Below are 46,069 nucleotides of genomic sequence, written 5' to 3' on the forward strand. Positions count from 1 at the left end.
CGCTGGCAACGGCCCAGAATTCAGCCGGTGACAAGGCGCTGCTCTTGGCGATCAGCGCGCCAAGCGGAATCAGCACCAGGAGCGACAGATAGGTGATCGCGTAGCCGAGCGATAGCCGCAGCCCGGGCAGAACATTGTGTTGGGAGTTTCGCATCGTACGGTTCGCGGGCCGCGCGCCATCGCGCGGCCTCTGCCTGGTCGCTTACTTGTTGACGTACAACTGGTCGAAGCTGCCGCCATCCTTGAAGTGCGTGGCTGCCGCCTTGCTCCAACCGCCGAAGGCCTCATCAACGGTGAAGGTCTTGATCGCCGGGAATTGCGCCGCGTACTTCTTCAAGACCGCCGCATCGCGCGGACGCAGGTAGTTCTGCGCCGCAACCTCCTGCCCGGCAGGCGACCACAGGTATTCAAGGTAGGCCTGCGCCTGCTTGCGCGTGTTGCGCCGGTCCACCGTCTTTTCGACCAGCGCAACCGGGAACTCAGCCAGGATGGACTGGCTCGGATAGACCACTTCGAACTCGCCGCGACCGAACTCGCGCGCAATCAGTTCGGCTTCCGACTCGAAGGTCACCAGCACGTCGCCGAGCCTGCGCTGCATGAACGAGGTGGTGGCATCCCTGCCGCCGGACGCAAACAGCGGCGCGTTGCGCAGCATCGCTGCGACAAAACCCTTGGCGCTCTCCTGCGTGGCACCCGGCTGACTTTGTGCCCAGCCCCAGGCCGCCAGGTAGCTGTAACGGCCGTTACCGGTGTTCTTCGGGTGCGGCAAGATCACGCCAATGCCCGACTTGGCCAGATCCGGCCAGTTGCGGATCTGCTTCGGGTTGCCCTTGCGGACGATGAACACCATCGTCGATGTGTAAGGCGAAGCCGCGCTGGGGAACTTCTTCGCCCAGTCGGTCACGACCAAACCCTTGTCCACCAGAAACTGGATATCGGTGGCCTGGTTCATCGTCACGATATCGGCTTCCAGCCCGTCGGCCACCGCACGAACCTGCTTGGTCGAACCCGCGTGCGATTGCTTGAGCTCAAGGGTCTCACCGGTCTTGGCTTTCCAGGCCGCAGCAAAGAGCGGGTTGTAATCCTTGTAGAAGTCGCGCGAGACGTCGTACGAGACGTTCAGCAATGACACCTGCGCGCTGGACGCGACGGACACCACCGAAAACAGGGCAGCTAGGAGAATTCGCTTCATGGCGCGGCACACCTCGAAAACAGTCGAGCCGCGATTTTCCCGAATTCCATTAGAACCACGAACCACTAAAACTGAATTTCAAAATAGGAAATTCATATAAAGGCCCGTGACGCTGCGGCGCCTTAGGGAAGGTCTGAATAAGTGAGCGAGAGGGATGCAGCGCAAGGCGCGGCGCGCGCAGCGACCAAGACATATCAAAGGGATAGGCGCGGGAGCGAGCACGCCGCAACGCAGCGATGCGCCGTCGCAGCCACTTATTCAGGCCTTCCTTAGCTCACATGGGTGCAGAAGCCGTCCAGCAACTCGCGCATGCGCTCCGACAAACCCGCCGCCTGTGTCGCCGCCTTCAGGTCCTCAGCCGTTGCCAGGGTCTGATCAAAAAAGGTCCACTGCTGGCGCGCCAGTTCGATATCGGCGCGCGCGTTTTCCGGCAGCGCAGTGTCGGCGACCAGCGCCCCAAGCTGTGCGGAGAATGTCTTGCGCTGCTGCGCCAGCACCAGCGAAACATCAGGCGGGGCCATGCCCCATTGCCGAGTCAGCGCCAGTCGCGCCATGCGCTGAGTCAGCATGCGTATCTCCGATCCACCCAACAGGCGGCGCGATCCATCGCCCGGCTGCGCCTTGGCCAATTGCGCTGCCAGTTTCATCGCCTGATCACTCAGATCCTGCGCCAGCGAACTCAATCGACGCACGCCATCGGGTGCGGGCTTCGCCCCCCAGGCCATGCGGTAGACCCGCCAGCGCTGTTCGATCAGCAGGATCAATTCGCCACTCACCGTGCGGTCGAGCGAGGCGTAAATCTGTTCGAACTCCCGCGTCGATTGCTGCAACTGCATGCCGGCGCGCTGGGTATCGATCCCCACGCCCATCTGGATCCAGCAGCGACCGATACGCTCGGCATGCATGGCGAGCATGCCGGCACGATTGATCGTTACCAGGGGCGAGGCCTGCGGGGCGGCCTTCTTCGCCGCCAGCGCCCCAGCGGGCAAGATCATTGAAGCGGAAGCGAGCAACAGATCGCGACGTTTCATGCCGGGCCCCTCAAGCAGTGCCACCAACAGTCAGCCCGTCGAGGCGGATCGTTGGCTGACCGACCCCGACCGGCACGCTTTGCCCTTCCTTGCCACAGGTGCCCACGCCCGGATCGAGCGCGAGGTCGTTGCCGATCATCGACACCCGCGTCAGCGCATCCGGGCCGTTACCGATCAGGGTTGCCCCCTTGACCGGGTAGGCCAGCTTACCGTTCTCGATCATCCAGGCCTCGGCCGCCGAGAAGACAAACTTGCCGGATGTGATGTCGACCTGGCCGCCACCGAAGTTCACCGCATACAGCCCGCGCTCGACCGAGGCAATGATCTCCTGCGGATCGCGCTCACCAGCCAGCATGATCGTGTTGGTCATGCGCGGCAGCGGCAGGTGCGAGAAGGATTCCCGACGGCCGTTGCCGGTTGGCGCCACGCCCATCAGGCGGGCGTTGGTCATGTCCTGCATATAGCCGGTCAGGATGCCGTCTTCGATCAGCACCGTACGCTGGGTCGGGTTGCCTTCGTCATCCACCGTCAGCGAACCACGCCGCCCCGGCAGGGTGCCGTCATCCACAACGGTGACGCCCTTGGCGGCAACCCGCTCGCCAATGCGGCCGGCGAAGGCCGAGCTGCCCTTGCGGTTGAAGTCCCCCTCCAGGCCGTGGCCGATGGCTTCATGCAACAGGATGCCCGGCCAGCCATTGCCGAGCACCACGGTCATCATGCCCGCGGGTGCCGGCCGGGCCGACAGGTTGGTGCTGGCCTGATGCACCGCCTTGAGCGCGTAGTCGCGCAGCACCTCGTCGGTGAACGCCGCGTAGTCATGGCGCCCGCCACCGCCCGCCGAGCCCTGCTCGCGGCGCCCGCCCTCTTCCATGATCACCACCACCGAGAGGCGGGTCAGGGGCCGCACATCCGCGGCCAGGTGGCCGTCGGATCGCGCCACCATCACCACTTCCCAGGTCGCGGCAAGCGAGGCCATCACCTGCGTGACGCGCGGATCCAGGCTGCGCGCGATCTGCTCGATGCGTTCGAGCAGGCGCACCTTCTCGGCATCGGGCAAGGAGCCGATCGGATCGTCTGCCAGGTAGAGCGGCTTGACCTGCTTGGCCGCGCGCACCGGCACCACCCGCCCGGCGCCGGCCGCCGCAATTGCCCGGGTGGTCTGCGCGGCGGCATCGAGCGCAGCCACGGTGATGTCGTCAGAGTATGCGAAGGCGGTTTTTTCGCCGCTCACCGCCCGCACGCCCACGCCCTGCTCGATGCTGAAACTGCCCGCCTTGACGATGCCCTCTTCCAGGCTCCAGCCCTCAGAGCGCTGGTACTGGAAGTACAGGTCGGCGTAGTCGAGCCGATGCGTCATCAGCGTGCCAAAACAGCGGTCGATCGAAGCCAGATCAAGCTGCCCCGGCGCCAGCAGCAGGCGGTGCGCGGTGTCCATCGGGTGTTCGTGTGTCGGTGTGCTCATGTTCATCCTGTGTCAGATCGGGTGAAGCGCTTGCAACGCGGCGCCAGCCGGGCCACGTCGCGCGCCATCAAAGGCGGCGGTGCTGCAAGGCGGGCAGGCTCTCGCGCAGGCTCCGCTGGTGTTCAGGGTCAATCTCGCCAATCACGACGCCCGCGCCACGCGGCAGGTGCTGCAAGACCGCCCCCCACGGGTCGATCAGCATGCTCTCGCCCCAGGTCCGCCGGCCACCGGGGTGCTCGCCCCCTTGTGCGCTGGCCAGCACATAGCAAAGGTTTTCCACCGCGCGGGCACGCAGCAGCACCTCCCAGTGCGCACGGCCGGTGGTTTCGGTAAAGGCGGCCGGCAGCACGATCAGGGCCAGGTCGCCCATCGCGCGGAAGAGCTCAGGGAAGCGCAGGTCATAGCAAACGGCCAGCCCGACGCGGCCAAAGGGCGCATCGAAGGTGACAATTTCGGCGCCCGCTTCGATCGTGCGCGATTCATCGTACGCCTCATTGCCCTTGCGAAAGCCGAACAGGTGCAGTTTGTCGTAGCGCGCCACCCGCTGCCCGGCGTCGTCGAACACCAGCACCGCATTGCGCACCTTGTCGTGGCTTTGCGCGCGCAGGGGAATCGTTCCGCCCACCAGCCAGACCTTGTAGCGCCGCGCCGTATCGGCCAGAAAGCGCTGCATCGGGCCATCGCCCTCGGCCTCGCACACCGCGAACTTGGCCTGCTCGTCCGGCGAGATCAGCGCAAAGTACTCCGGCAACACCACCAGTTGCGCACCACCCGCGGCGGCCTCGGCGATCAGGCGCTCGGCCTCGCGCAGGTTTTCGCCCACATCCGGGCCGGAGACCATCTGCACCGCGGCAACACGATATCGTTGGCTCACTGTTTGCCTCCGCTGTTCTCTTCAAGCGCCGGTGCGCCGTCCAGTTTGCGCACACGCGGCTCGGCCCAACTGCCATCGACCGCGTAGTCGTAGGTGAACATCTTCTCGACCGGATCACTCAGGATCTTCTGGGCCAGGTAGGCCACCAGCCCGACGGCCGGGTTGAGCGTACCGATCGCCGGCCCCAGGGCAACCCCCAGCGCCACGGTTTCGGAGAGGGTGGGCTGCACCTGCACGCGCAAGGCCTGAGTTTCGGTCGCCAAGTTGACGCTGCCCTGCATCGACACCCGTGCAGCAGGCCCACGTATCCGGAGATCGTCGGTACGCATGATGCCCTGGTGAATTTTCATGCTACCGGAAACGCTGTCGAAGGCGAATCCTTCCGAAAACACATCGCGAAAATCAAGCGTGGCCCGGCGCGGCAAGGATTGCAGACTCAACACGCCCAGCAGCCGCCCCATCCCCGGATCGACCTTGCTGAACTGGCCGGACGCGGCGGTCAGCGTGAAGTCGCCGGAAAGCGATGCGATGTCAGGCGTGGCCGGATCGCCCCGCCAGGCAAGCGCGCCGCGGGCCGTGACTTCACCGCGGCGCAAGAGCCCGGGGTGGCCCAGCCGGCCCAGCAGCGCGCCGGCATCGCGGGCATCAAGATCAAAACGCACGCGCGTCTGGCCGCCCTGATAGGCGCCGTTGAGCGAAATGCGGCCGTCGTCATTGCTCAGCAGCAGTTGTTCAAGCTGCCAGTCTTCACCATCGGGCGCGCCGCGCAACGACAAGGCCCCCACATCGCGCGCGGCGTACATCAGCGCGCCCACCTTCAGATCGACTTGCGGCAAGCGCGCGGCGCCCGCCTTGGGATCGAGCCGCCTTGCCGGCGTGCGAGCGGACTGCACCGGCAGCAGCGCAAGGCGCGAAAGGCGGGCTTCGATTTGCCCGGCGCCACGCGTGTCGATGCTGATGCTGCCCTCGGCAGCCGGGCCGTCGAGCTGCCCGCGCCAGCGTTCGCCTTCACGCTGCGCCACCAAGCCCTGATCGTGAAAGCGCAAGCCCCTGAGCACCAGGTCGCCCGCGTGCACCGCCACGCTATCGAAGGGCGGCGTGCCGGCATCCTGCCCGGCGCTGCCCAGCGCGTCGCGCCAGGCGTCCAGATCCAGATGGTCCACCCGCGCCCGCAAGGCCAGGCCGCGGCCTGGCAAAGCCACATCCGCCGTGCCAAGTGCCAGCACCCCCTGGTCAATCTTGAGCGCACCATCTTGTTCGTGAATCGCCAGGCGCAAGCGCGCGCGCCCCTTGAGCTGCGCCTCGACCTGCTGCCGCGCCTGCTGCGACTGGTTCTGCCATCGCCAGTCCAGCGAGAAGGGCAAAGCCTCGCCCGCCGACTTATTGAGCGGATCGGGCAGGCTCGACGCCACACCCAGCAGGCTGGTTTCGAGCGTCAGGGCCACATCGTGCTCACGCGCCACGATGCGGGCGATGGCCGGCGTTTCGCCCGCGATGTGATCCCACGCCTGTGCCGGGTAAAGGCTGGCAAGATGCCGCGCGCTGACACTGCCATGGGCCTCGATCTCGATTGCACCATCGCGCCGTGTGTCGCCGCGCACCCGTACGGGGGTGCCAAGGAAGGCGCCGCTGGCTTCCGGAATCGAAAAGCGCGACTCGGTAAAGCCGAAGCGCCCGCTCGCCGACTCAAGGTCGGGCAAGCCCGGCAGCAGTCGCAAACGGTTGTCGGCAAAGCGGAACTCGCCTTCGGTGGTGGTTTTCTCCGGCTCGGCCAGCGGCACGGCAAGCCGCAAGGTCAGCGCGCCATCGCCGGTGGCGTCAACGCCGCGGGTGAAATAGCCCACCTTGTCGGCAATCGGGCTGGCATTGATGAATTGCAGAAACTCCCGCGTCGGACCGCTTGCCTTGCCGTCGATGGCCAGCGCGCCCAGCTCCAGGTCTTCGATCACCGCCCGTACCTGCGACACCTGGGCGCCGAACACCTTGCCACGATCGGCGTGGATTTCCATTCGCGCGCGCTCAAAACGCAAGCGCCCATCGATGTCGTCAATCGCTGGCCAGTCAGGCGCGTACTGAAGGCGCGAACCGAGCACCCGCGCATCCACCGTGAACACCCCTTTCGGATCATCGGTGAAGGGGAAATTGGCGAGATCGCCGCGCAACACCAGCGTGGCGTCTTGGGCCTCGCCGTGGGTAATCGCATCGCGCAGCCAGTGCCGCACCTCGGCATCCACCACCGTCGGCATGTAGCGCCAGACTGCGCTGCCGTCCGCGCGCGAGAGCCGCGCTTCGATGTCGATTTCGCCGGGCCCCTCGCCCTTGGTTCGCCACACACCTTTGGCGCTGCCGCTGGCATCTTTGTTGTGAAACTCGGCACGCGCCAGCCGCACACTGGCCTGCCCGTTGTTGAGCTGCCAGTCACCCGAGAAGTTTGCCGCTTCGATCGCGATGTCCCCGGCATCGAACACGGCCGGCAAGGCCAGCGCCCCCTTGTCGACATTCAGCTCGAACTGACCACCGCGCTCGGTCGCCGACACCGTGCCAGACCAGCCCGTGCCGCCCGGCCACAGCCCCTGCGGCGCAAGGCCCAGGCCGGCAAAGCGGGCAGCCATGCGGTAGCGGGCGGGCATGCCCCCCTCGCCTTCCCAGCCGAGGTCAATGCGCTCGATCCGGCCATGCGGCGCCAGCGCCTGCAACTGGCTGCGCAGGGCCGATCGCAACGGCACGCGGCGCATGATCGAGGTCAGCACCGCAAGATCGAGCGACTGGGCACTGAATTCGGCACGGGCAGGCTCACCTGCCGCGCCGGCGGCGCGCTCGAAACGGAAACTCGCGGCGGACATCTCACCGCCTTCATCGGTACGCAGCGCCAGATCGCGCCCTGCCAGGCGCAACACACCGCCTTGCCGCATGGCCTCCAGCCGCCCCCTGATCCAGCCCAGGCGCAGCGGCTCGGCTTCACCGGCAAACCGCAGGGCCGGCCCACGCAAGGCAAAATCGGCCACGCCCAGCGTCAACCCACCCTGCTCGAACCCGAGCCAGACGCGTACGCCACCACGCGCGTACAGCAGCGCTTGCGGCCAATCCAGCCAAGGCTTCCAGGCGGCGAAGTCGGCACGGTCCACGCTGGCATACAGCTCCCCCGACCATTCGCTCACCGGCGCACCCGGATCGGCCTTGATCCGGCCCCGCAGATCCAGCGGCGTCGCCAGCGGGGCCGGCGGGCTCGCGGTCAGGCCCACACGGTGGGTCTTGCCGGCACTTTCAAGCCGCAGGTTCAGACGGGACAGGCGCAGGGGCGGCGCGCCGCGCAGCAAGTCCTGCCACACGACCTCGGCGTCGCGAATCACGATCGCACGCTGATCGAGCAGCCATTCGCGCATGGCCGCATCGTCTTCGCCGGGCGCGGCCGAAAAACCGGCCAGATGGATCGCGCCATCGGTTTCGCGGACCAGGGTCAGCGCGGGTCGATCCACCACCAATTGATGCAAGCGCAAGCCGCCAACGAAGAGCGATCGCCACGACATCGATGCATCCACCGCCTGCAGATGCAGCGGCACCCCACCACCATGGGGTTGCAGGGTCAGGTCGCGCAAGCGCAAGCGCGGCCGCAGGCCATCCCAATCGGCATGAAGATGGCCAATCGTGACAGTCTGGCCAAGGGCTTGCGAGAGGCTTTGTTCGATCTGCGGGCGCCACTGGCCTGCCTGGGGCAGCAGCGCGTGCCGCAGCACCAGCAAGCCGATCCCGCCCGCGAAATAGGCCACCACGGCCGCCCACAATGCGACACGCACCCAGCGGGTCTGCAATCCGTGGGGCGCATAGCGGGATAACTGGAAGCGGAAATACGAAGGCAGCATCGGCAACAGCGAAATACAATCGGGCGCATACGCACCACGTCAGTGTCGATGCGGATGTCAATTCTATTGGAAACCCGCCCTGGAGCCCCATGGAAACCGTCGCACAGTTGACTGAGCGCCTTGCCCCGGCCCTGGCCGCAAGCCGCTACTTGCAGCGCGAACTCAATGCCCGCGCCTGGCTGGCCGATCTTCTGGCCAGTTCAATCGATGCCCCGCTGAGCGCCAATGCAATGCGCGACTTCCTCGCCTGCGAGGCGCCGGACGAAGCCCAGCTCAAGCGCGGCCTGCGCCGCCTGCGCACCTGGGTGATCTGCCACACCGCCGCGCGCGATCTGCTCGGCCTTGCGCCGCTGTCGGAAGTGACCGAGGCGATGACACGCCTGGCCGAGGTGTCGATCGCCCACGCACACGAGCTCCTCCACGCCACGCTTGCCGCGCGCCACGGCGCACCGGCCGGGTCGGATGGCAGCCCGATGCACCTGATCATCATCGGCATGGGCAAGCTGGGCGGCCGCGAGCTCAACGTCTCGTCCGACATCGACCTGATCTTCGTATACCCGGAAGACGGAGAGACCAGCGGCGCACGGCCGCTGTCGCACTTCGAATTCTTCACCCGGCTTGGCCGCCAGATCATTGCCGCGATCGGCGAGGTCACCGAAGACGGCTTTGTCTTCCGCGTCGACATGCGCCTGCGGCCCAACGGCGATTCCGGCCCGCTGGTGTCGAGCTTCGACGCGCTGGAGCACTACTTCATCGCGCAGGGCCGCGAGTGGGAGCGCTTCGCGTGGATCAAGGCGCGTGCGCTGTCGGGCAGCCGCCACGACGAACTGGCGGCAATCGTGCGGCCCTTCGTCTTCCGCAAGTACCTCGACTTCGGCGCGATCAACGCGCTGCGCGCGCTGCACACCCAGATCCGCGCGCAGGTGGCGCGGCGCGAGATGGCCACCAACATCAAACTCGGGCCAGGCGGCATCCGCGAGATCGAGTTCACCGCGCAGGTGTTCCAGATCATCCGCGGCGGGCGCGACATCGGCCTGCAGATCAAGCCCACGCTGCCGGTGCTCGAAGCGCTCGCCGACCGTGGCGTGCTCGATTTCGACGCCGTCGCCGCAATGGAAGAGGCCTACGTCTTCCTGCGTCGGCTCGAACACCGGCTGCAGTACCTCGACGACGCGCAAACCCACGACCTGCCCGCCACGCCGGAAGACCGCCAACGCATTGCGGTGGCGATGGGGTTTGCCGATGAAGCGGCGATGCTCGCCGAGCTTGAACGCCACCGCCGGATCGTCGGCGTTGCGTTCCAAGCCGCATGCGGCGACCCGAACGAGGCCGAACACGCGCTCGACGAATTGTGGGATGCCGGCATCACACCTGAGCATGTCGCCACCCGCTTTGAAGCGATGGGCTTCAAGAACGCCACCGCCGCGGCCGACCGCCTGGCGCAGCTGCGCGAGGGCAACCGCTATCGCCAGCTGCCCGAGAGCATCCGCGAACGTTTTGATGCGCTGATCCCGCGCATCGTCGAAGGCTGCGCCGCGCTACCCAACCCGGACGACACGCTCGCCCGCACGCTGAACCTGATCGAAACGATCAGCCGCCGCGGCGCCTACCTCGCGCTGCTGCAGCAGTACCCGCAAGCCCTGCGTCGCCTGCTCGAACTGGCCTCAGCTTCAAGCTGGGCGGCCGAGTACCTGACGACCCACCCGATCCTGCTCGACGAACTGCTCGACGCCCGCCCGCTCGACGAAGCACCCGACTGGCCGGCCTTTGCCTGCCACCTGCGCGAACAGCTCGACGCCGCCGAACCGGACATAGAACGGCAGATGGATCTGATGCGCGAGCAACACCACGCGCAGGTGTTCCGCATCCTGCACCAGGACATCGCCGGCAAGTGGGAAGTCGAGGCGATCGGCGATCACCTCTCGGCGCTCGCCGACGTGGTGCTTGAAGAAACGATCCGCCAGTGCTGGCGCAAGATCAAGAAACGCCACACCGAAACGCCACAGTTCGCCGTGATCGGCTACGGCAAGCTCGGCGGCAAGGAGATGGGCTACTCATCGGATCTGGACATCGTCTTCCTCTACGACGACGAAGACCAATCCGCATCGGAACACTACGCCCGCCTCGCACAACGCCTGCTGACCTGGCTGTCGAGCCGCACCCCCGCCGGCACGCTGTTCGAAACCGACACCCGCCTGCGCCCCAACGGCGAATCGGGCCTGCTGGTCAGTTCGCTCGAGGCCTTCAGCAAGTATCAGAACGAATCGGCCTGGCTATGGGAACACCAGGCGCTCACCCGTGCCCGCTTTGTGGCCGGCGACAAACGCGTCGGCGCCGCCTTCGAAGCCGCGCGTGAAGAGATCCTGCGCCGCCCGCGCGATCTGGCAGGGCTTGCCACCGACGTGATCGCGATGCGCCGCAAGATGCTCGACAACCACGCCAGTCGTGGCGACAGCTTCAATGTGAAGGACGACCCCGGCGGCCTGATCGACTTCGAGTTCATCATCCAGTACCTCGTGCTCGGTCACGCCCACACCCACCCGAAACTGGTTGCGAACCTGGGCAACATCGCACTCTCGCGCATCTGCGGCGAGCTGGGCCTGATCGACGCGGCGCGCGCCAAGGCCGCCGCAGACGCCTATCGAACCCTGCGCCGCATGCAGCACCGACTGCGCCTGAATGGCGAAAAAGCCCGCCTGCCCGCTGGCAGCGCAGAAGCCGAGCGCGGCGCGATCAGTGCCTTGTGGATGGATGTATTCGGCCGAGCGGCCTGAGACCAGCGAACGGGCGACGCGGCGCTCGCGTCGCCCGGCAATGCTCACTTCCGCTTGACGTAACGGCCGCGCAGCGCAACGCCGGCTTCAAGCCGCCGCAAAACTGAGCAGCGAATGCGAAAGGCCGAGGCCGTCACGCACATCAATCAGCTGGAGCCCAGCGTCGCGCGCGCAGTCGATGAAGGCACGCGATTCGTACATCTTGCTATTGCCGCTCGCCATTGCCGTGAAATACGGTGAAGTGTTGATCAGGCAGAACGCCGCCACTTCATGCTGCTGGCGATCCCAGAAGGTGTCGAGCACCAGCACCCGCCCGCCTTCGGCCAGCGCGGTGCGGGCACGCGCCAAGATGCTACGGATCTTCGCTTCGGAGAAGCAGCACAGGAACTGGCTCATCCACACCACATCCTGCCCGGCCGGGAAGGCGGCCGACTCGTCAAGCAGATCAATTTCATGCGGCGTGGCGCGGTCGAGCACACCCGCGTCGGCGAGCGTCTGGCGGGCGACGTTCAACTGCACCGGCAGGTCGAGCATCGTCACATGCAGCGCCGGATCGTGCTGCAGGCACATGCGGCTCCACTTGCCGGTATTCGCGCCGATGTCCATCAAACGCCGCGGCTTGGCGCTGAACACATGCGGCAACACATCGGGGAAGGCCGAATCCGAATAGTAGTGATCGAAGTTGAACCAGCTCGTTCTGGCCGGTTCGGGCAGCACCGAGAGGCCTTCGTAGATCGTTGGCCAATCGCCCAGCACCTTGAGCCCGAGCGGTTTCTCGTGCTCAAGGCAGGCTTCCAGTTCAGCCAGCCCGAGGTAGCAGACGTCCTGCATGAAATCGGCATTGACGCGGAACAGCGGGTCGCTGACGACAAAGTGCCCCACCTTGCTCAGCACCCACTGTTCTTCCTGGCGATGCACGACCTTCGCAGACATTGCGGTTTCAAGCAGCACGCTGACTGCGTAGCGCGACAAGCCACTGGCTTCGGCCAGGTCTGCGTCCGCCAGGCCCTGCTTCCCGGCCACCGCCAGCGCATTGAGAATGCCGCGCTTCCACGCGATGCGGACGCACTGAAACACAACCGGCGCGAAAGCGATCCGCTGCGCTTCATACTGGGCCGCAAGGGCCGTCATCCGTGCGGGAGGAAAACCAGGGTTGGCAGAAAACTTCGAATCCATGGGGCTCATCGCGGGGCAGTTTCGTTCTTGTAGGACAGCCTTGCTGCTGCGCTCGCGCAAGGCCTGTGCGGCCTGACAGGGGCTGCCAGAAGGGCTGTCGTGGAGGCGAGATTCAGCGCTTAGCGCTCGCCGCGCAGGATCTGACCCGCCGCCCGCGTGATTGAGGCCGTCCAGCGGTAGTACGCGTTGTCGATCATGCGGGAGCCATCGGCGGACTGGGCGTACTTGAGGTTATCGCTGGAGAGGTACTCGAAGCGGTATTCGGATTCCGAGTAGATCGCAGCCACTTCAAGTTTGTGTTTGCCGCCGCGATGCATCAGCGACAACACGACGCGCCCCGGCGTTTCCGATACCAGCATCCAGCCGTGGGCCGCGGCACCATTGACAAGGGCATCGCGCACCTGCGCAGCGCTCACCGGTGCAGACACCATGCTGGCAACGCTGATCCGCTCACCGTCCTTGAGCTCGGTCAGATAGGCCTGGGCCGGGAATGGTGCAGCCAGCGCGCAACAGAGGGACAACGCAAGAAGGGATCTTTTCATGGCTTCAGGATCGTGATGTAAGGAGTTCAGAAACGCCGGAAGATCAACGAGGTGTTGATGCCGCCGAACGCGAAATTGTTGGACATGACGTAGCCGGTGCTTATCGCCCGCACGCCATCGCGGATGTAATCGAGTTCGCCGCAGCGCGGGTCGATCTCGGTCAGGTTGAGCGTCGGCGAGAACCAGCCCTCGTTCATCATGCGCACCGTCATCCACGCTTCAAGCGCGCCGCAGGCCCCCAGCGTGTGGCCCATGAAACTCTTGAGCGAGCTGACCGGCACCGCGCGGCCGAAGACCTGCGCGGTCGCGTTCGACTCGGCGATGTCGCCCTGTTCGGTCGCGGTGCCATGTGCATTGACATAGCCGATCTCGCCACTCGGGACGCCGCTCTGCTCCAGCGCGAGCTGCATCGCGATACCCATCGTCTCTGAACGCGGGTTGGTCACATGGGTGCCGTCACAGTTGGTGCCAAACCCGACGATCTCGGCGTAGATCTTCGCGCCACGTGCACGCGCATGTTCGTACTCTTCGAGCACCAGCGTGCACGCGCCCTCGCCCAGTACCAGTCCGTCGCGCTTCGCATCGAAGGGGCGCGGCACAAGCTGCGGGGTGTCGTTGGAAATGCAGGTTGCGAACAGGGTATCGAACACCGCCGCCTCGGTCGGGCAAAGCTCTTCCGACCCACCGGCGAGCATCGCAATCTGCGCCCCGCTGCGGACTGCCTCATAGGCATAGCCGACACCCTGGCTACCCGATGTGCATGCGCTCGAAGTCGTGACCACGCGACCGGTGATGCCGAAGAACACCGCCATGTTCACCGGCGCGGTGTGCGCCATCATCTTGATGTAGGTCGTCGCGTTGATGCCTTCGACCGTCTTGTTGTTGAGCATGTTGCCGAAGTCGCCCATGGCCTTCGTCGTGCCGGCCGACGAGCCGTAGGAGATGCCCATGCGGCCGCTCCTGACCAGCGGATCGCCCAGCAGGCCGGCGTCACCGAGCGCCATCTCGCTGGCCCGCACCGCCATCAGCGCGTTGCGCCCCATGCTGCGGGTGGTCTTGCGGTTGTAGTGCGCCGGCAGATCGAAAGGCTGCGCGGGCGCACCAAGCCGGGTGTTGAGGCCTTCGTACTGCGCCCAGTCGTCCATCACCTGGATCGCGTTCTGCGTGCCCTTGAGCCGGGCCGACACGGTTTCCCAGTCATGGCCAAGCGGGCTGATGGCGCCGACACCGGTAATCACAACGCGCTTCATCCTGCCAGCCCTCCATCCACCACGATCACCTGCCGCGTGATGTAGGCCGCCGACTCGCTCATCAGGAAGGCCACCGTCCCGGCGACCTCGCCCACCGTGCCAGCACGGCGCAGCGGAATCATGTCGCGGATCTCGGCCGGCATGTCGCTGGTGAGGTCCGTCTCGATCAAGCCGGGCGCCACGCAATTCACCGTGATGCGGCGCTTCGCCAGCTCCAGCGAAAGCGCCTTGGTGGCACCGATCAGGCCGGCTTTCGATGCGCTGTAGTTCACCTGCCCGCGGTTGCCGATCACACCGGACACCGAGGCCAGCGTCACGATCCGGCCGCCCTGGCGCAACTGCACCATCGGCATCACCAGCGGATGCAGCACGTTGTAGAAACCGTCGAGGTTGGTCCGCAGCACCGCATCCCAATCGTCGTCGCTCATCGAGGGGAAGGCGGTATCGCGGGTAATGCCTGCGTTGAGCACGACCCCCCAGAACGCGCCGTGCGCGGCGACGTCGGCTTCAAGCGCCGCGCGCGCGGCGTCGCGATCGGATACGTCAAACTGCAGCACGCGTGCGCTGCGGCCCAGCGCGGCGATCTCGGTGGCCACGGCCAGCGCGTCTTCGCGCCGGCTGCGGCAATGCAGCGCGATGTCGAAACCATCCTGCGCGAGCCGGAGCGCAATCGCACGCCCGATCCCGCGGCTGGAGCCTGTTACAAGAACCGTCCGGTTCATTCGTTCAAACCCTTCAAAAATGCATCCACATCCGCAGGCTGATAGGCGGACAACGTGGCCTCAGCCACCAGATTGCCATCGCGCAGCACTCGCGCATCGAAAGCCGCCAGCCCGTTGTCGCCCTGAAACACCTGCGAGGCCTCAACCCGCAGGCAGTCACCCGGCGCGAAGTCGGGCACATGGGCGGTATAGCGGCGCGCACCGAGCAGCAGGCCGATCTTCACCGGCTCACCGGATTCACGCGCCCGCAGGCCGATCAGCGCGGCCACGGTTTGCGCCATGTACTCGATGCCAAGCCAGGCGCCAACGCGACCGCTGCGGCAGAACAGCGGATCGTCACGCACCGCCAGTTCGCACACCACGGCATCGCGCTCGTGCGAAACAACACGATCGACCAGCAACATGCGCCCGCGGTGCGGCACCAGCGATTCAATGCCCGGCAACATCAGCGCGCCCCCAGAACCAGCGTCGCATTGCTGCCACCAAACGCGAAGGAATTCGATAACACATGACGCGGTCTGCGGCCCAGCTCCATGCCCGGCTCGACAAGACGCAGGGGCGGCAAGGCCGGGTCGGCGGCGCCGTCCCACAGATGCGGTGGCAGCCAGCCCGCAGTGTTGTCGGGCTGCAGCGCAAGCCAGGCAATCGCGGCCTCGATCGCACCTGCGGCGCCGAGCGTATGGCCGGTTAACGGCTTGGTTGAGCTGATCTGGACCCCTTCGCCGAAAACACGCGCCACGGCCGGGCCTTCCATCGCGTCATTGTGCGGGGTTGCGGTGCCATGCACATTGACGTAGTCGATCTCCGCCGGCGCCAGGCCGGCGCGCCGCAGCGCATCGCGCATCGCGGTTTCGGCACCCCGCCCGCTCGGGTCTGGCGCCGACATGTGGTGGGCGTCGGAGCTCTCGCCCCAGCCGGCCAGCGTCACGGCCGCCTCATCGCGACTCATCAGGAACAGCGCCGCGCCCTCGCCGATGTTGATGCCGTGGCGATTGGCCGAGAACGGATTGCAACGCTCGGCGCTGACCGAATCGAGCGCTGCAAATCCGCTGACCGTAAAGGCGCACAGCGTATCGACGCCGCCAGTGATCACCGCATCGACCAAGCCGCCGCGCAGCAAGCGCGCGGCCGACATCAAGGCCCGCGCGCTCGACGAGCACGCCGTCGAGATCACGTAGGCCGGCCCCTGCACGCCCAGCACGTCGGCGAGGCAGCGCGCAGGAGAGCCCAGCTCCTGCTGGCCGTAGACATAGCCCGGTGGAAACTCGCCCTGCGCCACCTTCACGCGCATCGCCCGTTCGCCCTCAGCGATGCCGGACGTGCTGGTGCCCAGCACCACCGCTACCCGCTGCGGGCCGAAGCGCGCAATCGCGGCATCCACCGCCGGGCGGATCTGCGCCAGCGCCGCCAGCATCATCGCGTTGTTGCGACTGCGCTGACGCAGGGGCAAATCCGCAACCGAAGGCAGTTCGGCAAGCACCTCACCCACCATCACTTCGCGGCCTTCAAGGTAGCCCGCGCGCATCTGCATGCCCGGTGAGACGCCGGCCCGCAGGCCTGCGACCACATCGGCGGGCGAGTTGCCAAGCGCGCACAGCAGGCCGAGTTGATTGAGATAGATGTCGCTCATGCTTCATCCGAATCGATCGTCAGGCGATAGCCAAAACGGTGATGCGTCAGGATCGTGCGGCCGCGCCAGTGCGGCTCGGCGGCGTAGTCGATCGTCAGGATCACGGCGCCGTTGAGCAGCACCTCGCGCCGCCCGGCGCTGTCCTGCACCAGCCAGCCCGCGGGCAGTGCAGCGGACAAGGCCACTTGTGGCCAAAAGGCAAGTTGCAGGTCACGCAGGATGCGCGCGCCAGACACCGCCTCGGGCAGTTGCGGATCGCGCTGCTCGCGCAAACCGGCCGCATCCAGGTGCACCGCGATCATGCGGCGGCCCATCGCCAGAGCGGCAAGATCTACGGCATCGCCATCAATCGCCACCACCGCCTCAAAACCACGCGTTTCGCCGAAGGCCTCAACCGTGATTTGCTGGGTCAGCGTCAGGCTGCGGCCAAAGCTCGCCGGCGATACGTAGCCGAGTGGCACTTCGTTCGATGCCGGACCGCTGCATGCCGCCAACCACAGCGCCAGCAAACTGATCAGGAGACGATTCATTGCACACCTCGCCGCGCAAAGGCGGGCGCCAGCAGCCATGAACTGCCCACGCCGACCAGACAGACCAGCCCGAAGACCCGCAGCGCCGGAGTGTGGGAGAGCGCCAGCAAGCCGAACGAGAGCAGCGTGCTGAAGGCCGATAGCGTGACCGCCAGCCAGGGCTTGCCGTCGTCACTGCGCGGGTGCTCCAGCAGGAAGATGCCGTAGTCGATCCCCATACCCAGCACGATGAACAAGCCCAGCACCGCGAACAACTGGAACGGCAAACCGGCGATGCCCAGCGCGGCGGCGGCGAGCAGGCTGGCCAGCAGCGTCGGCACCACTGCGCGCCAGGTTTCGCGGCCATAGCGACGCCACAGCAACCAGAATGAGGCGAGATAGCCGAGCACGATCACACCACTCATCAAGCCGCGGTAACGCGCGATCACGCTGGAAATGCGGCCGGGCTTGTCCACCCAGCTCACGCCGGGGATGCCCTCGCCAAGTGACTGCAAGCGCCCGAGCGCCGCCGCTCCATGCACGCCCTTGAGCAGCACGACGCCAGCGTACTGCTCGCCGATGCGGCCCAGCCAAAGGCTGCGGAAGGGTTCTGACACCGCATTCGCAAGCCAGGCATCGAAGGCCAGGGGTTTGCAGGCAAGCGGCGACGAGAGCGAAGCCGCATCGATGCCGGTGGTATCGGCGATGCGCGCACGCCACACCGGTGCCTCATACGCCGCTTTCAGCATTGCGCAGTCCGCCGCCTGGCGCGCGGCGGACGGGATATGCCGCGCGAGCAGCTCGTACCCGCTCAAAGTGCCGTCGGCAACGCGAGCAGCGAGCCGTGGCGCGAGCGCTTCCTGCGCTTGCAGCACAGCTTCGGGACTGGCGCCCTGCACCACGAAGAACTGTGCCGGGCTCGGCACGCCAGCGAGTGTCGCCACGCGCATCTGCTCGGCGAGCAATGCGGCCGGCGCCGACTGCAGCGCACGCACATCGTCCTGCACTTCGATTCGGGCGAGCCCGGCGGCAAGCACGGCAAACGTGATCAGCATCATCAAGCCGCCGAGTTTGCCGCGGCCAAAGCTGGGCCAGATCGCGCGCAGATGGCCCATCCACTCACCCACGCCGGTGCCATGGGTGGCGCGGCGCTGCAGGTAGGGGAACCAGAGCATCACGGTGAGCCACGCGGCCACCAGCCCACAGCCGGAAAACAACGCCATCTGCCGAAGGCCCGGGAAGGGCGCGAGCGCCAGCGCGACGTAGGCCAACACGGTCGTAACCATCGCCAGCCACAAGCCGGGGTTGAGCTGATCACGCCGACGCTTCGGATCGAAGGGCTGCTCGCCGATGCCGGACGCGAGGAAGTGCACCCCGTAGTCGACGCCGACCCCGATCAGGCTCGCGCCGAATACCAAGGTCAGCACATGCACGCGCTCGAACACCAGCCAGGTGGCGCTCACTGCACACAGCGTGCCGACCAGCAAGGGCAGCACCGACAGGACCAGCGCGCCGGGCCGCCGGAAAACCAGGAACACCAGCAGGATCACACCCAGGGTCGAGCCGATGCCGATCGCCGAGAATTCATTGCGCGCTTCGGCCGCCACCGCGGCCGCAATCGGCGCGATGCCGGCGGTGAGGATCTCGACATCGGCTTGCGCCGCGCGGGCGCGCCGGCGGCCCGCATCAAGGTGATCGACCAGCGCCTGCTGGGCATCGAGCGAGAATGCGCCGTCCTTCAAGTTCAGCAGCACCACGGCCCATTCGCGCCCCTCGGCCGACACCCACAAGCGGCCGTCCACCGTGCGCACGCGCTGGCCACTGGCCTGATCCATCAGCCAGTCGGCAAACAGGCCCAGCGGGTCTTCGCGCCAGGCCAAGCCACCGCCCGAAGCGGGGCTGTAGAGGCGCGCGAGCGCATGGTCTGCACGCTGATCGGCATTCAGCGCCAGCAGCGCACGCCCCTGCTCGCTGAGCAAACCGCCGCGGTAGGGCGCAAGGAAGCCGCGCCAAGCGGCCAGGTCGCCACCGTCCACCCGGTGCCGCACCTCAGCCGCCACACCTGCAAGACCGGCGAGGTAAGCATCCGCCGCCTTGCGCGCAGCGGCCGCATTCGCCGCACCGATCATCACCACCACCCGCCGCTCCGCCGATGCCGCCATGCGGGCGAAGGCCGCCTCGGCGACCGGGTCGCGGTCGTCCTGCGGCAGCAGCGCCATCACATCGGAATCGGGCCGCGGGCGTTCCACCACGCCCAGCCATGCCAGGTGCGCGCAGGCAGCCAGCACCAGCAGCAGCCAAAGCACGGCCGCACGCCGCCAGCCGGACTCGGAGAGCCAGGAGACTGCGACTTGGGCAGGCGGGCGCAGCGGCAAATTACTCAAACTGCGCGGCCTCAGCCTTGCCCAGCGCGTTCGCCGCGACGGTGTCGAGCAAGCGGATGCGGGTGCGGTCGCCGTTCGGATCGAGCATATCGACCGCCTCAACGAACTTCTGCCCGTTCAGCTCGATCTTCGTTACCACCTGCGCCAAGGATGCCTCGCGCGGCACCAGACTCAGCGCCCAGCGATTGCCTTCGACCTTGCCGGTGACGCTGAAGCGTTGCTCAAGCTGTGCGATATCGCCCGAGAGCAGCGCGAACATCACGCCGTTGATCGCGCGCACTGCCGGCTCCTTGTCGGCCGACATGCGCATCGTCACCGTGTCGCCCGCCTTCTGCAGGATCTCGCCGCGTGTCAGCCGCAGCGTGCTGGCGAACGGGGCCTCGGTTTGCCAGATCACCCCGCGATCCTTCGCCACGAGGAAGCGCCCGCGCGAATTGACCGGCTTGGGGAAGCCGCTCAGCTCCCGCGTCTGTTCGAAGCGACCACTCACCACCGACGGCTGTTGCAAGAGGCCGCACACCTTGTCGACCAAAGGATCGGCGGCGTATGCAGGACCCAAGGGCACACAGAACAGCATGACCACAAAGGCGCAAAGGCGCACAAAGGGCCACGAAGCAAATCCATCAGGGCACCCATCGACTCTCTTAGCGGCCCTTTGCGGCCCTTTGCACCTTTGTGGTGAAAACAAGTTCACGCCCCCCCCCTGAGCCGAGTCGCCACTGAACGCAAAACCAAACAGCGTGGCCACGAAGGCGCAAAGAAACACAAAGGGCCACGAAGAAGATCCATCAAGCCGCCCTTCGACTCCCTTAGCGGCCCTTTGCGGCCCTTTGCGCCTTTGTGGTGAAAACAGCTTCACGCCACCACCCCCAGCTTGGCCAGCAGCACCGGCGGCGACACGAAACACATCTCGCCGTTGGAAATCTCCACCGCCACCTGAACCGTTTCACCCTTGGTGAGGCGTTCGCCGTTGGCGGCATCGCGCACTTCGTAGCGGATGCGCAGGCGGTTCTCCCATTCGACGATGCGTGCCGACACCCGCAGCTTCTGAGCAAAGCGCGCCGGCCGCGCATAGCGCACCGACAGGTCGATCACCGGCCAGGCGTAGCCCGAATCGCGCATCTGCGGGTAGTCGTAGTCCAGCCCCTGCAGCAGCGCGTGGCGCGCCCGTTCGAAGTAGCACACGTAGTTGCCGTGCCACACGACTTCCATTGGATCGAGGTCGTGAAACGGGACCTCGATCTCGATTTCGGCTTTCAGGTGATCGGTGTTCAAAGTGTTACCCCCTTACCGCAGAGGCGCAGAGACGCAGAGGGCCGCAAAGAACATCTAAGGAAGGTCTGAATAAGTGAGCGAGAGGGATGCAGCGCAAGGCGCGGCGCGCGCTGCGACCAAGACATATCAAACGGATAGGCGCGGGAGCGAGCACGCCGCAACGCAGCGATGCGCCGTCGCAGCCACTTATTCAGGCCTTCCCTAAACCGGCCCGACGAAGGCGATACCTGCCTCTGCGGCCCTCGGCGTCTCTGCGCCTCTGCGGTGAAGCCTGCCTCACGCATACAAACCCCAGCGCTGGGAGCGCAGTGCATCGAGCACACGGCGCAAGTCGACATCTAGCGCGCGGTCTTCGGCAATGAAGGGGACCAGCGCATCCAGATCGGCGAGGAAGCCGGTCAGCGTGTCGGTCAGTTCAATCGCCTGCAGATCGCGCCGCAGCGCAACGCCCTGCCGCACCGCGATCAGCAGCCCTGCGGCGACCTGCTCGACCAGTTCAAGTACCCGCAGCGCATCGCGCGCGGCGATCGTGCCCATGCTGACCTTGTCCTGGTTGTGGCATTCGGTCGAGCGCGAGAACACCGAGGCCGGCATCGTCAGCTTGAGCGCCTCGGCAGTCCAGGCCGACAGCGAAATCTGCAGCGCCTTCAACCCGTGGTTGATCGCGGCACGTTCGCCGGTCGCCCCGCTGAGGTTGGACGGCAAGCCGTGGTTGAAGCGTGTGTCGACCAGCAGCGCCATCTGCCGATCCATCAGGTCAGCAAGGTTGGCGACCAGGTTCTTGAGGCTGTCCATCGCGAAGGCGACATGGCCACCGTAGAAATGGCCACCGTGCAGCACCTGCTCGCCATCCGGGTCGATGATCGGATTGTCGTTGGCGCTGTTGAGTTCGTTTTCCAGCGTGTTGCGCAGGAAGGGCAGCGCGTCTTCGAGCACGCCGATCACATGCGGTGCGCAGCGGATCGAGTAACGGTCCTGCAGGCGCTTCTCGTTGCGCGGCGGGCGATCGGAATGCAGGTCGGCACGCAGGCGGGCCGCCACGTCTTGCTGGCCGATGTGCGGCTTCACCGAGAACAAGGTCTCGTCGAAGTGGTGGGCGTTGCCGTCGAGCGCGAGGCAAGCCAACCCGGTCAGCCGCGTGGCGAGGCGCGCGAGGTAATCGGCACGTTCGATTGCCAGGCAGGCCAGCCCGGTCATCACGGCGGTGCCGTTCATGATCGCGAGGCCCTCTTTCGGGCGCAGCCGCAGCGGGGTGATGCCACGCTCGGCAAACACCTCGGCGGTGTCTCGGATCAGCCCATCGACCCACACCTGCCGCTCACCGCACAGCACCGCGGCGAGGTAGGACAGCGGCGTCAGATCGCCACTGGCGCCGACCGAGCCTTCGGCCGGAATCACCGGCAGGATGTCTTGCGCGAGCAGGGTCTCGATCTGCGCGAGCAGACCCCAGCTAACACCGGAAAACCCCTGCGCGAGCGATGTCAGGCGCGCCACCAGCACTGCGCGGGTTTCGTCAGCGCTGAGCCAGCGGCCCAGCCCGCAGCCGTGGTAGGTGTAGAGGTGCTGCGGCAGCTCGGCAACCAGCGCGGGCGGGATCGTGACGGTGCAGGAATCGCCGTAGCCGGTGGTCACGCCGTAGATCACGCCGTCTTCGGCAAGCAGGCGGTCGAGGAAGGCGGCGCCGCGTTCAATGCGGGCACGGAAGTCCGGCGCATCGTGCAAGGCAACGGCTGTACGACGCTGGCTCGCGGCGACCACGTCGCCGGTTCGGATACGGCGGGCACCAACAGGGATGGCGGAATCAGGCTTGCGTGTCATGTCGTACGCGTTGGGCGCGCCCAGAAGTCGAAAAAGTTGAACCACTGCAAAGGGGTGCGGCGCGTTTGCGCCTCAAGCCGCGCGGCGAACGCTGCCACGAGCGGCTGCAGCGCGGCCTCGCGATTGCGGCGTGGCAGCACCACGCGGTCACGGAACAGCTCGAATCGCACGCGAAAGCCCTTGCCTTCGGCGGTCGGCCACATCAGGAACACCGGCACGCCCAGCACGGCGGCGAGCACCCAGGGGCCGATCGGGAACGGCGCGGCCTCGCCAAAGAATGGCGCATCGACGATGCCAGCATCTTGCGTCACCGGCACACGGTCGCCGGTCATCACAATGAAGTCGCCTTCGGCGACCCGTTCGGCGAGGAACATCGCCATCGCCGGATCGAGTTCGGTGACCTGGATCAGGTTGAGCTGGCTATCCGGATTCAACTCGGCCATCAGCCGGTTGAATCGCGCAGCGTGCCGCGTATGCACCAGCACATGGATCTTGCGTGAATCGTGATAGCTGGATGCGAGCGCCCGGCTCGCCTCGAAGTTACCCAGGTGTGCCGTCACGATCAGGCCGCCGCGACCGGCACGGAAAGCCTCGGCACACAGCTCGGCGCCCTCGACGATGCAGTTCGCCGGATCGAGCCCGCCGTTCCACACCATCAGCTTGTCGAGCATGCAATCGGCGAAGGCGATGAAGTGCCGCAGCGAGGCAAAGCGGCCCGGTTCGACGCCGCAAGCACGCAAACGCGCAAGGTAGGCCTGCGAGGCGCGGCGCGCGCTGCCCGCTGTGAGCCAGTACGCAAACACCACCGGGTAGAGCGCAATCAGGAACGGCAGGCGCCCGAGCACGCGTTGCAGCCGGTACATCAGCCGCATGCCGAAGACGAAGCCGACTTCGTCGATCTGCGCCCAGTGCCGGGCCCCGGTGCTCATGCCGCGCCCAGGAAGTGGCGCGCGATCAGACGCGGCGCGCGCAACAACATGCCGAAGAACAAGCGCGTGTGCATCCACGAAATCGCCAGGTTGTCGGCCAGCGGCCGGAAGTGCGATACGCCGTCTTCCGGGTAGCGCACTCGGGTGGGCAGGTTGCGGATCGGCACACCGGCCCAGTCAAGGCGCACGAGCACTTCAACATCGAAATCCATCCGCCGACCGATGCGAGCGCGATCGAGTTCGCGCACCACCGCCTCAAGCGGATAGACGCGGAAGCCGCACATCGAATCGGTGATACGCAGCGAGAGCGTGTTGATCCACACCCACACATGCGTCGCGTAGCGGCCATACAAGCGGCCACGCGGCACGCTCTCGTCGTAGAGCGGGCAGCCGATGATCGCGTGCCGCGGCTCGGCCTGCGCTGCGGCGAGGAATCGCGGCACATCGGCGGTGTCGTGCTGACCATCGGCATCGATCTGCAGTGCATGGGTAAAGCCTGCAGCCAGCGCGGCACGCAGGCCATCGGCAACCGCCGCGCCCTTGCCACCGTTCTCGGCGCGCCGCACCAGACGCACGCCCTGCGGATCGTCGGCCACCAGCGTATCGAGCACCGCGGCGCAGGATGGCCGGCTACCGTCATCCACCATCAGCACCGGCAGGCCGTGCGTCCGCAAGGCCGCCACAACGGCACCGACCGCATGCTCGTGATTGAAGACCGGGATCACTGCACAGCACTTCACCGCGCCGCTCCGAACATCAAACGGCCGCTGGCGCAGACACGCTCGCCCTGCGTCAGGCGGAACGCCACGGCCGACTTCGCTGGCAGGTGTTCGAGCGCGAGGTTCAGGCGGCAATCAGGCCTGACCGCCTGCTGAAACTTGAGTGCATCAACGCCACGGAAGGGCGCCGGCAGTTCAAACAGCTCCTGCGCCCAGTGCATTGCCCAGTCCAGCTGCACGACGCCGGGCAGGATCGGTGCGCCGGGAAAGTGGCCTGAGAAGGCAGCAAGCGTGGGCACTACGTCCAGCTCGATCTGCGCATGCAGGGCATCGAGCGAAACAATGCGCGCTTCCGGCTGCTCGGCGGATCCGGCGAACAGCGCCACCAACACCGCCTGCGGCGTCTTGCCCATCGCGTTGAGCGGAATCGAATCGACATGGCGCCAGCGACGTGGCAAGGCGAGCGCTTCAACCGAGCCAGCAATCGCGTTGCGCAGGCGTGCGTGCAGCACCGCGCGCCCGAGCGACTCGCAGGCCACACGGCCTGCTTCGCTGAGCACCACGACCGCACCGATGCGCCCTTCAGGCAAGACACAGCAACGCACATCGGCGATCTCGGGCTGCGCGGCAATCGCTTGCTCAACCGCATCGAGCGACACGCGTTTTTCTTCAACCTTGACGATGCGATCCGCCCTGCCAAGCAGCCTGAATCCACCGCCGACAGGCTGCGCGCGATCGGCAGTGTCGTACCACGCGGCCGGGTCGGGCATGAAGGGCGAGCGCAGGCGCAAGCCGCTTTCGGCAAAGTCGAGTTCAACGCAGGCGTGCGGCTGCCACGGCGTATCGACATCACCCTGCACACGCCAGGCGATGCCGCCGGTTTCGGAACTGCCGTAGACCTCGAATACCGGGCACTGCAGGGCGTGCTGCACGGCCAGCGAGGCCTCACGCACTAGCGGCCCGCCGGACGAGAACACCGCCCGCGGCGACTGCGGCGCGACATGCAGCGCGAGCGCTTCGGGCCAGCGGCGCAGGAAGGCCGGGCTGGCCACCAGCGCGACCTCGCCTTGCGCCAGCACCTCCGCCACCGCCTCGGGGAAAACCAGTTGCTGGCCAACAAAGCAGCGCCCGGTGGCAAGCGGCCACAAGAGACGGAACAGGAGCCCGTACAGATGCTGATGCGAGACGGTGCCGGCAAGCGTCGCGTCGCCCACGCGCTCCCCCCACACGGCTTCGATCACCCGCAGCTCTTCAGCAAGCTGGCGCAGCTCTTTGGCGATCGCGACCGGCGTTCCGGTCGAGCCCGAGGTGAATACTTCAATCGCCGGCATCGACTCAGGCAGGGTGCCGAGCGAGAACGCGGCTTCACTGGGCTCCGTCAGCGATTGGTCCGGGCCTGCGAGCCAGCCGTCGACATGGCCGGCGAGCTGCGCCAGTGTTGCCGGCAGCAAGTCGCCCGGCAGCACCACGGTTTTGCCGGCGGCCCAGGCGCCGAACAGGCGCACCGCCGCTTCATCGGCATCGTCGCAGTACAGGCCCCAGCGTTGGCCGGGCTCTGCCGCGAGGCGCGCCGCCCACGCGCGCACGCGTGCGAGGAAACCCGCCCAAGGCATCGCGGCGCCACGCGTCAGCGCTACGCACGCGTCGGGCGCGCGCGACTGCAGCAAGAGGCCGCCAAGGCGATCAGACACCGGCGATTCTCCGCTTCACGCGCTGGCGCACCAGCCACTCGACGGCGAAGAGCACGCCCATCGCGAGATACGACAGGAAGCCGTTGTAGAGCGCCCAGGTCGCGTCGGACGCCCAGATCGCAGTCGCCAGCGAAATGCTGCCGTTGATGATGAAGAACCCGCACCACACCTGCGTGACGCGCCGCACGTAGGGCAAGGCGGCGGCCGGAAGATCCGGCTCCTGCAGGCGGGCAAAGCGCTCGATGATCGTCGGCGGATGCAGCAGGCTCCAGCCGAAAACGGCGAGCAAGCCAACGTTGATCGCGACCGGGTAGTAGCGCAGCGGCAGCGCATCGTTGGCGAACAGGGCGTAGCCGGCGATCGCGCAGGCTGCCAGGGCCCACACCAGGGCAAGGCGATCGCGTGGCCCGATCACGAGGCGAGCGAGCACCGCCGCAACCAGCATCGCGGCCAGCCAGCGCGGCGACACCCAACGCTGGCCGAATGCGATCGCCAACGGATAGAGCACCGCGAAGAGCCCAAGCACGCCGTTCGGCATCGGGTCAGTGGTTTTCCGCCATCACGTCGTAAAGCGCGTCCACCACGTCCTGCACCGTGCGCACGGTCTTGAAGACATCCGGCTGCATGCGCTTGCCGGTGAGTTCCTTCGCACGCAGCATCAGATCAACCGCGTCGATCGAATCGATATCCAGGTCGGTGTAGAGGTTGGACTCCGGCTTCACATCCGCTGGGTCGATCTCGAAGGTGTCATGCAGCACGCCGACGATCCACTCGTAAATCTGTTCGCGATTCATACCGCCTCCGGGCTGCGCCGGTTTGCCTTGACCAGTTCGGCCAGTGCCGCAACGCTGGCAAAGTGGTCGCGTGTCTCACGCGAGTCGGCCGAAAGGGTGATGCCGTATTGCTTCTGCAGGGCCACACCCAGTTCAAGCGCATCGATCGAGTCGAGCCCCAACCCCTCGCCAAACAAGGGCGCATGGGTATCAATGTCATCCACCGAAATATCCTCAAGGTCGAGGCAGTCGATGATCATCTGCTTGATTTCCTTGTACAACTCATCCATGACGGGCCAGCTCCTGCGTGTAATGCTGTTCGAGATCCTGTGTCAGGCGGCGCGCGCCCAACGCAAGCGGCAAACCTGACTGCAGATAGGGGGCAACCGGAATGTCCTCCCCCACTGAAATAACAAAATGTGGCGCGCGATCCGGTACGCGATACCACTTCTCACCCTTGGTCAGCATGACCGGCTTGCATTCGATATAGACCGGCGTCAGCGCGAGCGCTCCGCGGACGGCGATATTCGATGCGCCGCGCTGAAACGCAAATGCACGCCCGGGCACGCTGCGCGTCCCCTCGGGGAAGAGAATCAGATTGCCGCCTTTGCGGATCGCCTCGATGCAGGCATCCACCATATCCGGCCCGGTACCGTTGCTGACATAGTCTGCCGCGCGAATCGGGCCGCGCATGAAGGGATTGCGCCACAAGGCCGCCTTGACCACGCAGTCAGCATTGCGCACAAAGGCCATCAGGAAAACGACGTCGATCAAGGTCGGATGGTTGGCAATGATCAACAGGCCGCCACGTTGCAATCGCTCAATATTGCGCAACTCGTAGGTGTAGATCCCCATCACGCGCATCTGCGCGATGAACGACCGGAAGGCGAAACGGACGATCCGTCGAGAGACCTGCCGGCGCTGCGCGCGATCGCGCACCAGCAGGCTCACGCACGGAAAGACCGCGATCCGGAGCAGCAGACCACCCAAACCAAAGCTGGCGAAGCAGATGGCCGTCGCGACGACTCGCCAGGCGCGGTTGATCGCGCTAGGCACGGCGCACCTCCCACCCGGCGCCACACGGCAACGCGGCGCGATCACTCAGCAGCCAGCGAATCCAGGCAAGAATCTCAGGTTCATCCAACGCCGACTGCGCATTGCCGGACCGACCCAGCGCCAAACCGGCGCCATCAACCAGAGAAAAACTCCCCGCCCACGCTACCGGTCGCTCGTCCGCATCGCGAAATTGCGCGTAACGCGGCGGCAGCGGCTCATCACAGAGAATTGCGACAACCTCGGGGTAGTCGTCGGAGAGGAACGCGTGGACTTCGGACAACATGGCCGCAATGCCGTCCGACTCGGCGGCGACCGCGCTGCACGGCGCGGGATCACCGCGCACGATGCCGAGCACGCCGCTGGCCGCGTTATGGACCGAGGCCGCAAACGCAGCGGGCGAAAGCGGCTGCGCCAGGGCTAGCGCTTCAAGCAGCCCCGCCGAACGGCCGACGGAGCCGTGCCGAGACACATAGACAACGGGGATGTTACGACGCTCGCCAAGCACGTCCAGCGCGACGCGCAGCGACATTCGCGCCAATCGGTCAGCTCTGCGACGGATCATCGCAGGGACTTCGGGCAAAGCCGGCTCATCGTCACCCTGCGCGTGAACACCCGTCTCCGCCCAATCCCGCCAAGCAGAACGAACATCCAGGCCGGGCGACCACGCAGACCAATCGACAAGGCGCACGCGGCTCACGACCCGAGCTCCGCCAGCCCCGACAAGCCGTTTGCAGCGTCAAAGCGAGCGTCCGGGCGAGCCTTGAGCGCATTCCGCTGCAGGCGCTGAACCGCTGCCACAGCCCCTCGCCCGCAGGCTGCATGCTGATTCTCTATCGGTCGAACCACCTGACGCCCCAACAGCGCCCCCGCGGCGCCGCGAAATGCAAACGAAAAAACGCCGGCATCAAGCCGGCGTCTTCTTTGAAACCTGGTCGGGGTGAGAGGATTCGAACCTCCGGCCTCTACGTCCCGAACGTAGCGCTCTACCAGGCTAAGCTACACCCCGAAATTCTGGGCATGCAGTAGGTGCAAACACTTGCCTCGAGATCAGTGATCTCTCGCTACTGCAAAGTCCGACAATTGTAGCAGTGCTTCTTTGAAAAGTGAAGCGGGCAATGCAGAAAGTGCTGCCTTGGCGAGCGCAACCTCCTGAACCGCAGCCGCCCGCGTGCGCTCGAGCGCGTCACTCGCACGAATCGCAGCAAGCACCTCCGAAAAAGACTCGCGCCCACCAGCCTCGATCGCACGGCGAACGATGCTTGCGTTTTCCGGACTACCGAACTGCATCACCAGGATCAAGGGCAGTGTCGGCTTGCCTTCCGCCAGATCGTCACCAAGATGCTTGCCGGTATTCGCCTCATCGCCCGAGTAATCGAGCACATCGTCGATCAGCTGAAAGGCCGTACCGATGTGGCGACCGAAAGCCGCCAACTGATCCTGCCCGGCTTCATCCATACCGCCCAGAATCGCACCAAGCCGCGTTGCCGCCTCAAACAGCATTGCGGTCTTGTAACGGATCACGCGCAGATAGTCGTCCACGCTTGCGTCGGCATTGCGCACATTCAGAAGCTGCAGCACCTCGCCTTCCGCAATCACGTTCGTTGCATCGGCCAGCACCCGCATCACGCGCATGTCGTTGACGCCGACCATCATCTGGAACGAGCGTGAATAGAGGAAGTCGCCAACCAGCACCGCGGCGGCGTTGCCGAACATCGAATTCGCAGTGCTGTTGCCGCGCCGGAGCTCGGACTCGTCCACGACATCATCGTGCAGCAAGGTCGCCGTGTGAATGAATTCGACGACGGCTGCAAGCTCGTGATGATGTACACCGCGATAGCCCAGCGCGTTGGCGACAAACAGAAGCAGGGCTGGCCGCAGGCGCTTGCCGCCCGCAGCAATGATGTACTCGGCCACCTGCTGGATGAGGACGACTTCAGAGTGAAGACGCTCGCGGATCACACCATCGACGGCCGCCATGTCGGCAGCAATCGGTGCGTAGAGTTCTTGGGTCGACAAGGGGCAGCCGTGCGTGGCAAAAGACGCAATGCTAGAAACCAGCGGGCCGCGAGTCAAGGAGCGCAATGCCGCAAAACAAGGAAAACCCGATAGAAAACCTTGACTTACGGCTCCCAGAAAGTTAGAGTCGCGGGCTTTTCCACGTAGTTGTTCGAAGAGAACGGAGTCAACATGTACGCGGTCATAAAAACCGGGGGCAAGCAGTATCGCGTGTCCGCCGGCCAAAAGATCAAGGTAGAACAGATACCTGCGGACGTTGGCGCTGAGATCACCCTGGACCAGGTTCTGATGGTCGGGGAAGGTGAGTCGGTGAAGATCGGCGCTCCGGTGGTCACAGGTGCCGCAGTCAAAGCAACCGTGATTGCCCAGGGTCGCCACGACAAGATCCAGATTTTCAAGATGCGTCGTCGCAAGCACTACCAGAAGCATCAGGGTCATCGTCAAAACTACACCGAGCTTCGTATCGAAGCGATCTCGGCCTGATAACGGGGAGTCACGCACATGGCACACAAAAAAGCCGGCGGCAGTTCACGTAACGGCCGCGACTCAGAATCGAAACGCCTCGGCGTCAAGCGCTACGGCGGTCAATTCGTGCTGGCTGGCAACATCCTTGTTCGTCAGCGCGGTACCGAATACCACCCGGGCGACAACGTCGGTATCGGCAAGGATCACACCCTCTTCGCGAAGATCGACGGCGTCGTTCAGTTCGTGATCAAGGGCGCGAGCCGCCGCCGCACCATCACCGTGGTGCCCGCCCAGCAGTAATCAACGCTGCCGGGAAGCAAAAGCCCTATCCCCGTGATAGGGCTTTTTCGTTTCTGAAGGCAGCAAAATGCACTGCAGAGACGCGGTTGCATCGATACCGGTGCAACCCCTTGTCTGCGGTGTCAGGAGACACACATGAAATTCTTCGATGAAGCCCGCGTTGATGTAATGGCCGGCGATGGCGGCAACGGCATGGCCTCGTTCCGGCGCGAAAAATACGTGCCACGCGGCGGACCAGACGGTGGCGACGGTGGCCATGGCGGCCACGTGATCGCGATCGCCGACCGCAACATCAACACGCTGATCGACTTCCGCTTCACGCGCACCTTTCGCGCCGAGCGCGGCGAGAACGGGGGCAGCAAGGACTGCTTCGGCAAGGGCGGCAAGGACATCATCCTGCGCATGCCGGTCGGCACGATCATCACCGATGGCGAGACCGGCGAGCGTGTTGCGGACATGAACCGCGACGGCAAGAGCGTGGTCATCGCACGCGGCGGCCGCGGCGGCCTGGGCAATCTGCACTTCAAGACGGCCACCAACCGCGCGCCGCGCAAGAAGACGATGGGCATCCCGGGCGAGCGACGCAGCCTGCACCTGGAACTCAAGGTGCTCGCCGACGTTGGATTGCTCGGCATGCCCAACGCAGGCAAGTCCACCTTCATCCGCGCCGTATCGGCCGCCAAGCCGAAAGTCGCGGACTACCCCTTCACGACGCTGCACCCCAACCTTGGCGTGGTACGGACCGATGAAGGGCGCAGCTTCGTGATTGCCGACGTCCCCGGGCTGATCGAGGGCGCGGCTGACGGTGCGGGTCTTGGCCATCGTTTCTTGCGCCACCTCGCACGCACAAATGTGCTGCTCCACTTGGTCGACATCGCCCCCTTCGATCCGGATACCGATCCGGTTCGGGAAGCGAAGGCGATCGTCGGCGAACTCGAAAAGTACGATCCGGAACTGGCGGCCAAACCACGCTGGCTGATCATCAACAAGATCGACCTGCTGGAGCCGCATGAACGCGACGCCCGCATCCAGGCTTTTCTCGACGCCTACGGCAAGGTCGAGCGCACGTTCTCGATCGCGGCGATCAACGGCGAGAACTGCCGTTCGCTGATCCTGGCCATCCAGGAATTCCTCGATGCCCAGCCCAAGCCCGAGATCGTTGATGATGACGAGGAAGGGCTCGCGGCAGAACCCGTCGGCCCGACGCCCGAAGAAATACTCGCTGCGGCCGCCGACGGGGACGATGAGCACAGTGACGAGGACAACGACGAAAGCGAGGGCAAGTAAACGATGCGCGAGCAGATCCGAGAGGCGCGCCGACTGGTCGTGAAGGTTGGCAGCGCGTTGGTGACTGATAACGGGCGTGGCCTTGCGCACGCCGCACTCGAGGACTGGGCACGGCAGATCGCCGCTTTGCGCCGCGAAGGCCGCCAGGTCGTGCTGGTGTCGTCCGGCGCCATCGCAGCCGGCATGCAGCGACTGGGATGGACCACCCGCCCGCACGAAACCCATGCACTGCAGGCCGCCGCCGCCGTGGGCCAGATGGGCCTTGCACAAGCCTACGAAGGTGTATTTTCGGCCCATGGCCTGAAGACCGCGCAGGTCTTGCTGACCCACGAAGACCTCGCCGACCGGACGCGTTACCTGAACGCGCGCTCAACCCTGCTGACCCTGCTGGATCTGGGCGTCGTGCCGATCATCAACGAGAACGACACCGTCGTCACCGATGAGATCAAGTTCGGCGATAACGACACCCTCGGTGCACTGGTCGCGAACCTGATCGAAGCCGACGCGCTGGTCATCCTGACTGACCAGCAAGGCCTCTACACCGCCGACCCCCGCAACGACCCGTCCGCAACGCTGGTTTCGGAAGCGCGCGCGGAAGATACGTCGCTGGAAGCGATGGCGGGCGGCGCCGGGAGCGGGATTTCGCGCGGCGGCATGATCACCAAGGTACGTGCCGCACAACGGGGTGCCCGCAGCGGCGCCCACACCTGCATCGCGAGCGGCCGTGAAGCCGACGCGCTGCTCCGACTGGCGAAAGGCGAATCGCTCGGCACCCTGCTCTTCGCATCCAGCTCACCGCTCGCTGCGCGCAAGCAGTGGCTGGCCGACCACCTGCAACTGGCCGGACGCCTGCATCTGGACGCGGGCGCACTGCGCGCCCTCGAATCCGGACGCAGCCTTTTGCCAGTGGGCGTGGTCTCGGTTGAGGGCGAGTTCGGGCGCGGCGCGGTCGTAGCCTGCGTGGGCCCTGACGGGCGGGCTGTGGCACGCGGGCTTTCGAACTACGCCAGCCGCGAAGCGGCGCGAATCGCACGCCACGCAAGCCACGAAATCGAAAGCATTCTTGGCTATGTCGACGAGCCCGAACTGATCCACCGCGACAACCTCGTGCTGCTCTAAGAACCCAAGCCCTGCGGGGCTTGCCGTGACATTCAGCGCAGCGATGCGTCAATCATCAAATTCGATTGTCGCAGGCAGGACAATACCGTTAGAGTCTGCGGCCCCGCAGTGCAGCATCGGAGACGTCATCGTGCCCCAATCCCCCGCCCCGCAACGCCATCGCATCCTGATCATCGGAGGGGGTGCCGGCGGGCTTGAGCTTGCGGTCAAGCTCGGCGACAAACTCGGCCGCAGCGGGCAAGCCGAAGTGACGCTGGTCGATCGCGGCCGCACGCATGTGTGGAAGCCGCTGCTGCATCAGGTTGCCGCCGGCACGCTGGACAGTCACGCCGACGAGATCGAGTACCTCGCGCTCGGAAGGCGTCATCACTTCCGCTTCCGGCAAGGCGAGTTCACCGGCCTCAATCGCGCCACCAAGGAAATCCAGCTCGCACCCATCCATTCACTGGAAGGCGAGGAACTGCTCCCTGCGTCCACCCTGCCCTACGACACCCTGGTATTCGCGCTCGGCAGCCAGACGAACGATTTCGGCACGCCCGGCGCGCGCGAGCACAGCATCATGCTCGATTCGCCAGCCGCCGCGCTGCGCTTCCACCGCAAGCTGATCGATGCCTCGATCCGCGCGCAAGCCGGCGCCCAAGCGTCCGGACAAGGCCGCTTCACCGTCGCGATCATCGGCGGCGGCGCCACTGGCGTCGAGCTTGCGGCAGAGCTGCACATGACGGCGCGCATCATGGCGAGCTTCGGGCTGGAAAACGTCCACCCCGAGCGCGACCTGAAGATTTCGATCGTCGACGCCGCCCCGCGCATCCTTCCGCTACTGCCGGAGCGCGTGTCATCCGCCGTGTCGCTCGAACTGCGCAAGCTGGACATCGACCTGCATACGAACGAGAAAGTGGTCGAGGTCACCGCCAACGGCGTTCGCATGGGCAGCGGGAAATTCATTCCGAGCGGTCTCACGGTCTGGGCGGCCGGCATCAAGGCGCCTGACTTCCTGCGCGAGATCGATGGCCTTGAGACCAATCGCGCCAATCAACTGGTGGTTGATCGCACCCTGCGCAGTTCGCGCGACCCGTCGATCTACGCGATGGGCGACTGCGCAGCCTGCCCGCTCGACGATAGCGGCAAGGCCATGGTGCCGCCGCGCGCGCAAGCCGCTCATCAGCAAGCCTTGCTGCTCGCCAAAACGATTCCGCGCATGCTTGCCGGCAAGACCCCGCAGGTCTTCCGCTACCACGACCACGGCTCCCTGGTGTCGCTGGGCGAGTACAGCACCGTTGGCAGCCTGATGGGGCGCGTCGCAAGCGGCGGCGTCTTCATCGAGGGGATGTTTGCCAAGTGGATGTACTGGTCGCTCTACAAGAAGCATCAGGTTGCGATCAACGGCATGTTCCGCACCTGGCTGGCGACCTGGGTCGAGGCGATCGACCGCATGCGCAACCCCCGCATCAAACTGCACTGAACACCCGGGTTTGCGCTGACCGCGACGCGGTCAGCCGCACAAAACAAAACGGCCCGCTTGCGCGGGCCGTTTTGCATGAGATGCAGCCTTCGGCTTAGTGCTCGCCGAGTACCGACACCGTCACGGTGACCAGCACATCGGTGTGCAGCGCCACTTGCAGCTGGTTGTCGCCGATCAGCTTGATCGGGCCCAGCGGCATGCGCACAGCAGCCTTCTCGATGGCGAAGCCTTGCGCGTTCAGCGCTTCGGCGATGTCTGCGTTGGTGACGGAACCGAACAGACGGCCATCCACACCCGCCTTGCGCACGATCTGAACGGTGGTGCCATCCAGCTTGCCTGCCAGGGCGGTCGCCTCAGCCAGCTTCTCAGCGGCGACGCGCTCGAGTTCAGCGCGCTTGGCTTCGAAAGCCGCGAGGTTTTCAGCGGTTGCACGCTTGGCCTTGCCGTTCGGGATCAGGTAGTTACGTGCGTAACCGTCCTTAACCTTGACGACATCGCCGAGGTTGCCGAGGTTGATAACCTTGTCGAGCAGAATGATTTGCATGGTGTTTCCCTCTCCGACCTGATTAGTCGTGCAGGTCGCAGAACGGCAGCAGGGCCAGGAAGCGGGCGCGCTTGATCGCAGCCTGCAACTGACGCTGGTAGCCAGCCTTGGTACCGGTGATGCGAGCCGGCATGATCTTGCCGGTTTCGGTCACGAATTCCTTGAGGACGTCGACATCCTTGTAGTCGATCTGTTCGACTTTTTCCGCCGTGAAACGGCAGAACTTGCGACGCTTGAAGAGCCCGCCGCGGCGGTTGCCGCCCTTCTTGTCATCTTTTTTCTTCGGTCTGAAAGCCATTTTCAGTTCCTTCCAATATTTCGATCGTGTTCACATGCATCACCAGCCCGGAATGCCGCGCGCTGCGCGCAGCGAGAAAACCGGTGAGCATCACGCTGTCCCCCGGGCGGCGAGCCTGCGCACTGAGCGCGGCATCACCAAGCGCCAGAGCGGAAATTTCGCAGCGCACCTGCCTTTCGATTCCCGCTTCGATCTGTCGTGATACATGTTCGACGCGGAACTCAAGTGCCGGCATTCCGGCCGGCGTTCTGCGGAGCACGCCACATTCGGCGATCACTCCATCCAGAACCAGTGCGTTGCGCATTCCCTCCTGACGATCCGGAGTCAAGCGACTCAGACTTCTTCCGACTTAGCTTCTTCGGCGACAGGTGCCGAGGTCAGCGACTTGGACTTTTCGTCCTTCATCATCGGCGAAGGGGCGGTCTGGGCCTTCTTCATCTTGATGGTGAGATGGCGCAGGACGGCGTCGTTGAACTTGAACGCGTGTTCGAGTTCGGTGAGCGCTTCCTGATCGGTCTCGATGTTCATCAGGACGTAGTGCGCCTTGTGAACCTTCTGGATCGGATACGCCAGTTGACGACGACCCCAGTCTTCAAGACGATGGATCTGGCCGCCACGCTGGGTCACGAGCGCCTTGTAACGCTCGATCATCGCCGGCACCTGTTCGGACTGGTCCGGGTGGACGATGAAGACAACTTCATAATGTCGCATGGATACTCCTTGCGGTTGCGTGAATCACAGCCCCCCGGCATGCGAAACCGGTGGAGCAAGGGAACCCGCGATTTTATACAAAGCGCAAGGTTTGTTCAAGCAGTGCAATGGCATGAGCAAAGCGTCTCGGTTAGCGGGCAGAACAGCGCGGGGCGGCATTTGCTTAGCAGGATTTCATCCTTGGCCCGCAGCGACCGCGATCTATACTCCGGCCCTTGTTTTCCGACCCGGAGGCCACACCGATGAAGCTCGAAACCCTTGCGGTTCACGCAGGCTATTCCCCTGATCCGACCACGCGCGCCGTTGCGGTGCCGATCTATCAGACGGTGGCCTACGCGTTCGACGACACGCAGCACGGCGCCGACCTGTTCGACCTGAAGGTGCCGGGTAACATTTACACCCGGATCATGAACCCGACGCAGGATGTGCTGGAGAAGCGCGTCGCCGCGCTCGAAGGCGGTATCGCCGCGCTGGCGCTGGCTTCGGGGCAGGCGGCGATCACCTACGCGATCCAGACGATCGCCGAGGCGGGCGACAACATCGTCTCGGCCGCTACGCTCTACGGCGGCACCTACAACCTCTTTGCCCACACGCTGCCGCAGTACGGCATCAATGTACGCTTTGCCGACTACCGCGATCCGGCCTCCTTCGAGGCGCTGATCGACGCGCGGACCAAGGCGGTCTACGTCGAATCGATCGGCAACCCACTCGGGAACATCACCGATATCGAAGCCATCGCTGCCGTTGCGCACCGCCATGGCGTGCCGCTGATCGTCGACAACACCGTGCCCTCGCCCTACCTGCTGCGCCCGATCGAATTCGGCGCGGATATCGTGGTGCATTCGCTGACCAAATACCTCGGCGGCCACGGCAATTCGATCGGCGGCGCGATCGTCGACTCGGGCAAGTTCCCCTGGGCGGATCACAAGGAACGTTTCCGCCGCCTCAACGAACCGGACGTCTCCTACCACGGCGTGGTCTACACCGAGGCCCTTGGCCCGGCGGCCTACATCGGCCGTGCGCGGGTGGTGCCGCTGCGCAACATGGGCGCGGCGATCTCGCCCTTCAACGCCTTCATGATCCTGCAAGGCATCGAGACACTTGCGCTGCGGATGGACCGCATCACCGCGAACACCCGCAAGATCGCCGAGTACCTGAAGGGCCACGCGAAGGTAAAGTGGGTGAATTACGCGGGGCTGGCTGATCACCGTGACCATGCGCTGGCGCAGAAGTACATGGGCGGGCGGCCGTCCGGCATCCTGACCTTCGGCGTCGAAGGCGGGCTAGAAGGCGGCGCGCGCTTCCAGGATGCGCTCAAGCTCTTCACCCGCCTGGTTAACATCGGCGATGCCAAATCGCTGGCCTGCCACCCGGCCTCCACCACCCACCGCCAGCTCTCGCCGGCGGAGCTTGAGAAGGCCGGTGTCACGCAGGACACGGTGCGGCTCTCGATCGGAATCGAGCACATCGATGACCTGATCGCCGATCTGGATCAGGCGCTCGCGCTTGCGTGATCGCCCCGGCGCATGCGCAGAACGGGCACCCTCGGGTGCCCGTTTTCATTTGGCGAGTGCGGCGTCAGAGCGCATCAATGGCGCGCGCCAGCGCGACGTCGCGTTGCGACAAGCCGCCGGCATCGTGCGTGGTAAGAAGGATCTCGACCCGGTTGTAGACGTTGCTCCACTCGGGATGGTGATCATGTTTCTCAGCCAGCAGGGCCACCCGGCTCATGAACGCCCAGGCTGCGCTGAAGTCCCGGAATTCGAAACGCTTGCGCAAGGCATCCCGCGCGGGATCATGGTCCCAGCCCGCGAGGCCTGGCAGCATCGCGGCGCGTTCGGGGTCCGTCAGGCGTGCAATCGACATGGGCGCCCTCACACAATCTGGCAGGCTTGCTCGAACGCAAAGCGCGGGCTGCGTGGATGCAGCCGGCTTGCATCGCCGTAGCCAAGGTTGATCAGGAAGTTGCTCTTGCAGGCGGTGCCCGCAAAGAACAGCGCATCGACCATCTCATTGTTGAAGCCCGACATCGGGCCGCAGTCCAGCCCCAGCGCACGGGCCGCCATGATCAGGTAGGCGCCTTGCAGGGTTCCGTTACGGAAAGCCGTGGTGCGGATCTTTTCGTCGTTGCCCTCAAACCAGGCGCGGGCGTGCGCATGCGGGTAGAGATAGTCCAGCTGCTCGTAAAAGCGCAGGTCATGCGCGACGATTGCGGTGACCGGCGCCGCCATCGTCTTGGCGCGGTTACCTTCGTCCAGCGCGGGCAAGAGCCGTGCCTTCGCCTCCGCCGACTGCACGAACACGATACGTGCTGGCGAGCAGTTGGCCGAGGTGGGCGGCATCTTCATCAAGTCGAAGAGCGTCTGCAGCAGCGCGGGATCGACCGGTTTGTCGAGCCAGGCACTGTGGGTACGGGCGTCGTTGAACAGCGCATCGAGCGCGTTCGGATCAAGCGATCGGGTCATGCGGCAAGCTCCTCTCTCCTTGTGGGCCGCTGCAGCCGGGGGCAGTCTGATCAGCGCAGCGTGAAATCGACACGGCTGGCGCTTGTGGCGCCTTTCGCATCGCTCTTGTCCTTGTCGTCGCCAAGCTTGGGCGCAAGCAGGAAGACACGATCGGCACTCACCTTGCCAAGCTCCACCAGCCAGTTCTGCACGCGATTCGCGCGCGCAATGGCAAGCGTGCGAACATCTTCGGCCCCCACTTTGGCATTGCCCGCAAGCATACGTTCCATGTCGGCAACCGGAATCTCCTTCTGCAGCCCGATCAGGTTGCGCGGCTTGTTCGGAATGCTCTCAGCTTCGTAGACCTTGCGCAGCAGGCGCGGGTACTCGGCCGGATCGATGCGGACCTCGTCCATGCCGCCGCCCGACTCCCCTGCTTTGGCCATCTCCTGCAATTTGAGGGCGCGCACCTTGCGCTGGAAGCTCTCGCGCTTGAGGCCCTCGGCATCGAGCAGGGGATCGGCGCGGCCCGTGATGTCCAGATCGATCGCGGGGCGCTCGTTCAGCGCCTTGGCAACACCCTCCAGCCGCTTCACCGCATCGGCGTCGAGCTTGGCCGAGCCCGCGGTAAAGCCGACGAAGGACAGGTCGCCACCGCCGCCCGCGCCGCCGCCGGCCAGGAAGGAAAACGGCGACGAAACCACCTTGCCGAAGAAGTTGACGATCATGTTCCAGATGATGCCGCCCACCGAAAACTGCGGGTCGTCCAGCGTGCCGCCAACCGGGAGGTTGATGTCGATCTCGCCGCGGCTGTTCTTGAGCAGATTCACAGCAAAGCGAACCGGCAGCGAGGTGGCATCGGGGCTCTCGACCTTCTCGCCGAAGGTCAGCTGATCAAGGAAGACGCGGTTCTCTGCACTCAGGGCGCGGTTCTCGATCTTGTAGCGCAGATCCATCGACAGCTTCCCGCGCTCGATGCCGTAGCCGACATATTTGGCTGCGTAGGACGAGAGCGCCGACAGCTCGTAACCCTTCACCCCCACCTTCAGGTCGAGGAAACGGTCGTTGCGCAGGGGCGCAAGCTGGCCACTCACCTCAAGCGGTGCGAGGCCATCCACCGCACCCTTGAGCTCAATCGTCGCCACCTTCGTCGGATCGGTCGCCAGGTTCTCAAGCCGACCGGTCACGCCCGAAAGGCGGGCATCGAAATTGGGCCGCACGAAGCGGTCGCTGTAGGCGATGGCTGCGCCGCTCAGCAAGATGCGATCGATGCGGATCGGCGGCAAAGGCATGGCAGGCGTCGCGGCTTGGGGTGGCGCGCCCGCCGGCGCGGGGGCTGCGGTGGGCTTGTCCGCGGCCGCTTGGGCCGGTGACGCTGCAGGCGCAGGCGCATCGGTGTGACGTTCCTGCATCACCTCGCGCAGGTTCAAACCCCCGTCTTTGTTGAGGATCAGGCGCGTCTGAAGATCCCGCATGGCGATCTCGCCAATCGACACTGATAGCGGCGCCAGCCGTACGTCCGCGCGGCTGACAGCCAGCATGCCCCAGCGCACGAAGTCCTCGTCGTTGATCAGGTCGATCGACGAAAAATCGGCCACCGACAGATTGCCCTTGAAACTGCCGGCAGGGGCTGCGGGCTTGCTCAGATCCAGCGAGACCTGGCCCTTGGCCGACACCTTCGCGCGGGTCACCGACATTTCGTAATCGCGGGTTGCGTGCGCAATCAAGGGCACGACATCGAGCGCCTTGCCGTCGAGCTTGAGATCGGCCCGCAAGGGCTGGACCGAGGCCTTGCCCGATACCGCCAAGCGCCCCTTGTCGTTCCAGCCTGCGGCGAGGTCGATCGCGGCAGATTGCCCCGGCCGGCTATCCACACCGGTGACCTTGAGCGAAATCGGCTTCAGCGCAAGCTTGAGTGGCGTAGCAAACGAGGCGTCTTCGAACCGGAAAACGCCATCGTCGATCGCGAACTCACCCACCGCGAACTTCCAGTCGTCACCGGCGGGCGGCGGGTTGGCGGCCTCTGCCGCGGCCTCCGCTGACGGGCGGCCGGGCGGCTTGCGGCCAATGCTCGCAAGATCAAACTCGCCGCCTTTGCCGCGCCGCAGATAGACATCAGGCTTGGTCAGGCGAGCCGCCGACAGCTTGAGTGTGCGCGTGGGCAGATCCAGCGTCAGCGCGTCAAGCGAGGCTTCGGCCGCCGTGAAAAACGGCCGCTTGTCGCCCTGCCTGCGCAGGGACACATCCTTGGCGACGACCCGGGCATCGGTCAGCGCGACCCCTACCCCCTTGTCGCCCGTTTTGACCTCGAGCGGCACCCGGCCACTGATCAGCGCAGCGTCCACCACCAGGCCCGGCACCGTCGCCGACACGTATGGCGCGCCGCGCGCAACCTGGAAGCCTGCAAACTCGACCACGCCCTTGAATTGCGTCGGCTGGGGCGTCAGCGCGCCCTCCAGTTGCGTCTTGCCCCCGGTATCCCCGATGAATGAAAGCTTGAGCGCCGTGGGCCGATCAAGCGCGGAACTCAGGCCCTTGAGTTCCACGGCAATCGCTTCGGCGGCAATGCTCACCGGTGGCGTCATCGTCACGTTGGTCAAGCGGGCGCGCCCGCCATCGACCGCGATGCGGTCCACCTGCCACTGCCACGCGTTCTTGGCCGCCGCCACCGGTGCGGCCGGTGCCGCAGCCGCCGGCGCGGCCACCTTTTCGGTTGGCGCATAGCTGGCGATTTCGCGTTGCAGGGCCTTGACCAGACGCACCTTGTTCGCCTCGTCGAACTCGATATGGAAGCTCGGTTTGACCCATTCCACCTGCTTGACATGCGCCTTGCGGGCGAAGGGCTCCAGACCCGCGATATCCAGATTCAGAGCGTCGAATCCGAGCAGTTCCGCCCCATCGCCATCCTGGATGTGCCAGCCCAGCGCACTGACCCTTCCGGAAACCGCCACCCGCGGCGCCTTCCCCACCTGCTGCGCGAACTGGATCTTGAGATCGGCGCCAATCCGCGCGGACTCAAGCTTGATGCCCGGAGCCTTAGGCAGGTAAGCGAGGTACTTGGTGAGGTCGAGCGGCTCGATCTTCAAGGCAAGGTCGGCGTCGCGCTGGCCTTGCAGGAAGGGGCGCGCCTTGCCGCCAAAGGCCAGGGGCACCCCATTGAAGCTGGCCGCAAGGCGCGGCTGCATATGCACGACCACGTCGGCAGGAATGCTCGACAAGAACGGCAAATCAAGCTCAAGCCGCTCGACACGGTGCTCGCGCCCGATCGGCTTGTCATTGAATCGAACACTGCCGTCGCTCAATTCAAGGTTGTACAAGGCGAAACGCGCCGCGCCTTCGTCATCCTTCTTTTTGGGTTGCGCGGCAATGCGGTCGAGGATGTCGCTGATCGAATAGCGGTTGGCCGATTCCCGCGCCAGGTACAGCCGTGGCCGTTCGATACGAAGCGACTGAATCACCGCCGCGCGGTGAAAAAGCGAGTTCCAGAGCGCAAGATTGGCCTCGACCGCGCCAAGCTCCAGCAGCGGCGGTTCGCCCTTTCGCCCGTCGATCTTGATTCCTTCGAGCGACGCGGACAAACGCAACAGGTTGATGTGAACCGCCCCCACGCTGACCGGGCGCTGCAAGAAGTCGCCCAGACCCTTCTGCAATGCGTTCCGCACCAGCGGCGGTGCCGCAACCGCCACCAAGGCCGCAATAACAAGGACCGCTGCAATGACCATGCCCGCACGCCGTGCCCACTGCAGCAGGCGCGGGTGCCATGCCGTGCGTGTTCCAGACATCGATTGCTCCATCGTTCTCTCTCGGTCTATCCGGGCCCAAGGCGCAGCGCGCCTGCGGCAGTCACACTGCGGCGGCGCCCGAGGGTTCCATTGCCAGCAAGACGCGATCCATCGCCTCGGCCTGCTCGCGCGCATCGTCCAGCGGATACCGCAGCGCCTCTTCAGCCCGCACCGCGCGCTGGAAGTGCGCCACCATCAAGGCGTACGCGTCAACCGGAGCGAAACGCTCGGCGCAGTCGCCGCGCCACAACACGGTTTCCTGATTCTTGTTGACGAACGGGGAATCGATTCGCAGGATGCCGCGCCCGCCCAGCACTTCAAAGCGCTGGTGGAAGGGCAGTGAGAACGCGCAGTCCATGTGCGCGCGAACATCGCCAAAACGCAACAAGGCACTGACCGCATGGTCGACGCCGCGGTCGGTGTAGCTGGCCTGCACCGACAGCACCTCAGGCCGCTCGCCGGAGAGCTGGCGCATCAGGTCGATCGGATAACAACCCACGTCGTAAAGCGCCCCACCGCCCAGCGCGGCCTCCCAGCGCGGGTCGTCGGGGTTTTCGAGCATGAAACCGAAGGCGCCACGCATCAACCTGGGTTGCCCGATCGCGCCTTCGCGCACCAGCGCATGCAGGCGCTCGATTGCGGGGTGGAAGCGATACATGAACGCCTCCATCGCGAGCCGGCCGTGGATGCGTTGCGCGGCAATCAGCTGATCGACGTCACTCGCGCCCAGCGTGAGCGGCTTCTCGCACAGCACATGCTTGCCGGCGGCCAGCGCGGCAAGCGCCCACGGAAGATGGGCGGCATTGTGAAGGCCGATGTAGACGATATCGACCTCAGCGTCCTGCACCACATCGAGGTAACTCGCGACCCGGTTGATCTCGTTGCGCTGCGCATACTGCTGGCCGCGGCCGGCGTCACGGCAGCCCAGCGCCACGATGCGGCCACCGGCAGCGCGAATCGCCGGAATCAAGGCCTGCTCGGCAATCCGCGCCGCGCCCAGCAAACCCCATCTCAAATTCGTGCCCATCATCGGCCCTCCCCCGAGCCTCATGCGGTCATTGCCTGCTGCGTGCGCCCTCGGCCCGCTGCAAACGCAGGACGAGCATGACGTTCTCTGCCTGCAGAGAGAAGTTCGCGGCAGCGTCGAGCCAGCGCGCCTGACCGGTCGCACAGGCCCGCTCAAGCGCCACCACCGCATTGCGGCGGGCCTGCGCATAGCGCAGCAGCAGCGCGCGATTCGGCACGCTTTCCGCAAGCGCCGTCACCATCTGCAATTGCAGCTCGCGCCCGGGCAGCAACTCGCTTTCGATCTGCGCAATGGCATCGGTGCACGTGACCTCGCCTTTGCGCATGCGGCTGGCGAGCAGGATCGTGCGCTGTGTCAGTTCATGGTCGGCATCGGCAAACAAGGCCGTCTGCCGCTGCTCTGCCGCCATGCGCCGGAAGCCCTCGCCGGCCGGCTTCGCGCCATCCCACAACAGCATGCAAAGCCCGGCCACCGCGCACAAGCCGGACAGGCTGCGCAGCCACACGCCATAGCCGGGGCGCTCGTCGATCGGGTGCGCAAAGCCGGCGCCGAGCAAGAAGCCGCCGATCAGTCCGCCGATATGCGCGGCATTGTCGATACCGGGCATCGCAAAACCGGCAAACAGTGAAAAACCGATGAACGCAACCGTGCTGGCGCGCAACTCACGCCACAACTCGGGCGGCACGGCACGGCGCTCGAACACCAGATAGGCCAGCAAGGCACCGTACAGCCCGAAGATGGCGCCCGAGGCGCCGACGCTGAATACGGCCGGCTTCCACCAAAGACTCAGGCAGGAGCCGAGCAAGCCTGCGCCGGCGTAGATCAGGGTGAAGTTGCGGTGGCCAAACAGCCGCTCGCCTACCGAGCCCACCTGCCAGAGCGCAAAGAGGTTCAGCGCAACATGCAGCAGGCCGCCGTGCAGGTAGATTGCCGAGACGATACGCCAGGCCTGGCCGGTGAGTGCGGCGGGGCCGTAGAGCGCACCGGAGAGAATCAGCACGCGACTGTCGATCTGCATCAGCGCCCGGCTGCGATAGGCCAGCCAGGCAAACACCAGCAGGTTGACCACCACCAACAGCGTCGTCACCCACGGCCGTTTGATGCGGGTGAACAGCAGATCGAGAAAGCTTTTTTCGTCCAGCTTGCGCCCCTTAGAGTGCGCGACGCTCGTACAGCGCCTGCGCGATCGTTCCGATGTCGGTGTGTTCGAGTTCGCCGCCTACCGGCAAACCGCGCGCAATGCGGCTCACCTTGAGCCCGCGCGCACGCAGCATCTCGCCCACGTAGTGAGCGGTCGCCTCGCCTTCATTGGTGAAGTTGGTCGCAAGAATCACCTCTTGCACCGTGCCATCCGTTGCGCGCGCAAGCAGGCGATCGAGCTTGAGCTCGCGCGGGCCGATGCCGTCGAGCGGCGATACACGCCCCATCAGCACGTAGTACATGCCGCGATAAGCGTGCGTCTGCTCCAACATCGCCAGATCAGCCGGCATCTCGACCACGCACAGCTGCTGTGGATCGCGCGAGGCGCTCATGCAGCGTTCGCAGATCTCAGCCTCGGTGAAGGTGTTGCAACGGCTGCAATGGCGGATCTGCGCAAGCGCCGTATCCAGCGCACGCGCCAGGCGGCCGGCGCCGTTGCGGTCTCGCTGCAACAGGTGATAGGCAATCCGCTGGGCGGACTTGGGCCCCACGCCGGGCAGCACGCGGAGCGCGTCAATCAGTTGGTCAAGAGCGGCTGGCATGGGTATGCAGGGGATGGCGCTGCGCGCAGGCCGATGCCCGCACGCAACGCCACGGCCGCTCAGAACGGCAGCTTCATGCCGGGCGGCAGGTTCAGGCCGGCGGTAAAGCCAGACATCTTTTCCTGCGTGGTCGCTTCAACCTTGCGCACGGCGTCGTTCATGGCCGCTGCAACCAGGTCTTCGAGCATTTCCTTGTCGTCCATCACCGACGGGTCGATCGTGACGCGGCGCACGTCGTACTTGCAGGTCATCTGCACCTTGACCATGCCGGCACCCGAAGCGCCTTCCACTTCGATCAGCGCCAGCGCGTCCTGCGCCTTCTTCATGTTTTCCTGCATCTGCTGCGCCTGCTTCATCAGCCCGGCCAGATTGCCCATTCCACCGCCTTTGAACATGCTTGCTACTCCTTATTTGAAACGTTCAGACCAGGGCGCCGCTATCGGGCACCCTGCATTGTGCTTTCAACGCGATTGACGATCGCGTCAGGGCAAGGCCTTCACCGACGCTTCGATCAGCGTTGCATCAAAGCGTTCTATCACTTCGCGCACGAAGGGGTCGGATTCAAGCGCCGAAACCGCCTCAGCGTGGCGCTTTTGCTTTTCAATCTGATTGCGCTGTGCCGGCGTCTGCGACGCGAGCTCGCCGGTCTCGATGGCGGCGCGCACCTCGCGCCCCAGCAGGGCTGAGAGCGCCTCCTGCAACTTGTCGCGCGTGCTTTGCATGCTCGCAAGGTGCTTGTGGGTCTCCGGCAAACGCAAGCGAACCAGGTTGGATTCGACCGCCAGCAGTTCGCAATGCTGCGCGAGCTCACGAACCAGACCGCCGATCCGCATCTGCGCCACCATGCCATGCCAGTCACCGGTATCCACCGGGCCGACCGGCAAGTTCGCCGGCGCCCGCGTGCTGAGCGGCACCTCCCGCGATGGCACCGCGGGTGCCGATACATACGGCGGCTCGAAAGGTGGCTCGACGCTTTGCGGGTCCGGCAACTCGGGCACCCGCTCGTGGTAACTGTCGAATTCCGGCGCGAACGCGGGCTCAGGCTCCGGATCTGCCGCCTTGGGCGGCTCGGCGGGTGTGACCACCGATTGCGCGGCGGCGCGCGGCGCATCATTGCGCGGGCCACTTGCATTGGCATGGGCGGCTGACGCAGTACGCACCGCCACCTGTGCGAGCGGCGCCGTGCGCGGCCGCGGCGCCCCCCC

At 65.4% G+C, this 46,069-nt stretch carries 45 protein-coding genes and 1 tRNA gene (1 of these 46 cut by a window edge); 7 read left to right on the forward strand and 39 right to left on the reverse strand.

Going from position 1 to position 46,069, the window contains the following annotated elements; all coding sequences use genetic code 11:
* From cysT to OPU71_RS16085, 6 genes are all read right to left on the reverse strand, one after another.
* Positions 1-154 carry the start of a sulfate ABC transporter permease subunit CysT gene (gene cysT, locus OPU71_RS16060; protein WP_267729025.1) on the reverse strand. 728 nt of this gene lie to the left of the window's left edge, so only the first 154 of its 882 coding nucleotides appear in the window; it begins with the start codon at positions 152-154; its stop codon lies off the left edge, out of view.
* Between the two features lie 48 nt (positions 155-202).
* A complete protein-coding gene (locus tag OPU71_RS16065; protein WP_267729026.1) occupies positions 203-1,192 on the reverse strand; it encodes a sulfate ABC transporter substrate-binding protein in 990 nt (329 codons plus the stop codon).
* Between the two features lie 269 nt (positions 1,193-1,461).
* Positions 1,462-2,223, reverse strand: a complete 762-nt coding sequence (locus OPU71_RS16070; RefSeq protein ID WP_267729027.1) for a hypothetical protein — start codon at positions 2,221-2,223, stop codon at positions 1,462-1,464.
* Positions 2,224-2,233: 10 nt separating this feature from the next.
* On the reverse strand, positions 2,234-3,685 hold the full coding sequence (gene tldD, locus OPU71_RS16075; RefSeq protein ID WP_267729028.1) for a metalloprotease TldD: 1,452 nt from the start codon (positions 3,683-3,685) through the stop codon (positions 2,234-2,236).
* A 67-nt stretch (positions 3,686-3,752) separates the two neighbouring features.
* Positions 3,753-4,559 carry a carbon-nitrogen hydrolase family protein gene (locus OPU71_RS16080; protein ID WP_267729029.1) on the reverse strand — a complete coding sequence of 269 codons (807 nt, stop codon included), beginning with the start codon at positions 4,557-4,559 and terminating at the stop codon, positions 3,753-3,755.
* Positions 4,556-8,419 (reverse strand): YhdP family protein, encoded by a 3,864-nt coding sequence (locus OPU71_RS16085; protein WP_267729031.1) that lies wholly within the window; start codon positions 8,417-8,419, stop codon positions 4,556-4,558. The genes OPU71_RS16080 and OPU71_RS16085 overlap by 4 nt, the downstream gene beginning before the upstream one ends.
* Before the next feature lie 89 nt (positions 8,420-8,508).
* On the opposite strand from OPU71_RS16085, the gene glnE reads away from it, so the two are divergent.
* A complete protein-coding gene (gene glnE, locus OPU71_RS16090) occupies positions 8,509-11,193 on the forward strand; it encodes a bifunctional [glutamate--ammonia ligase]-adenylyl-L-tyrosine phosphorylase/[glutamate--ammonia-ligase] adenylyltransferase (protein ID WP_267729032.1) in 2,685 nt (894 codons plus the stop codon).
* 87 nt (positions 11,194-11,280) lie between these two features.
* On the opposite strand, the gene OPU71_RS16095 is transcribed toward glnE, so the two are convergent.
* The 21 genes from OPU71_RS16095 to OPU71_RS16195 all read right to left on the reverse strand — a co-directional run bounded on the left by OPU71_RS16095 (position 11,281) and on the right by OPU71_RS16195 (position 29,683).
* Positions 11,281-12,369, reverse strand: a complete 1,089-nt coding sequence (locus OPU71_RS16095; RefSeq protein ID WP_267729033.1) for a class I SAM-dependent methyltransferase — start codon at positions 12,367-12,369, stop codon at positions 11,281-11,283.
* Positions 12,370-12,488: 119 nt separating this feature from the next.
* A complete protein-coding gene (locus tag OPU71_RS16100; protein ID WP_267729034.1) occupies positions 12,489-12,911 on the reverse strand; it encodes a hypothetical protein in 423 nt (140 codons plus the stop codon).
* 26 nt (positions 12,912-12,937) lie between these two features.
* Entirely contained in the window at positions 12,938-14,161 is a 1,224-nt protein-coding gene (locus tag OPU71_RS16105; protein WP_267729035.1) for a beta-ketoacyl-ACP synthase, read from the reverse strand.
* Positions 14,158-14,883 carry a 3-ketoacyl-ACP reductase FabG2 gene (locus tag OPU71_RS16110; protein WP_267729036.1) on the reverse strand — a complete coding sequence of 242 codons (726 nt, stop codon included), beginning with the start codon at positions 14,881-14,883 and terminating at the stop codon, positions 14,158-14,160. The genes OPU71_RS16105 and OPU71_RS16110 overlap by 4 nt, the downstream gene beginning before the upstream one ends.
* Positions 14,880-15,329, reverse strand: a complete 450-nt coding sequence (locus OPU71_RS16115; RefSeq protein ID WP_267729037.1) for a hypothetical protein — start codon at positions 15,327-15,329, stop codon at positions 14,880-14,882. Before OPU71_RS16115 ends, OPU71_RS16110 begins: the two co-directional genes overlap by 4 nt.
* Positions 15,329-16,513 carry a beta-ketoacyl-[acyl-carrier-protein] synthase family protein gene (locus tag OPU71_RS16120; RefSeq protein WP_267729038.1) on the reverse strand — a complete coding sequence of 395 codons (1,185 nt, stop codon included), beginning with the start codon at positions 16,511-16,513 and terminating at the stop codon, positions 15,329-15,331. Before OPU71_RS16120 ends, OPU71_RS16115 begins: the two co-directional genes overlap by 1 nt.
* Positions 16,510-17,043 (reverse strand): DUF3261 domain-containing protein, encoded by a 534-nt coding sequence (locus OPU71_RS16125; RefSeq protein WP_267729039.1) that lies wholly within the window; start codon positions 17,041-17,043, stop codon positions 16,510-16,512. The genes OPU71_RS16120 and OPU71_RS16125 overlap by 4 nt, the downstream gene beginning before the upstream one ends.
* A complete protein-coding gene (locus OPU71_RS16130) occupies positions 17,040-19,328 on the reverse strand; it encodes an MMPL family transporter (RefSeq protein ID WP_267729040.1) in 2,289 nt (762 codons plus the stop codon). The genes OPU71_RS16125 and OPU71_RS16130 overlap by 4 nt, the downstream gene beginning before the upstream one ends.
* Before the next feature lie 70 nt (positions 19,329-19,398).
* The gene (locus OPU71_RS16135) at positions 19,399-19,965 is read right to left on the reverse strand and encodes an outer membrane lipoprotein carrier protein LolA (RefSeq protein ID WP_267729041.1); all 567 of its coding nucleotides are present in this window, start codon (positions 19,963-19,965) and stop codon (positions 19,399-19,401) included.
* A gap of 296 nt (positions 19,966-20,261) precedes the next feature.
* Positions 20,262-20,681, reverse strand: coding sequence for an acyl-CoA thioesterase (locus OPU71_RS16140; RefSeq protein WP_267729043.1), 420 nt, complete (start codon positions 20,679-20,681; stop codon positions 20,262-20,264).
* Between the two features lie 276 nt (positions 20,682-20,957).
* Positions 20,958-22,499: an HAL/PAL/TAL family ammonia-lyase gene (locus tag OPU71_RS16145; protein WP_267729044.1), complete on the reverse strand. Its 1,542-nt coding sequence runs from the start codon at positions 22,497-22,499 to the stop codon at positions 20,958-20,960.
* On the reverse strand, positions 22,496-23,428 hold the full coding sequence (locus OPU71_RS16150) for an acyltransferase (protein WP_267729045.1): 933 nt from the start codon (positions 23,426-23,428) through the stop codon (positions 22,496-22,498). The genes OPU71_RS16145 and OPU71_RS16150 overlap by 4 nt, the downstream gene beginning before the upstream one ends.
* A complete protein-coding gene (locus tag OPU71_RS16155; protein WP_267729046.1) occupies positions 23,425-24,168 on the reverse strand; it encodes a glycosyltransferase family 2 protein in 744 nt (247 codons plus the stop codon). The genes OPU71_RS16150 and OPU71_RS16155 overlap by 4 nt, the downstream gene beginning before the upstream one ends.
* Positions 24,165-25,838, reverse strand: a complete 1,674-nt coding sequence (locus OPU71_RS16160; RefSeq protein WP_267729047.1) for an AMP-binding protein — start codon at positions 25,836-25,838, stop codon at positions 24,165-24,167. Before OPU71_RS16160 ends, OPU71_RS16155 begins: the two co-directional genes overlap by 4 nt.
* Complete coding sequence (locus OPU71_RS16165) at positions 25,831-26,376, reverse strand: hypothetical protein (RefSeq protein WP_267729048.1); 546 nt, start codon at positions 26,374-26,376, stop codon at positions 25,831-25,833. The genes OPU71_RS16160 and OPU71_RS16165 overlap by 8 nt, the downstream gene beginning before the upstream one ends.
* 4 nt (positions 26,377-26,380) lie before the next feature.
* Positions 26,381-26,632: an acyl carrier protein gene (locus OPU71_RS16170; RefSeq protein WP_267729049.1), complete on the reverse strand. Its 252-nt coding sequence runs from the start codon at positions 26,630-26,632 to the stop codon at positions 26,381-26,383.
* The gene (locus OPU71_RS16175) at positions 26,629-26,901 is read right to left on the reverse strand and encodes a phosphopantetheine-binding protein (protein WP_267729050.1); all 273 of its coding nucleotides are present in this window, start codon (positions 26,899-26,901) and stop codon (positions 26,629-26,631) included. The genes OPU71_RS16170 and OPU71_RS16175 overlap by 4 nt, the downstream gene beginning before the upstream one ends.
* Positions 26,894-27,562: a lysophospholipid acyltransferase family protein gene (locus OPU71_RS16180; protein ID WP_267729051.1), complete on the reverse strand. Its 669-nt coding sequence runs from the start codon at positions 27,560-27,562 to the stop codon at positions 26,894-26,896. The genes OPU71_RS16175 and OPU71_RS16180 overlap by 8 nt, the downstream gene beginning before the upstream one ends.
* Before the next feature lie 97 nt (positions 27,563-27,659).
* Positions 27,660-28,364: a beta-ketoacyl synthase chain length factor gene (locus OPU71_RS16185; RefSeq protein ID WP_324256079.1), complete on the reverse strand. Its 705-nt coding sequence runs from the start codon at positions 28,362-28,364 to the stop codon at positions 27,660-27,662.
* A 232-nt stretch (positions 28,365-28,596) separates the two neighbouring features.
* Positions 28,597-28,673 (reverse strand) — tRNA-Pro (locus OPU71_RS16190).
* Between the two features lie 41 nt (positions 28,674-28,714).
* The gene (locus OPU71_RS16195) at positions 28,715-29,683 is read right to left on the reverse strand and encodes a polyprenyl synthetase family protein (RefSeq protein ID WP_267729053.1); all 969 of its coding nucleotides are present in this window, start codon (positions 29,681-29,683) and stop codon (positions 28,715-28,717) included.
* A gap of 171 nt (positions 29,684-29,854) precedes the next feature.
* Here OPU71_RS16195 and rplU point away from each other — a divergent pair, with 171 nt between their 5' ends.
* The 5 genes from rplU to OPU71_RS16220 all read left to right on the forward strand — a co-directional run bounded on the left by rplU (position 29,855) and on the right by OPU71_RS16220 (position 34,316).
* Complete coding sequence (gene rplU, locus OPU71_RS16200; RefSeq protein ID WP_267729054.1) at positions 29,855-30,166, forward strand: 50S ribosomal protein L21; 312 nt, start codon at positions 29,855-29,857, stop codon at positions 30,164-30,166.
* 18 nt (positions 30,167-30,184) lie between these two features.
* On the forward strand, positions 30,185-30,448 hold the full coding sequence (gene rpmA, locus OPU71_RS16205; protein ID WP_172197560.1) for a 50S ribosomal protein L27: 264 nt from the start codon (positions 30,185-30,187) through the stop codon (positions 30,446-30,448).
* A 135-nt stretch (positions 30,449-30,583) separates the two neighbouring features.
* Entirely contained in the window at positions 30,584-31,735 is a 1,152-nt protein-coding gene (cgtA, locus tag OPU71_RS16210) for an Obg family GTPase CgtA (RefSeq protein WP_267729055.1), read from the forward strand.
* 3 nt (positions 31,736-31,738) lie between these two features.
* On the forward strand, positions 31,739-32,854 hold the full coding sequence (gene proB, locus OPU71_RS16215) for a glutamate 5-kinase (protein ID WP_267729056.1): 1,116 nt from the start codon (positions 31,739-31,741) through the stop codon (positions 32,852-32,854).
* 130 nt (positions 32,855-32,984) lie between these two features.
* Positions 32,985-34,316: an NAD(P)/FAD-dependent oxidoreductase gene (locus tag OPU71_RS16220; protein WP_267729057.1), complete on the forward strand. Its 1,332-nt coding sequence runs from the start codon at positions 32,985-32,987 to the stop codon at positions 34,314-34,316.
* A gap of 94 nt (positions 34,317-34,410) precedes the next feature.
* Here OPU71_RS16220 and rplI read toward each other — a convergent pair whose 3' ends face one another.
* The 4 genes from rplI to rpsF are packed head-to-tail and all read right to left on the reverse strand — an operon-like array spanning position 34,411 to position 35,869.
* Positions 34,411-34,860: a 50S ribosomal protein L9 gene (rplI, locus tag OPU71_RS16225; protein ID WP_267729058.1), complete on the reverse strand. Its 450-nt coding sequence runs from the start codon at positions 34,858-34,860 to the stop codon at positions 34,411-34,413.
* A 22-nt stretch (positions 34,861-34,882) separates the two neighbouring features.
* Complete coding sequence (gene rpsR / locus OPU71_RS16230) at positions 34,883-35,158, reverse strand: 30S ribosomal protein S18 (protein ID WP_267729059.1); 276 nt, start codon at positions 35,156-35,158, stop codon at positions 34,883-34,885.
* Entirely contained in the window at positions 35,130-35,462 is a 333-nt protein-coding gene (priB, locus tag OPU71_RS16235) for a primosomal replication protein N (protein WP_267729060.1), read from the reverse strand. Before priB ends, rpsR begins: the two co-directional genes overlap by 29 nt.
* 29 nt (positions 35,463-35,491) lie before the next feature.
* Entirely contained in the window at positions 35,492-35,869 is a 378-nt protein-coding gene (gene rpsF / locus OPU71_RS16240; RefSeq protein ID WP_267729061.1) for a 30S ribosomal protein S6, read from the reverse strand.
* 242 nt (positions 35,870-36,111) lie between these two features.
* On the opposite strand from rpsF, the gene OPU71_RS16245 reads away from it, so the two are divergent.
* Positions 36,112-37,383 carry an O-acetylhomoserine aminocarboxypropyltransferase/cysteine synthase family protein gene (locus OPU71_RS16245; protein WP_267729062.1) on the forward strand — a complete coding sequence of 424 codons (1,272 nt, stop codon included), beginning with the start codon at positions 36,112-36,114 and terminating at the stop codon, positions 37,381-37,383.
* A 64-nt stretch (positions 37,384-37,447) separates the two neighbouring features.
* Here OPU71_RS16245 and OPU71_RS16250 read toward each other — a convergent pair whose 3' ends face one another.
* The 8 genes from OPU71_RS16250 to OPU71_RS16285 all read right to left on the reverse strand — a co-directional run.
* Entirely contained in the window at positions 37,448-37,735 is a 288-nt protein-coding gene (locus OPU71_RS16250) for a 4a-hydroxytetrahydrobiopterin dehydratase (RefSeq protein WP_267729063.1), read from the reverse strand.
* An 8-nt stretch (positions 37,736-37,743) separates the two neighbouring features.
* Positions 37,744-38,334: a malonic semialdehyde reductase gene (locus tag OPU71_RS16255; RefSeq protein ID WP_267729064.1), complete on the reverse strand. Its 591-nt coding sequence runs from the start codon at positions 38,332-38,334 to the stop codon at positions 37,744-37,746.
* A gap of 50 nt (positions 38,335-38,384) precedes the next feature.
* Positions 38,385-42,095 (reverse strand): DUF748 domain-containing protein, encoded by a 3,711-nt coding sequence (locus OPU71_RS16260; protein ID WP_267729066.1) that lies wholly within the window; start codon positions 42,093-42,095, stop codon positions 38,385-38,387.
* Between the two features lie 61 nt (positions 42,096-42,156).
* Positions 42,157-43,125 carry a Gfo/Idh/MocA family protein gene (locus OPU71_RS16265; RefSeq protein ID WP_267729067.1) on the reverse strand — a complete coding sequence of 323 codons (969 nt, stop codon included), beginning with the start codon at positions 43,123-43,125 and terminating at the stop codon, positions 42,157-42,159.
* Between the two features lie 25 nt (positions 43,126-43,150).
* A complete protein-coding gene (locus OPU71_RS16270) occupies positions 43,151-44,209 on the reverse strand; it encodes a rhomboid family intramembrane serine protease (protein ID WP_267729068.1) in 1,059 nt (352 codons plus the stop codon).
* 64 nt (positions 44,210-44,273) lie between these two features.
* Positions 44,274-44,864: a recombination mediator RecR gene (recR, locus tag OPU71_RS16275; RefSeq protein WP_267729069.1), complete on the reverse strand. Its 591-nt coding sequence runs from the start codon at positions 44,862-44,864 to the stop codon at positions 44,274-44,276.
* Between the two features lie 59 nt (positions 44,865-44,923).
* Positions 44,924-45,259 (reverse strand): YbaB/EbfC family nucleoid-associated protein, encoded by a 336-nt coding sequence (locus tag OPU71_RS16280; protein WP_267729070.1) that lies wholly within the window; start codon positions 45,257-45,259, stop codon positions 44,924-44,926.
* Between the two features lie 87 nt (positions 45,260-45,346).
* Positions 45,347-46,069 (reverse strand): DNA polymerase III subunit gamma/tau C-terminal domain-containing protein (locus tag OPU71_RS16285; RefSeq protein ID WP_324256080.1); only part of this gene is annotated, 723 nt, incomplete at its 5' end.

This window comes from Niveibacterium sp. 24ML (assembly GCF_026586805.1).
Taxonomy (GTDB): Bacteria; Pseudomonadota; Gammaproteobacteria; order Burkholderiales; family Rhodocyclaceae; genus Niveibacterium.

What these genes read in the sequence shown, in the direction of transcription:
- OPU71_RS16150 (WP_267729045.1), bottom strand. Translation starts at nt 23,428, where the DNA reads ATGAGCACCGGGGCCCGGCACTGGGCGCAGATCGACGAAGTCGGCTTC.
- OPU71_RS16280 (WP_267729070.1), bottom strand. Translation starts at nt 45,259, where the DNA reads ATGTTCAAAGGCGGTGGAATGGGCAATCTGGCCGGGCTGATGAAGCAG.
- priB (WP_267729060.1), bottom strand. Translation starts at nt 35,462, where the DNA reads ATGCGCAACGCACTGGTTCTGGATGGAGTGATCGCCGAATGTGGCGTG.
- OPU71_RS16070 (WP_267729027.1), bottom strand. Translation starts at nt 2,223, where the DNA reads ATGAAACGTCGCGATCTGTTGCTCGCTTCCGCTTCAATGATCTTGCCC.
- OPU71_RS16110 (WP_267729036.1), bottom strand. Translation starts at nt 14,883, where the DNA reads ATGAACCGGACGGTTCTTGTAACAGGCTCCAGCCGCGGGATCGGGCGT.
- rpsR (WP_267729059.1), bottom strand. Translation starts at nt 35,158, where the DNA reads ATGGCTTTCAGACCGAAGAAAAAAGATGACAAGAAGGGCGGCAACCGC.
- OPU71_RS16250 (WP_267729063.1), bottom strand. Translation starts at nt 37,735, where the DNA reads ATGTCGATTGCACGCCTGACGGACCCCGAACGCGCCGCGATGCTGCCA.
- OPU71_RS16085 (WP_267729031.1), bottom strand. Translation starts at nt 8,419, where the DNA reads ATGCTGCCTTCGTATTTCCGCTTCCAGTTATCCCGCTATGCGCCCCAC.
- OPU71_RS16265 (WP_267729067.1), bottom strand. Translation starts at nt 43,125, where the DNA reads ATGATGGGCACGAATTTGAGATGGGGTTTGCTGGGCGCGGCGCGGATT.
- cgtA (WP_267729055.1), top strand. Translation starts at nt 30,584, where the DNA reads ATGAAATTCTTCGATGAAGCCCGCGTTGATGTAATGGCCGGCGATGGC.
- OPU71_RS16120 (WP_267729038.1), bottom strand. Translation starts at nt 16,513, where the DNA reads ATGAGCGACATCTATCTCAATCAACTCGGCCTGCTGTGCGCGCTTGGC.
- OPU71_RS16260 (WP_267729066.1), bottom strand. Translation starts at nt 42,095, where the DNA reads ATGTCTGGAACACGCACGGCATGGCACCCGCGCCTGCTGCAGTGGGCA.
- OPU71_RS16105 (WP_267729035.1), bottom strand. Translation starts at nt 14,161, where the DNA reads ATGAAGCGCGTTGTGATTACCGGTGTCGGCGCCATCAGCCCGCTTGGC.
- OPU71_RS16255 (WP_267729064.1), bottom strand. Translation starts at nt 38,334, where the DNA reads ATGACCCGATCGCTTGATCCGAACGCGCTCGATGCGCTGTTCAACGAC.
- OPU71_RS16100 (WP_267729034.1), bottom strand. Translation starts at nt 12,911, where the DNA reads ATGAAAAGATCCCTTCTTGCGTTGTCCCTCTGTTGCGCGCTGGCTGCA.
- OPU71_RS16065 (WP_267729026.1), bottom strand. Translation starts at nt 1,192, where the DNA reads ATGAAGCGAATTCTCCTAGCTGCCCTGTTTTCGGTGGTGTCCGTCGCG.
- OPU71_RS16170 (WP_267729049.1), bottom strand. Translation starts at nt 26,632, where the DNA reads ATGAATCGCGAACAGATTTACGAGTGGATCGTCGGCGTGCTGCATGAC.
- rpsF (WP_267729061.1), bottom strand. Translation starts at nt 35,869, where the DNA reads ATGCGACATTATGAAGTTGTCTTCATCGTCCACCCGGACCAGTCCGAA.
- recR (WP_267729069.1), bottom strand. Translation starts at nt 44,864, where the DNA reads ATGCCAGCCGCTCTTGACCAACTGATTGACGCGCTCCGCGTGCTGCCC.
- glnE (WP_267729032.1), top strand. Translation starts at nt 8,509, where the DNA reads ATGGAAACCGTCGCACAGTTGACTGAGCGCCTTGCCCCGGCCCTGGCC.
- OPU71_RS16115 (WP_267729037.1), bottom strand. Translation starts at nt 15,329, where the DNA reads ATGTTGCCGGGCATTGAATCGCTGGTGCCGCACCGCGGGCGCATGTTG.
- OPU71_RS16125 (WP_267729039.1), bottom strand. Translation starts at nt 17,043, where the DNA reads ATGAATCGTCTCCTGATCAGTTTGCTGGCGCTGTGGTTGGCGGCATGC.
- rplI (WP_267729058.1), bottom strand. Translation starts at nt 34,860, where the DNA reads ATGCAAATCATTCTGCTCGACAAGGTTATCAACCTCGGCAACCTCGGC.
- OPU71_RS16165 (WP_267729048.1), bottom strand. Translation starts at nt 26,376, where the DNA reads ATGCCGAACGGCGTGCTTGGGCTCTTCGCGGTGCTCTATCCGTTGGCG.
- OPU71_RS16095 (WP_267729033.1), bottom strand. Translation starts at nt 12,369, where the DNA reads ATGGATTCGAAGTTTTCTGCCAACCCTGGTTTTCCTCCCGCACGGATG.
- OPU71_RS16245 (WP_267729062.1), top strand. Translation starts at nt 36,112, where the DNA reads ATGAAGCTCGAAACCCTTGCGGTTCACGCAGGCTATTCCCCTGATCCG.
- OPU71_RS16175 (WP_267729050.1), bottom strand. Translation starts at nt 26,901, where the DNA reads ATGGATGAGTTGTACAAGGAAATCAAGCAGATGATCATCGACTGCCTC.
- rpmA (WP_172197560.1), top strand. Translation starts at nt 30,185, where the DNA reads ATGGCACACAAAAAAGCCGGCGGCAGTTCACGTAACGGCCGCGACTCA.
- tldD (WP_267729028.1), bottom strand. Translation starts at nt 3,685, where the DNA reads ATGAGCACACCGACACACGAACACCCGATGGACACCGCGCACCGCCTG.
- OPU71_RS16145 (WP_267729044.1), bottom strand. Translation starts at nt 22,499, where the DNA reads ATGACACGCAAGCCTGATTCCGCCATCCCTGTTGGTGCCCGCCGTATC.
- proB (WP_267729056.1), top strand. Translation starts at nt 31,739, where the DNA reads ATGCGCGAGCAGATCCGAGAGGCGCGCCGACTGGTCGTGAAGGTTGGC.
- rplU (WP_267729054.1), top strand. Translation starts at nt 29,855, where the DNA reads ATGTACGCGGTCATAAAAACCGGGGGCAAGCAGTATCGCGTGTCCGCC.